Source organism: Psychrobacter sp. CX16, assembly GCF_057396245.1.
Genome location: NZ_JBXYJF010000028.1, coordinates 1 through 40,881, shown reverse-complemented (window position 1 = coordinate 40,881; position 40,881 = coordinate 1). Strand labels below are relative to the sequence as shown.

General features: G+C 42.3%; 27 protein-coding genes, 1 tRNA gene, 2 rRNA genes and 2 pseudogenes. 18 read left to right on the top strand and 14 right to left on the bottom strand.

Features of this window, described 5'->3' with window-relative positions:
* The first annotated feature begins 12 nt into the window (after window positions 1-12).
* From AC2SLM_RS10380 to AC2SLM_RS10370, 3 genes are all read left to right on the top strand, one after another.
* Window positions 13-2,865, top strand: a 23S ribosomal RNA gene (locus tag AC2SLM_RS10380).
* Between the two features lie 162 nt (window positions 2,866-3,027).
* A 5S ribosomal RNA gene (gene rrf / locus AC2SLM_RS10375) occupies window positions 3,028-3,141 on the top strand.
* A gap of 202 nt (window positions 3,142-3,343) precedes the next feature.
* Complete coding sequence (locus AC2SLM_RS10370; RefSeq protein WP_486553707.1) at window positions 3,344-3,754, top strand: OsmC family protein; 411 nt, start codon at window positions 3,344-3,346, stop codon at window positions 3,752-3,754.
* Window positions 3,755-3,961: 207 nt separating this feature from the next.
* On the opposite strand, the gene AC2SLM_RS10365 is transcribed toward AC2SLM_RS10370, so the two are convergent.
* The 4 genes from AC2SLM_RS10365 to AC2SLM_RS10350 all read right to left on the bottom strand — a co-directional run bounded on the left by AC2SLM_RS10365 (window position 3,962) and on the right by AC2SLM_RS10350 (window position 8,835).
* Complete coding sequence (locus AC2SLM_RS10365; protein ID WP_486553705.1) at window positions 3,962-5,719, bottom strand: sugar phosphorylase; 1,758 nt, start codon at window positions 5,717-5,719, stop codon at window positions 3,962-3,964.
* Window positions 5,720-5,724: 5 nt separating this feature from the next.
* Window positions 5,725-6,948 (bottom strand): glycosyltransferase family protein, encoded by a 1,224-nt coding sequence (locus tag AC2SLM_RS10360; protein WP_486553703.1) that lies wholly within the window; start codon window positions 6,946-6,948, stop codon window positions 5,725-5,727.
* A gap of 168 nt (window positions 6,949-7,116) precedes the next feature.
* On the bottom strand, window positions 7,117-7,926 hold the full coding sequence (locus AC2SLM_RS10355) for an HAD-IIB family hydrolase (RefSeq protein WP_486553701.1): 810 nt from the start codon (window positions 7,924-7,926) through the stop codon (window positions 7,117-7,119).
* 21 nt (window positions 7,927-7,947) lie between these two features.
* On the bottom strand, window positions 7,948-8,835 hold the full coding sequence (locus AC2SLM_RS10350) for a hypothetical protein (protein WP_486553699.1): 888 nt from the start codon (window positions 8,833-8,835) through the stop codon (window positions 7,948-7,950).
* Window positions 8,836-9,343: 508 nt separating this feature from the next.
* Here AC2SLM_RS10350 and AC2SLM_RS10345 point away from each other — a divergent pair.
* The 3 genes and pseudogenes from AC2SLM_RS10345 (at window position 9,344) to AC2SLM_RS10335 (ending at window position 11,184) form a co-directional block, all read left to right on the top strand.
* Window positions 9,344-9,940, top strand: coding sequence for a hypothetical protein (locus tag AC2SLM_RS10345; RefSeq protein WP_486553697.1), 597 nt, complete (start codon window positions 9,344-9,346; stop codon window positions 9,938-9,940).
* A gap of 39 nt (window positions 9,941-9,979) precedes the next feature.
* Window positions 9,980-10,443 (top strand): annotated as a pseudogene (locus tag AC2SLM_RS10340) (flavodoxin family protein).
* A gap of 33 nt (window positions 10,444-10,476) precedes the next feature.
* On the top strand, window positions 10,477-11,184 hold the full coding sequence (locus AC2SLM_RS10335) for a DUF938 domain-containing protein (protein ID WP_486553695.1): 708 nt from the start codon (window positions 10,477-10,479) through the stop codon (window positions 11,182-11,184).
* A gap of 539 nt (window positions 11,185-11,723) precedes the next feature.
* Here the strand turns inward: AC2SLM_RS10335 and creD are convergent.
* The 7 genes from creD to AC2SLM_RS10300 all read right to left on the bottom strand — a co-directional run bounded on the left by creD (window position 11,724) and on the right by AC2SLM_RS10300 (window position 26,092).
* Window positions 11,724-13,361, bottom strand: coding sequence for a cell envelope integrity protein CreD (creD, locus tag AC2SLM_RS10330; RefSeq protein WP_486553693.1), 1,638 nt, complete (start codon window positions 13,359-13,361; stop codon window positions 11,724-11,726).
* Between the two features lie 246 nt (window positions 13,362-13,607).
* A complete protein-coding gene (locus AC2SLM_RS10325; RefSeq protein ID WP_486553691.1) occupies window positions 13,608-18,047 on the bottom strand; it encodes a two-partner secretion domain-containing protein in 4,440 nt (1,479 codons plus the stop codon).
* A gap of 346 nt (window positions 18,048-18,393) precedes the next feature.
* Window positions 18,394-20,166, bottom strand: a complete 1,773-nt coding sequence (locus tag AC2SLM_RS10320) for a potassium/proton antiporter (RefSeq protein WP_486553689.1) — start codon at window positions 20,164-20,166, stop codon at window positions 18,394-18,396.
* 351 nt (window positions 20,167-20,517) lie between these two features.
* Window positions 20,518-21,690 carry an ABC transporter permease gene (locus AC2SLM_RS10315; RefSeq protein ID WP_486553687.1) on the bottom strand — a complete coding sequence of 391 codons (1,173 nt, stop codon included), beginning with the start codon at window positions 21,688-21,690 and terminating at the stop codon, window positions 20,518-20,520.
* On the bottom strand, window positions 21,690-23,168 hold the full coding sequence (locus AC2SLM_RS10310; RefSeq protein WP_486553685.1) for an ABC transporter permease: 1,479 nt from the start codon (window positions 23,166-23,168) through the stop codon (window positions 21,690-21,692). The genes AC2SLM_RS10315 and AC2SLM_RS10310 overlap by 1 nt, the downstream gene beginning before the upstream one ends.
* A 22-nt stretch (window positions 23,169-23,190) precedes the next feature.
* A complete protein-coding gene (locus AC2SLM_RS10305; RefSeq protein ID WP_486553683.1) occupies window positions 23,191-24,243 on the bottom strand; it encodes an HlyD family secretion protein in 1,053 nt (350 codons plus the stop codon).
* Between the two features lie 112 nt (window positions 24,244-24,355).
* Window positions 24,356-26,092, bottom strand: a complete 1,737-nt coding sequence (locus AC2SLM_RS10300) for a TolC family protein (protein WP_486553681.1) — start codon at window positions 26,090-26,092, stop codon at window positions 24,356-24,358.
* 551 nt (window positions 26,093-26,643) lie between these two features.
* Here AC2SLM_RS10300 and AC2SLM_RS10295 point away from each other — a divergent pair.
* Entirely contained in the window at window positions 26,644-27,537 is an 894-nt protein-coding gene (locus AC2SLM_RS10295; protein WP_486553679.1) for a TonB family protein, read from the top strand.
* A gap of 153 nt (window positions 27,538-27,690) precedes the next feature.
* Here AC2SLM_RS10295 and AC2SLM_RS10290 read toward each other — a convergent pair whose 3' ends face one another.
* Both AC2SLM_RS10290 and AC2SLM_RS10285 read right to left on the bottom strand, forming a co-directional pair.
* The gene (locus AC2SLM_RS10290; RefSeq protein WP_486553677.1) at window positions 27,691-28,434 is read right to left on the bottom strand and encodes a hypothetical protein; all 744 of its coding nucleotides are present in this window, start codon (window positions 28,432-28,434) and stop codon (window positions 27,691-27,693) included.
* A gap of 192 nt (window positions 28,435-28,626) precedes the next feature.
* Complete coding sequence (locus AC2SLM_RS10285) at window positions 28,627-28,947, bottom strand: hypothetical protein (RefSeq protein WP_486553675.1); 321 nt, start codon at window positions 28,945-28,947, stop codon at window positions 28,627-28,629.
* A gap of 1,266 nt (window positions 28,948-30,213) precedes the next feature.
* Between AC2SLM_RS10285 and betB the strand changes: the two genes are divergently transcribed.
* The 5 genes and pseudogenes from betB to AC2SLM_RS10260 all read left to right on the top strand — a co-directional run bounded on the left by betB (window position 30,214) and on the right by AC2SLM_RS10260 (window position 36,355).
* Window positions 30,214-31,725 carry a betaine-aldehyde dehydrogenase gene (gene betB, locus AC2SLM_RS10280; RefSeq protein WP_486553673.1) on the top strand — a complete coding sequence of 504 codons (1,512 nt, stop codon included), beginning with the start codon at window positions 30,214-30,216 and terminating at the stop codon, window positions 31,723-31,725.
* Between the two features lie 216 nt (window positions 31,726-31,941).
* Window positions 31,942-33,642, top strand: a complete 1,701-nt coding sequence (gene betA, locus AC2SLM_RS10275) for a choline dehydrogenase (protein WP_486553671.1) — start codon at window positions 31,942-31,944, stop codon at window positions 33,640-33,642.
* Between the two features lie 154 nt (window positions 33,643-33,796).
* Window positions 33,797-35,800, top strand: a complete 2,004-nt coding sequence (gene betT / locus AC2SLM_RS10270; RefSeq protein WP_486553669.1) for a choline BCCT transporter BetT — start codon at window positions 33,797-33,799, stop codon at window positions 35,798-35,800.
* Window positions 35,801-35,826: 26 nt separating this feature from the next.
* Window positions 35,827-36,186, top strand: a pseudogene (locus AC2SLM_RS10265) (DMT family transporter); the annotation flags it as partial.
* A 92-nt stretch (window positions 36,187-36,278) separates the two neighbouring features.
* A tRNA-Val gene (locus AC2SLM_RS10260) sits at window positions 36,279-36,355 on the top strand.
* A gap of 201 nt (window positions 36,356-36,556) precedes the next feature.
* Here AC2SLM_RS10260 and AC2SLM_RS10255 read toward each other — a convergent pair.
* Entirely contained in the window at window positions 36,557-36,784 is a 228-nt protein-coding gene (locus AC2SLM_RS10255) for a helix-turn-helix domain-containing protein (RefSeq protein ID WP_486542761.1), read from the bottom strand.
* A gap of 116 nt (window positions 36,785-36,900) precedes the next feature.
* Between AC2SLM_RS10255 and AC2SLM_RS10250 the strand changes: the two genes are divergently transcribed.
* The 6 genes from AC2SLM_RS10250 to AC2SLM_RS10225 form a co-directional block, all read left to right on the top strand.
* Window positions 36,901-37,116, top strand: coding sequence for a hypothetical protein (locus AC2SLM_RS10250; protein WP_007393965.1), 216 nt, complete (start codon window positions 36,901-36,903; stop codon window positions 37,114-37,116).
* A 10-nt stretch (window positions 37,117-37,126) separates the two neighbouring features.
* Window positions 37,127-38,344 (top strand): Arm DNA-binding domain-containing protein, encoded by a 1,218-nt coding sequence (locus tag AC2SLM_RS10245; protein WP_486553667.1) that lies wholly within the window; start codon window positions 37,127-37,129, stop codon window positions 38,342-38,344.
* Entirely contained in the window at window positions 38,331-38,627 is a 297-nt protein-coding gene (locus tag AC2SLM_RS10240; protein WP_486553665.1) for a hypothetical protein, read from the top strand. The genes AC2SLM_RS10245 and AC2SLM_RS10240 overlap by 14 nt, the downstream gene beginning before the upstream one ends.
* A 14-nt stretch (window positions 38,628-38,641) precedes the next feature.
* Complete coding sequence (locus tag AC2SLM_RS10235) at window positions 38,642-38,959, top strand: hypothetical protein (protein WP_486553663.1); 318 nt, start codon at window positions 38,642-38,644, stop codon at window positions 38,957-38,959.
* Between the two features lie 690 nt (window positions 38,960-39,649).
* Complete coding sequence (locus AC2SLM_RS10230; RefSeq protein ID WP_486553661.1) at window positions 39,650-40,600, top strand: hypothetical protein; 951 nt, start codon at window positions 39,650-39,652, stop codon at window positions 40,598-40,600.
* A gap of 55 nt (window positions 40,601-40,655) precedes the next feature.
* On the top strand, window positions 40,656-40,881 hold a 226-nt coding region (locus tag AC2SLM_RS10225; RefSeq protein WP_486551868.1), incomplete at its 3' end, for a transposase.

The window sequence follows — 40,881 nt, the reverse complement described above, 5'->3', positions numbered from 1 at the left end:
TTGGGGTTGTATGGTCAAGTAATTAAGCGCACATGGTGGATGCCTTGGCAGTCAGAGGCGATGAAAGACGTGACAGCCTGCGATAAGCTTCGGGGAGATGGCAATAATCTGTGATCCGGAGATTTCTGAATGGGGAAACCCACCTAACGTAAGTTAGGTATCCTAATTTATTAGGAAGCGAACGAGGGGAAGTGAAACATCTCAGTACCCTTAGGAAAAGACATCAATAGAGATTCCCCTAGTAGCGGCGAGCGAACGGGGAGGAGCCGACTTAATTTTATGTAGAAGAACAGTGTGGGAAAACTGGCCATAGTGGGTGATAGCCCCGTATTCGAAACATAAATGCAAGCATATTAAGTAGTGCGGGACACGAGAAATCCTGTATGAAGATGGGGGGACCATCCTCCAAGGCTAAATACTCCTGACTGACCGATAGTGAACCAGTACCGTGAGGGAAAGGCGAAAAGAACCCCTGTGAGGGGAGTGAAATAGAACCTGAAACCGTGTGCGTACAAGCAGTGGGAGCGGACTTGATCCGTGACCGCGTACCTTTTGTATAATGGGTCAGCGACTTATATTCTGTAGCAAGGTTAACCATTAGGGGAGCCGTAGGGAAACCGAGTCTTAATAGGGCGAATTAGTTGCAGGGTATAGACCCGAAACCGAGTGATCTATCCATGAGCAGGTTGAAAGTGCCGTAACAGGCACCGGAGGACCGAACCCACTATCGTTGAAAAGCTAGGGGATGACTTGTGGATAGGGGTGAAAGGCTAATCAAACTCGGTGATAGCTGGTTCTCCCCGAAAGCTATTTAGGTAGCGCCTCGGACGAACACCATTGGGGGTAGAGCACTGTTTCGGCTAGGGGGTCATACCGACTTACCAAACCGATGCAAACTCCGAATACCGATGAGTGATATCCGGGAGACACACGGTGGGTGCTAACGTCCATCGTGGAGAGGGAAACAACCCAGACCGCCAGCTAAGGCCCCAAATTCCTAGTTAAGTGGGAAACGAAGTGGGAAGGCATAGACAGCTAGGAGGTTGGCTTAGAAGCAGCCATCCTTTAAAGAAAGCGTAATAGCTCACTAGTCGAGTCGGCCCGCGCGGAAGATGTAACGGGGCTCAAACTAGGAGCCGAAGCTGCGGATTTGAACATGTTTCAAGTGGTAGGGGAGCGTTGTGTAAGCCTGTGAAGGTGTGTCGTAAGGCATGCTGGAGGTATCACAAGAGCGAATGCTGACGTGAGTAACGATAATGGGTGTGAAAAGCATCCACGCCGGAAGATCAAGGGTTCCAGTCCAACGTTAATCGGGGCTGGGTGAGTCGACCCCTAAGGCGAGGCCGAAAGGCGTAGTCGATGGGAAATCAGTTAATATTCTGATACTTGTTTATGATGTGATGGAGGGACGGAGAAGGTTATGCCAGCTCAGCGATGGTTGTCTGAGTGAAAGGATGTAGGTAGACGGCTTAGGTAAATCCGGGCTGTTAATACTGAGATCTGATAGCAAGCTGTACTTGTACAGCGAAGTGGCAAATACCATGCTTCCAGGAAAAGCTTCTAAACGATAGTCATAAACGAATCGTACCCTAAACCGACACAGGTGATCAGGTAGAGAATACCAAGGCGCTTGAGAGAACTCTGCTGAAGGAACTAGGCAAAATGGTACCGTAACTTCGGGAGAAGGTACGCTGTCGATGGTGAAGGACTTGCTCCGTAAGCTATTGACAGTCGCAGATACCAGGCTGCTGCAACTGTTTATTAAAAACACAGCACTCTGCAAACACGAAAGTGGACGTATAGGGTGTGATGCCTGCCCGGTGCTGGAAGGTTAATTGATGGGCTTAGCGTATGCGAAGGTCTTGATCGAAGCCCCAGTAAACGGCGGCCGTAACTATAACGGTCCTAAGGTAGCGAAATTCCTTGTCGGGTAAGTTCCGACCTGCACGAATGGCATAATGATGGCAGCGCTGTCTCCAGCAGAGACTCAGTGAAATCGAAATCGCAGTGAAGATGCTGTGTACCCGCGGCTAGACGGAAAGACCCCGTGAACCTTTACTACAGCTTTACATTGAACTTTGACCTGACTTGTGCAGGATAGGTGGGAGGCTTTGAAGCAGATACGCCAGTATTTGTGGAGCCAACCTTGAAATACCACCCTGGTCATGTTGGGGTTCTAACTCAGGTATAACAATACCGAGGACAATGTATGGTGGGTAGTTTGACTGGGGCGGTCTCCTCCTAAAGAGTAACGGAGGAGTACGAAGGTGCGCTCAGAACGGTCGGAAATCGTTCATAGAGTATAAAGGCAAAAGCGCGCTTAACTGCGAGACCCACAAGTCGAGCAGGTACGAAAGTAGGTCTTAGTGATCCGGTGGTTCTGTATGGAAGGGCCATCGCTCAACGGATAAAAGGTACTCTGGGGATAACAGGCTGATACCGCCCAAGAGTTCATATCGACGGCGGTGTTTGGCACCTCGATGTCGGCTCATCTCATCCTAGGGCTGAAGCAGGTCCTAAGGGTATGGCTGTTCGCCATTTAAAGAGGTACGCGAGCTGGGTTTAGAACGTCGTGAGACAGTTCGGTCCCTATCTACCGTGGGCGTTGGAAATTTGAGAGGATCTGCTCCTAGTACGAGAGGACCAGAGTGGACGAACCGCTGGTGTTCGGGTTGTCATGCCAATGGCATTGCCCGGTAGCTACGTTCGGATTGGATAACCGCTGAAAGCATCTAAGCGGGAAGCCAACCTCAAGATTAGATTTCCCTTAAGAGCCGTTGAAGACTACAACGTTGATAGGCAGGGTGTGGAAGCGCAGTGATGCGTGTAGCTAACCTGTACTAATTGCTCGTTTGGCTTGACCATACAACACCCAAGTGGTTTTGTAGCTCTCATAAAACAGAGACAGCCAATTATTTCGATATCATCCTGATGATTGCTTATTAATAGCAACCTTGATTCAGGTTCTTGATATATTTTAAACAAAGTTAAGCTAACCCTTAACCAACTCATATCTATACCCCCTTTGCTGACGACAATAGCACGATGGAACCACCTGATCCCTTCTCGAACTCAGAAGTGAAACATCGTAGCGCCAATGGTAGTGTGGTTCGCCCATGTGAGAGTAGGTCATCGTCAGCTCCCTATACCTAAAAGCCCCCGCAACTTACGTTGTGGGGGCTTTTTCTTTGAGAGGGCTTTTATCTTAAGGGCAGTTCTCACTATTAGTTAAGTTTTTAAGTTTAATTCAAACGTGTAGCTTATTTTATCATTATGTCCAAATAAGCTAGTATGATGGCTATAAACTTCTAACTTCCACAAGCTTCAACTAGAGAGAGTTCATATGACTACTTCAACCGTTGTATACCAAGGTAATCTACGCACCCAAGCTTTACATATACAATCAAACAATGAAATTATCACCGATGCGCCAACGGATAATCATGGCAAAGGAGAAGCGTTTTCTCCTACTGATTTATTAGCGACCAGCTTGGCCAGTTGTATGTTAACCATTATTGGGATTAAAGCCGCTGCTATGGATCTGGACGTTGTCGGCACGAAAGCTGAAGTAATTAAAATAATGGCTGCTGACCCTCGCCGTGTGAGTGAGGTGAAAGTCACCATTGAGTTTACACAAAATTTTGATGAGCGTACTCGTAAGGTGCTAGAAGCGGCAGCTTTGACTTGTCCTGTAGCAAAGAGCTTACACCCTGATATCAATCAAGACGTCACGTTTAGTTATCCGAATAATTAATGCAATGGGCAGTAGAACTTGACGTACTAACACGCATTTAATAGTGTTATTTATACAAACGATTAAGCTATAAAGCTTTAAACCTACAATCAATAACCTAATGAATGCTCAGAAGCATCTTATAAGGGTGGCAAGCCTACAAACCAGAATGCTTGATGCGTAATTCCTTTAAAGTATGCTGAGTGAGTTAATAGGTTTCAAATTAGGTTATAAATGACTTATCCATACAGTTTGATAAGGTTGTAGAGTTAAAAAGTCATTCGATAACTCGATTTTCTTATTTTTGATAAGATCTACCCAAACTTCCGTATCAAGCAAATTTATATCTGATACCAGTAGGGTTTGGTCTTGATCACTAATATTACTAATACAGAAGATGCTTTGCTTACCTTGCAAGCATTGACGCCAATATCCAAATACTTGTTGTCCTAATTGTAATGTATATTGCGACGCATTAGGATGAAATGCGGGCTGAGCTTTCCTTATTTTCAAAAGCCTAGTTAGCGTGTTTATTACGATGTAATTCTTAGATTCTGGGTTCTCAAGTAAAGATTCTAACTCACCATAATCCCAGCAGTGACGATTGATAGAGCGATTGTGTCCCGTAAGCGCTACTTTATCGTAATCATTAGAAGTGGCTAGTAAACTATGAATATATATGCCAGGTATGCCCTCCATACCAAGCATAATGGTTTGAGCACATATAAACCGCTCGATCTGATAGTTATCAGGGCCCTTAAAAGTACCTTGTAGCGCATCAAACAGAGTAATGTTTATCTCATAAGGTTTCTGATTCCCATTTTCTAAAGTGCGGCATGAAACCTCCCCGCCAAACTCTTTCATCTTATTGACAAGCTTATTAATCTCTTCCTCATCTAGTAAGCCTTCGGCAGGGCGCAGCCCGATACCATCATGAGAGGCGATAAAATTAAAATAAAACGTACCATTTTGAGTGGGGGGCATGCTGAGCAGCCAACTGTTCAAATAGGTGCAGTCTCCTGAGGCTAGTGTATATATTAATAAGGGCGGTAATGAGAAATTATAGATGCCATGCGCTTCGTTGGCATTACCGAAATAGGTCAGGTTCTCATGGTTAGGTATGTTGGTTTCCGTAATGATAATAATAGACGGATCGATATGTTCAATTAAAGTCCGAATTAAACGAACCACTTCATGGGTTTGTGGCAAGTTAATACATTTCGTTCCTATCACTTTCCATAAAAATGCGACGGCATCGATTCGAAATAATTTAGCTTCTTTATCAATATAAAATCGAATGATCTCAATAAACTTAAGCAGAACTTTTGGGTTTCTAAAATCAAAGTCTACTTGATCGTGGCTGAATGTACACCAAACATACTTAGTCCCCTTTGCTGTTTGGGTTTTCCGTAGCAAAGGCGACACTCTGGGACGCGTCACTTCAGATAAGTCATCCGCTGGTTTTGCTGTAAAGAAAAAGTCAGAGCCATCACCTTTACCCGCGATAAAGTTCTGAAACCAATGGCTCTGCACTGAGCAGTGGTTAATGACCAAGTCGACCATTAGTCCATAATCCTTGCCCAAGCAAACAATATCATCCCAAGTGCCTAATTCAGGGTTAACAGATGCGTAGTCAATAACCGAAAATCCGTCGTCAGAGCTATAGGGGTAAAAGGGTAGGATGTGAACAGTATTAATAGTGTCTTGAAAGTAGCTGTCTAAAAGCTTATGTAAAGTAACTAAAGGCTTTTCACCTTTCTTAACCACACTATTGCCATAGGTAATCATAACAATATCGCTTTGATCCCAGTAGTTATGATGAGATTGTGAAGAAACGATATCTGCTTCTGATTCGATGCCAATGGTTGCAAGCAAGTCAGTGGCTAAAGACGAATAATTTATATCGCTATTATCGTCACTATTAACATCTGTATAGATATTTTCTAAATGGTGAATGACTTTTTCATGGAGCGTTTGCCATACCATATTGCTTACTCCATAAACTCTTTTGTATCGGCTTCGACGGCCGTCAGCAAACGCTGTTGAATATCAGGTATGGCACTGGTCACTCGGTTCCAACTAGGAATAAATGGAGTTTCCATAGGGTTATCTAGGAAGCTTTCGCCGGCTTTCATAATATTGCTAGCGAACATCTCGACAGCCTTTTCTTCTACGTGAATATCCAAAGTCAGGCCATTCATAACCGCATCATTATGATAAGTCTCAATAAAATCTAAGGCAATCCGGTAGTAAGTGGCTTTGATAGATCGGAAGGTTTCGGTGCTAAATATGTGACCTTGTGTCGCCAATTTCCTAAATAGTGCTTTGGTGATATCGATCGACATTTTAGATAAGCCACCTTGGTCATTATGTAGCGATAAATCCTGGTGCTTATGATCGTAATTATCACAAATATCTACCTGACATAGGCGGTTACGGGAGTAGTTGCGATGCATTTCAGATAGAACGCCAATCTCCAAACCCCAGTCACTAGGAATGCGAATATCGTTTAACACATCCCGTCTAAACGAAAATTCCCCCGCCAAAGGGTAACGGAAGCTGTCCATAAATTCTAAGTAGTCATTGTCTCCCAAAATTCGCTTTAAAGCACGAATCAGAGGCGTAACCAAAAGACGAGACACTCGGCCATTTATTTTGCCATTAGCGACACGGGCGTAATATCCTTTGGAGAACTCATAGTTAAACATAGGATTAGCAACGGGGTAAATCAGCTTGGCGAGCAAATCTTTTTCATAGGTAGTAATATCACAATCGTGTAGGGCAATAGACTCCGAGCGTTCTGATGCTAAGATATAACCCATGCAATACCAGACGTTACGACCTTTACCTAACTCTTTAGGAGCGAGACCTTTCGCCTCAAGCTCTAGATCAAGTGCTTTTAGACGCGGTCCATCATTCCATAACACTCGGTGATGTTGTGGCAGTTTGCTAAAAAACGTCAAAGCGTGGCGATATTGATCTTCAGTCGCTCTATCTAAACCTATAACGATTTCAGATAAATAAGGTACAGTTTTAAGCTCACTCACGATATGAGGCAGTGCTTCGCCTTCAAGCTCTGAAAATAAAGAGGGCAGTATAAGCCCCATAGGACGTTTCTTAGAAAATTGTACCAGCTCAGCTTCAATCTCATCGCTAGGACGGCGCGTTAAGTTATGCAAGGTTGTTACCACACCATTTTGGAAAAAGTCGGCCATTAGTCTTCCTAATTAATTATTGTTAAGTTATTGTTATTAAAGTGATTAATATTGAGTGCTTAGTTTTAAAGTGGCTATTATAGTTTCATTACTATGTGTCAAAGCAATTAATGATAAAGCGATTAGTATTAAAGCCAATAATGTTAAGTCAGTAGGGTACGCTAGTATTTAGAGTTCTAACAGTTTCGTTAACATCTCGCTCCAGCCTTCAGGACCCATAAGTGTACTGGTATAGACCGCTTCTTTTTGCAAGATAGGAGGTGGATTAGCAGGCGATAAAATTCTTATTGACACATCAGCGGCCTCTAACATCGCAATATCATTTTTACCATCACCAAGGGCGATCGTTTTAACATCGGTTTTATATTGATTTTGATATTCATTGGCAAGCCACTGTAGCGCTTGTCCCTTATCGCAGTTGCCTGATACATGGATGAAGCGACCACCCTCTAAGGGAGTTGCGCCTTTTTCTTTTAAGGACACAATAAACCTCGCTTTATCTTCCTCGCTCCCTAACCATAAAACAGGCTCACCAAACTGACGTCTTGCAGCCAGTGACGCAGATTGCGAGTCTAACCCTGTGCAATCTTGAATGTCTGAGACACTCATTTTGGAAAACTGTTGGTATTGTCCCGCATAGTCATCGCCTATTTGTGCTAGTAGGTCTATCCAGTGGTCTTTTTTTGCACTAAAGGTTTTGCACCAATAACCATTTAATTCAACCGTGTCGATGGGTTTTTGTTTTAAAAAGCTAGGGGGTATGAATACAGCAGCACCATTTTCAATAATAAAGGGGCCGCCAAGACCGATTTGCTCACGAAGTGGTTGCATCTCAGCATAGGTTTTACTGGTGGTTGGTATGACAGGAATATCTTGGTTAGCAAGTTTTGCCAGAGTTGGTTTTGCGGCTGTAAAAGAATAAGTATGATGATCGAGCAGTGTCGCGTCCATGTCAGTGAAAATAAGTGTTTTAGTCATGTTTTTAAATCAGTTTTTAAGTTATTTAGACACTTTTTGATGAGTAATGGTTCGTGTTTCATCGAGAAAAAATACCGTATCAGATACATTAGGAAGTGTTGTTAAAGCGTGTTCTGTCAGTCTTTGATAATGCTGAATAAAGGTCGCTATCTGACTCTCTGTCATAATAGAGTTTTGTTTACTGTCGTTAAGAGAAGCCGCCGAGGCTTTGGCTAACTTCTGCTCTTGCTCCAAGCGCCAATTAAAGACGCAATCGAATGACGGCGCTTTTAACATTACTTGGTAGTCAATCCTATCAAATAGGGTTTGGTATTCATCGGCAAGCTCTGTATTGACATATGAACGCCAAATCCTTTGGGAGTCATGCGTTTCTTCTAAAGCATTGATAGGGTGCTGTAATGATTCTTCTGACTGAGGCTTCAAGCCAACACACCAGCCCTCTAATATAATAAAGTCTGGTGAATAATCAATGGTTTGCCATTGATCTATAGGGTAGGGGTTATCGGTCGCTTTGTCAAAGCGGGGTAACCGTGTGGGAGTTCCGTTTTGTAATTGGTTAATAGTGTTGAGGGCTAACTTTATATCATGCGTTCCGGGAACACCGCGCGTCTTCAATAAGGGATGTATCGTGTTCGCCAAAGCCAATCTAGCAGTTTGATCCAGATAGAAGTCATCTATCGATAGTGAGACGACTGTCTTACCATGCACTGATGTTAAATAGGTGTCGATAAAGCTGCTTAGGGTAGTTTTACCAGAGCCTTGACACCCTGTAATGCCAATAATGAACGGTTTAGATGAATTTCGTTGATGCTCTAATACTCGTTCACATAAGGGTTCGAACCATTGTTGTGCTATAGCTTTATAGCTATCTGGGAGTTGGTGGGTCGATAAAAAATGTTGTATATTCATAGTATCGTCCATAACATTATTCCCATTGAGTCTGTATAGCTACAATATCTGTGCCCAACTTCGTACGTTAATTAACATCATTGCAAAATTGGCTAGCATGATAACTGCAAAGCAATTTAACAGTTATAGCGCTTAGGTTGTTTTTGTATTAGTCTATTGAAAATTATACAATTAAATAAATCCAAACCAATTCTAACAAAATCAAACTCAGCCAAGATAGTAGCTAATCCCGCTTTCGCTACTATCTTGGCTTGTGCGGCGGTGTGCGCTATAGCCAGTGCCGTTCCTGCGCCACGATAACGCCACTGGCCGAGCGCCCACAACGCCTTACTTCACCAAGTATATTCGCTACAATCGGGGCTAAACCGCATCCAAAGGTAACGTTTATTGCAATTTTATAAATCAATCACAATAAACTATCCTTTCAAAAAAATAAATGAAGCATTGTTGATTATACAAACAATTGAATATAAGTTTAATTTATAAACTATATGGTAGGACTATCCTTATGTCGTGCAGAACACCCTTGAGATCTCAAAGCTGCAATGGTACTGATAAAACTTTATTAAGCTCATTTAATGAAATTGTAGCTCATTACATAGATAACCATCGTCAAAACGCATCTGATGAGATGCTATTCTATAGACAACAGGATAATTTAGGGACGGTTATTTCGAAAGCAGGATTAGCTTTAACAGTTGATGATAAAAAACATCCCCATCAATATCGTATATCAAATGAAACGTTGAAAGAACTATCGAAGACTCTAAAATATATAGACTATTCAGTTATAAATAGTTTTACAGAATTATTAATGGTTTTGGAAGATGAGATACGTCCAATTTGGGGAGTCGGGGATTTGCTTATTTATGATACTGCATTACGTATAGGTGCTTTTTTGGGTTATGAACCGGAGTATGTATATTTACATGCCGGTACTATGCAAGGTGCGAAAAGTCTAGATTTAGACTATTCTAAAGGTTATTTGAAGGTTGAAGAGCTACCTGAACAGTTTCATAGATTGCAACCTCTAGAGATAGAAGATTGTCTCTGTATATATAAAGATTCATTAGCGTCTATAAGTTTTAATAAAGCTAAAGGTTAACTAAATATTCATAATTTTTATATCAAATCGGTAATCACTATGCCAACAAAAACCCTACTAATAATAGCCCACGCTCCGTCACCAAATACCCATAAGCTAGCACAAGCCGCTTTTAAAGGTGCTAATCATCCTGACATAGATATCAATGTCATTCTTAAATCTCCTCAAGACACGCAACCTGAAGATGTGCTAGCTGCTGATGCCATTTTGATAGGCACGACTGAAAATTTAGCCTATATGGCAGGACTGACAAAGACTTCTTTGATCGTTGTTATTACCCTGTGTTAGATAAAAAGCAAGGGCTAGCATTGGCGGTATATATCCGAGCTGGACAAGATGGTACGGGTACAAAACGAGCTTTAAAGACGATTACTACAGGTCTTCGTTGGGAGTGGGTGCAAGATGCGCTAATATTAAAAGGCGATTGGCAGGAAGCATTTACGGATCAAGTAGAAGAGCTTGCGATGACGTTGGCTGCTGGATTGGAAGCAGGTATCTATTAATTCAAAATTTTAATTGGTCGGAGAAATGGTGTAATGAGTCAAGCGAGTTTAGGAAACACAGATGTCAATAGTATGCATATGTCTAGACTGCCTTGTTCTCAGGCGTGTGAGAATAATAAAGACCCCATTTTAAAGGTGCTGCAAAACGAGCTGCAAGACTATTATCATGTGTTGGAGGTTGGGTCAGGTACTGGTCAACATAGTGTTTACTTCGCGCCAAGACTGCCACATCTGGACTGGCAGACCAGCGATGTCCGTCAGAACCATTCTGTGATTAAAGGCTGGCACGATCGTCATCCTGCACCGAACTTGCATGCGCCTTTAGCGTTTGATTTAACCACAGACTCAATACCACTAGCACTGTCTGGTAAACGGTATGATGCTGTGTTTACCGCCAATACATTACATATCATTGCTTGGGAATTGGTTGAGAGGCTGTTTGAGTTGGTGGGGGATGCGCTACCAGCAAACGGTAAGCTAATTATTTATGGGCCATTTAATGAAAATGGACATTTTACGAGTGACAGTAACCGACAGTTTGATAGGCATTTGCGTCAGCGCGATTCAAAAAGTGGTATTCGTAATAAAGAGGATGTTATTAGCCTAGCATCCACCCATCAGTTAACCTTACATTCGCAGTATCAGATGCCTGCAAATAATCAAATATTGGTTTTTAAAAAATACGCTAATTTTAACTTAAGACAATTCAACGAAGTTTATCTTAGGTCTATGAGTCTATAGAAACCTAAATGCGGGATAAGAATGTTTGTAAGCGATTGTTTTTATTTGAGTTAGAAAATCCATCCCCAACCCTTCCTTTGAAAAGGAAGGGAGCTAACCTTTCCAACGTTAAAAAGAGATGAATGACCGTTTCTTTAAAAGGTGAGTGCATTGTCTTGCAACAAAGGAGTGCCTATACCCTTAAATTTTATGAATTGATTATCCCGAATTCAGGTTATAGAAAGAAACTATTGGTAATCATTTGATAGCTAATGGCTAATGGCTAATATTTAACAGCTAGAATTCAACAAGCAAACGTTGAGGTGAGTGAATAATTGACACAACTGGGAATGATAGCGAAGTGTGAAAAGTGAAAGCGGTTTAGCCTCGATTGTAGTGGATATACTTGGTGACACACAGGGGTGTGGGCGCTTAACAAGAGGCGGTATCGAGATAACAGGAACGTCACTTGTTTTAGCGACCGCCCCTGTGTTAACCAAGATAGTAACGAAAGCGAGATTGGCTGCTTATCGCTACTTTTAGAGTTGTGATAATGTGTGTTAAGCGACTTTGTACCAGTCGATTTTTCGAGTCATTATCATGACACTGGCGAGTAGGGCAAAGCAGAAGACGGCGCCGAGTAATAGGTTTAAATCTTCCATGGTCAATATGCCGTAAAATGAGGCGTAGAGCCCGCCCAATATAGCGGTAAACAGTACGGCGCGTTTGGCACTACCAAGCAAATAGTATGAATACCAGCCGATTAAACCGACGCAGGCACAGGCGGCAATGGCATACGCTAACCAAAATGCGATTTGTTCGGCAAGCGGTAATAATAATACGTAGAAGACCAATAAGGCGCTGCCAACGAGCAAGTATTGGATGGGATGGATGCGACTTGCTTTGATGATTTCAAATAAGAAGAAAGTTCCGAATGAGACGAGTATCAATAGTAGCGCATACTTCATGGTGCGTTCGGTTTGTAAGTAAACGTCGTTCGGTTCTGCAAAACTGACGCCAAAGCTGCTTAAACCTGAGCTATTAAAACCTAATCCCTTATCCTCGCTCGCTTCTAAAGCTGACCTTTCTGCATAATACTCATCGTATTCTGTGTCATCTGTGCTGAAAGACGTGGTGTCTGCAAATGAACAAGAACTGTTTGATTGGCTGAGACAGTCGTTCAGATACTGGTTATTTGCAATGGTGAGATATTGGTTTTGCCAGTTTGCCTCGAAGCCTTCTTTTGAAAATGTTTTGGCATTGGGGAGTGCTTTACCAATAAAATTGGGTGCATGCCAGTTGCTGGTCATGGCAAGCTCGAAGTTTTGTCCCGTTGGTACGGTGTTTAAGGTGCTGATGCCAGATAAGGGCAGAGTGACTAAGGCGTTAAATGAGACAGTGGAGGCGGCTTTGGTGTTATCTATGTCAGTGGTGTTTGATTGAGAAGCCTGTTTTGTTGACTGGTTTGAGGCTGATGCTAATTGATTTGCTATAGAGCTTGGAAGGGGCGCCTCTACATAGCTCAGTTGCGATGAGTTGCCAAGAGTGTTTGACTCAGGGTACGTGGCTTTGATGTGCTGTTTATTGATAGTAATGGTGGGCAGTGTATTGACACCACGTAGGTCAGATACCGGTATTATGATGCGGGCTTTGTCCCATTGTAACGTTTTACGATAGGTCTGATCAGCCGTTGCAGCGTTGGCGGTAGAAGCATTAGAAGCATTAGTACTAGACGCGCTGGCATTAGGAGCGTTGACATTGGATGGAGCGGCTGTCAGTTCGGCTTGTTGAATGTCAGCTGAGGGTTCGATTTTAAACGTTTGGTCAAATAATAAGTCTCCATTGAAACTGGTGGCATGATAGATGCCGCGCTGGTAGGTATCGGTGCTGACATCAAGATCTTGGGTAGCCGTGGTTTGGGACGCGAAAAAAGTGTCTATCACGGTATAGGGTTTGGCACACTTGACATTGAGATCCGTCGGTTGGGCGGAGCAGCTTGGTGTGATGAGCGCTGGGACGGTGATAAACGGGGTGATGACTTGTTGTGGGTTGACATGTTGTTCAGCGATTTCTTTGATAACGGCTTCTGAATAGTGTTGCCGTTCAGAGATTAAAGCACTGATCATATTTAGACCAATCCCAAATATCATGCACAGTACGGCGATGATCGATAATTTGATAATGAGGGTTTTTTGCATAAGACATCCTTTATATTGATTGTTTGGGGTAGGCATAAAAACACATTAAGGATATCTTAGGGATGCGATAAGGAAGGGTGATGCAACAAACATGAAAAGATAGTGGAATAAAAAAACGCGATAAGGTAACTTATCGCGTTTTGGTTTTCTTTTAAGTTAAGGCTATTTCAAGGATTTAATTTTACACTGAAATTTAGCCTTTGAAATATAACCGCTTTACCACTCATGGGTTGGTGGGAACTTTAGTTATCTTTTGATAAAACCTTCAAGATACGCCATTGGGTCATAGTTGGCACTTGGATTGAAAGTAAAATCAAAACCACTTTGGCTATCGAGTGCACCAACGCCAATAGTATTCGTATTACCACCTACATTAAGTTGACCATTATCGGTTTTGATACCAACCGGTGTGGTTTGTGTAGTCGTGGCATCACTATGATGAATGTCAATATCCGCTATAGGTTTTACCCCTGCAATCGTGCCGTTTTTAATATCTGAAATCAATTGAGAACCTGCATTCTCTGGCGTATATTTAACAGGAGAACCTTCTGTTCCTAATGCAATATCGACCTTAGTTTCATTACTATGGCTTTGTAATATCTCATTATTAACGTTGCCACTAACATTGCCTTGCAGGGTACCCGCATTGACACTGCTGCCTGATACATTGACATCACCACCAACGTTAACATTGGCATTTTGACCTATGTTCACGCTGGCAGGGGTATAAGACTGACTGTCTCCAGTGTCAACGCCGACATGGATATTGCCAGCTTTTGGCACAAGAGCGTCATTTTCTTTTTTGGTTTCAATATTGCCACCAAGATCTACTGAGGTGTGTTGACCATGGTTTGATCCTGCTGAAACATTAAAGACGCCATCAGTATTAATAGTAGCATTGTCAGCGGTTACGTTTGCATGGCTGATATTCACGCCTTCTTCAGCATTGATATTTAGCTCACCTGCGTTGACGGTGCTAGTGCCCGTATGCTGACTTTGACTGGTGCCAGCACTGATATTACCGCCAAGATCTAAACTGCTACCTCCTGAACCAACTGCGACATTGACACCAACCGCACCTGAACCACTATGCGCGGTACTGGTTGTACCAGCGATATTAGCAGTGTTGGTATCAATATTAAGCTTGTCAGTGGTGAGGTTAGTGCCTTGTACGTTGACCGTACCGTTAGTACCGCTTGTTGACAGGTTAACATTCCCTGCGGTAACGGTATTATTGACGCCCTCAAGGGATGATCCGTTATGACCATTAGCCCCAACTGACACACCAACGGAAGGTTGAGGAGTCGGTTTATCTAATGCCAGACCACCAACATTGACGCTAACATCAAAGCCACCGCCAGTGGCGTTGCTGGTATTTTCAGATTGAACAAGGCTAACCTCTTTACCGGCATCTACATTTAAGCTACCAGGCGTAGTGATATTGCTTTGAGAAACAACCGTATCATCGCCATGAATGTTAACGTTTGCACCTTCAATTGTGGCAGGTTTGGCAGTGGTGGTACCGGCTTGCTCATGCTGGAAATTGGCTGATACGCCAACTGAACCTGTAGGGCTAGCGCCTTCAAGACCGCCAAGTCCGAGATTAATGCTAGCTCCACCAGTGTTACTGGTGTCTTTTGTGCTGTCATAGCCTGAAGCAAGTGTTACATCTTTACCAGACAGGTTCACATCGCCTGTTGCCTTGTAATGGGTGCCTTCATCGTTAAGGGCGTTTGTAGCTTGTTCGTTGATAGTGCCTGCGGTAATGGTTGTGCCTGAACCTTGAGTTTGTACGTTATTGTTACCAGAACCACTTGCACCAATATTAAGGCCAGCACTTAACCCTCCTTTATAATCTGCAGAAGCTGAAAGACCAATATTGACATCAACATTTGTATCAGATTTGGTCTGAGTCGCATGGGCTTGGTCATGGGTAATATTGGTCGCCTGCTCATTGACGGTATCTTGGGCAGTAATATTTGTGCCTGAATGATGAATGTCACTGTCTGCTTTGATAGTAACGTTTTGGCCGCTTAATTGACTCGCCACTGGGGTAGTTGTTTGATCAGATTTCTTCTGATTATTAACATCTAGTCCTAATCCAACGGTCACACCAGACGTATCAACGCTGCCTTTAAGACCTAAAAATACATCGGTATAGTCACTAGCAACAGTATGGCTGTTATCTTGAGCAGAGGTAGTGACATTATTACCGCTGATATTAAGATCATTTTCAGAGGTTACTTTACTGCCAGTAATATTAACATCACCGCCTTTTAGGGTAGTTGTTCCACCAGAAACAAGAGAGCCTGATACGGTTTGAGTATTGTCAGTATCGACATCATGGGTAATACCCAATCCTAAACGCCAGTCAACGGACGCATCTTTTAAAGAAATCGCTTTTGATTCTTCTGATTTGGAGGCATCAACTTTTAGAGTGGAATCACTAGGAGTAGCTTCTTTTAGTGTGCCTGCATCAGGTTGAACTGCATATAATGCAGTAGTTATAGGCTGTGCTACCTGAGCTGATTTTGAAGTAGGTTCAGAAGCTTTAGCGTCAGTCAGATTAGTATCAGCCACTTTTGCTTCAGTCAGTTTAGTACCCGCCACTTTTGCATCAGCTGCATAGAGCGAAGGCTTTGTTGTTATATCCGCTACGATACCAAGGGTGTCATGAACAGTAGTCACATCATGAACATCCTTAACACCCACAATATTAAGCTCTTTACCGGCTTCTAAATCAAGTAGTCCTGCTGCTTTCACTTGGCTACCGACAATATTGATGTTTTGGTCAGTGACTAAGGCTAAATTGGTATAGGATTCTAAAACTGATTCTTTATTTGTCTGATCAGTTGTGGTCGTAGTAAGGACATCGATAGGAATATCAAAAATTGTACCGGTACGATGCAGGTCTACATTGGTAGTAGTTTCGGTAGCGCCTTTGATATTAAAATCACCATGCGGAGAATTTAAATAGGCATTTTTAACGGCTAGTACGCGGCTACCCGTCAGGTTTAAGCCTTTGCCTGCATCAATGTATAACAAGTTGCTGGCTTGCACATCGGCACCGTTTTGTTTAATGATAGTGGTGTCATTATTGTCGGTTTGTGAGCCAAATAATCCGCCCCAATAAGTTACTTTATGATCGATATTATGGGTGGCCTTGCTGGTTTCGGCACTAAAAGATACGGTGCCTGGCGTTTTAAATTCCATATCTTTTGCGACAATTTGCGCCCCTGCATATTCCTGGTTACCGCCGCTGGTCATCGCTGCTTTGTTCGCCAAAATAGCGGTCGGAATATAGTAATCTCTACTCGCTGATTCAGAATCAACAACGCGTTTTAATGCAATAGTACCTAGTCTATTTTCAAAGGTAATATCGTGGAATTCGTTGGCATTACCACCTGTTAATGCAATCTCATCCCCCGCATTTAGACGTACCACAGGCGCCACTATTTGGGAAGAATTACCGGTGATATTGCCTGCTTTGGCGTCTATATTGACATTATTACTGCGAATATTGGAGCCATATAGCGCCGTAACTTTATCCGTATGAAATAAGGTCTCTTCTTTAAGTCCGCCTTTTTGAGTATTGGTAGAGCGGTAAATCGTGTTTATCGTTTTCTCACCATTTAAAGCGATATTATCGCCTTCAAGGTTGACTTTATTACCCACAATTTGAGTACCGTTGAGCGATAAATTTTTTGTGGTTTGAATATCTACATTGTCGGCATTAATGCGTGTTGGTAAATAGTGTTGACCGATTTGCAACGTGGTCGAGGTAATCAGCGGAGAGTCTTTTTGACTGTATTGTTGTTCGAAGTTCTTAATGTTACCGTGCATATTAAGATTACCGGCACGGGCATTGAAATCTTTAGTATTAAACTCGACACCTTTCACATCCATAGTGGCACGATCGTCGGTACTATGCAGCGTGATACGCCCAGCTTGCATACTACCTAAAAGATTACCGTCTAGTACACGGTCGCTTTTTGCAGCGATAGAAGTTGCGCTTAAGCTACCGTCTGGATTAATACCGACTTTGTTGCGTCCCATCACGACATTGACGTTGTCTGCATTTTTAATATCCGTATCGGCATAGATTAGCGGGGCGATTAAATCCACCACTTTGGTATCGTCAAACTGAACACCACCGTAAATGCGTAGTCCGCGATCGTTTTTGGTGTTATAGCCTGTGAGTTTGCCATCGGTAATTTCAGGCTTAGCGACCGCTAGGCTCACTCTTGGAGCGTTGATAAACCCACAGCCTTCACAGCTGATGCCGTTGGGGTTGGCGAGTACATAGTCCGCCGCCATCCCAAAGACTTCTTGTTTACCCAGTAACAAAGAGGGTTTACGACTCACCACTTCGTTTAAAATGACAGTCGCGGCTTGATCTTTTAAATTTGAGTTGGCACCTAAGTTGCCCGCTAAAACAGATTGTCCGCTTTGAGTGGCATTATTAAGAACGGCACCAGATCTAGAAACGTTAAATTGATTATATTGGTTATGCGATAACCCTTGTGCATTTGGTGCGTTGATGTCCACCACTTCTACGCCGTTAGCCTGTTTCTGCACATTGACATTGCCCAGTGCTCGGATATCTGCCATCGCTGTACCTGACAGTGATGCGATGGCGATAAATGCGGTGATACGACCTGTGGCTGATAATTTCATAGATTTCATCGGTCATCCTTAAATAGCATAGTTAAAAGCGGAAGTATTGATAAGCAATCACAGTTAAAAATGAATTGGTTAGGGTGTTAGACTTGCAGGAATTTAGTATAAAATCAATAACCTATGTGCAAAGTATTGTTCTTAATTAAGTATAAATAAATATAAAATAAGTCAGAGCTTACGCAAGAAATTCAGCTTTGAGCTGGTATGGTTAATCATAATATAAGGTATGCATTTACCTTGCCAATTGCAGAAAACATTCTCTATTTAACGGATTTAGGTAGGGGATACCCTTGTCTGTTATTAAGTTATTGCCAATTATATCAATTATTTATGAACAATTTATTACGATGGTTTAATAGTGCTTAAGGCCGACGGTTCTCAATATACCTTGCTTGTCGATATCTTTGATAATTAATGACCATTCTTCGTTGACTCTGACCGTATCGCCAGCAACGGGAGCAGTGTCCAAATTGGCTTCAATAAATTCTGCGACGGTCTGTTCCCACATATTAATAAGTGAGCCATCTTTATAATAAGTCATTTTGGTGTTAGGCGGGGTGGCGGCGATTTGTTCATTAAAGAAGGGTAAATCGCCGAGTTTTACGTTCGGCGATATCATCCAGTCGCCGTAGAAGTCTTCTACAGATCTTCTATCGAGTTTGATGTTGTTAAATATGCGCGCGATTTTGCCGGCATGATCACCGCGAAGACCGTACCAGACCCGATCACCAAATTTTAATCGGGTGTCTCTATCAACGATGACAATCTTTTCAGCTCTGACTAGTGCAAATACCGCAATCTCTTCGGTATCTATAGTGGTAGAGATGGCTTTGGGATGGCGTCCCATCGCAAAGGAACCTGCCTTGACCTCGAATTCATAGAGGGTAATGCGGGCTTGGTTGGATACCCAAATCTCCATTTCCTCTTCAGGCTCGGCAATTTTGGGAATGCGTACTTTGAATACATTGGCCATAAATGGAATGCTGCTGCCTTGTACCACCAGAGATAAAATTACCACGCCAAATGCGATATCGAACAGTAAAAATGCATCTTCGACACCAGCAATAATTGGCAATATAGCCAGCGTAATGGGTACTGCACCGCGCAAACCTACCCATGAAATAAAACCAATTTCACGGTCTTTAAACCCAAAAGGTTTGATGCCGGTATAAACCGCAATAGGGCGTGCGATAAATACCATAAAGGCGGTGATAGCCACAGAATAGTGCCAGACGTTGAGCACGTTAGAGGGTGTGACAAGCAGGCCCAGTACAACGAATAAAATGGCTTGTGATAGCCAAGCAAAGCTGTCCATAACCCGCAGAACGTGTTCGGTTGCACGTACCTTATGGTTCCCGATGAGTATCCCTGCCAAATATATGGCCAAAAATCCACTACCTCCAATCAGGTTGGTTGCCGAGAATACGCTTAAACCTGCTGATAGAATCAGAATGGCGTACATACCTTCGGCCAAATGGATTTTTGGTAATAACTTAGATAGCAGATAGCCGGCAAGTAGACCCATAATCAAGCCAAAGCCGAGTTGCTCAACCAATAATCCAATAAAGCCCATAGCCGTTTGACCTTCAGGATCAACATTTAGGGCGATTAAACCAGTTACCAACAAGATGGCAGCGGGGTCGTTGGCACCAGACTCTAACTCTAGAGTGGCTTGGACGCGGTCGTTGAGTTTTACACCGCCATTACGCAGCAAGGAGAATACAGCAGCGGCATCGGTTGAACCCACGATAGCTGCCATCAGAAGACCAATACGCCAGTCGACATCTAATAGCCACGTAACGAATAAGCCCAATATTAAGACAGTAGCAAACACCCCCCAAGTGGCAAGGGTAAGTGCTGGTTTTAGACCGACCCTGAATGATTGAAATGAGGTGCGTAATCCGCCATCAAGCAAAATACAGGCGAGGGCTGCTTGTCCGACAAAGTTAGCTAAGCCATATTGTGAAAACTCAATCCCTAAAATACCTTGCTCGCCGGCAAGCATTCCCACGGCTAAAAATAGCAGTAACAACGGAATACCCAAGCGGGCCGATAAGGTACTGGCCATAATGCTTGAGAATATAAGCAATGCGCTTACCAAGTATATGATATTTAGGGTTTCCATCGTATCGATTGACCTTGATAAATAGGTTAAGTTCTAGGCTAAGTGCTAGATATTAAGTATTAAGCTTTCGATAAAGATAAATATAAAAATATAATCATAAACCGATTATAGGCAGTATCTATGCTGCAATAAACTATCTTTAAGTTACTGTGTATACAAAATATAGTCAGCAGACTACTAAACGGTTATGCTGTTAGAATCGTTTTGGGCGCTTTAACGATACGGTGTTGTTTTAGGGAATAGTGCATAAATGCAGACATAAAAAAGCCGGTTTTGATAATACAATTGTCAAAATCGGCTTTATTTTAATGCGGTAGAGTATGGTTTGCTATACGCTTCTAGAGGCTAAGCCTAGCGTCTGGGTGCTCGTTTGAGCTGACGCTGCTGAGCCCAGAGTAGTAGCAAAAAGGTAATCAAACCAAGAGCGACTAAATGGTATAAATAACCACTGACATGCGACAGCGAAGCGCCAATTTGGTTTAGCTGAACCGATGCATTCATACCCGAGGTCGAAGGAAACATCCAACGTATATATTGCAAGGGTACGGGTAATTGGCTAACTGGCCATGGATACCCACTTAAAAAGAATATGGGCAGGGAGCTGAAAATAAGAATCTGCATGCTGCGCTCGCGCTCTTTAAACCACATGCCAAGCAAGCAGCCCATGGTAGCGACAACGGGTGCATATATCGCCATAAATAATAAGGTGCCTAATATATTATGTCCACGGGGGTAATCTTGGAAGGTAAATACCCAACCATAATAGAAGCAGGCCACCCAAAAGGTGATAAAAGATAAAGCCAATATGCGGCCAATCCAGCCAGACATACTGGCATTTTGACGTCTGTTTTCATGCCATGTACCGATAAGCAGCGCAGTTCCCATCATTAGTGTCTGCTGCAAAATCAATAGGGCCACGGCAGGCACGACATAGGCGCCATAGCCTTCACTGCGGTTAAACATAGGGTCGATACGTAGTGGTACCGCCTGAGTGCTAGTTTTGGCAGTTTCTATGTATGCGCCTTGTGCCACATTGCGTTTTATCTCCACGCCTGCCGACACGGTTCCGATAGCTTGAGTAAAGCCTACTTGTACCTGCTTGTTCAATAGAAAATAGCCGTTATTACCCAAGATAGAAACATGTGCCGGTTTGCTGGCATACACATACTTCTCTAGATTGTTGGGAATAATCAGATAACCGGCTATTTCATCACGGTACATGGCTTCTACCGCATCTTGCTGCGTCGGATAAGCACGCACGCTAAGATTTGGACTGGCGTCACTGTATCGGGCGATGGTTTTGGATAAGGTACTGTGGTCTTTATCGACGATACCAACTGGAATCTCTTTGACCACTTCACTGCGATACGGCCACGGGTAGAAGAAGCCATAAATAATGGGCGCGATAATCAGCATTAATAACACGCCTTTGTCTTTAAAAATAGAGGCAAGCGTGCCTAAGAAGCCTTGCAGAAAGGTGCGGTGGGTGATTTGCTGCGGAGACGGTTTGGTAAATTTTGGCATTAGCGTGCTCCCCAGCGATCTGGATTCTTAAAGGCACGAAGACTCAGTAGGGCGGTGAGCACTAAGGTAACTGCGACCGCAATAATGAGCCCCATTAACGTCGGCAAGGCGATGCTAGCAGGTGCGAGCATTTGCAGCTGACCGATATGTATTTTTAGATAATGGGTGAGAGGCAGGGCATTCGCCCAGCGCTGAGCGCCATCACTCATTGCCAGTAGAGGAAAGGTGACACCGGCAAAGGCAAACGAGGGTGCAGACACAAAAGCAGTGCTCGACAACCCCATACGCAGCGAATAACTGGTTAAGCTAAAAATTGCACCCAGCCAAAGTGAAATCATGGTCAGCGCTATAAACGCAATAAAGACAATAAACACAGATAATAAACTGGCAGAATGCGAAATCACTGCTAGGGTAACGGCTAGGCCACCCCATAACATAAAGAACAGCAGTGCCCAAATCAGTTTACCATTAAGTCCGACCACTAAAGCTAAAATAGAGACCTTCTTTGGCATGCGGGGTTTGACGTTTTTATTAAAATCTATCTGGTATGGATATTTAAATTCATTAGGCACACGGTCGACCTGCTGCCGATACCTATAGCTCAGTTCAGGTAACTTGCTAAAATCAACCGGCAGCTGCCAACTCTTGTCTAATTTGGCATGCAAAAAAGCCAGTTTCTTCTTCGGAGGTACGTGCTTGAGGCGTTTGAAGTCAGGATAAGGCATATCCTTATAAATCATGGTGTGATACCACAAAGAGAAGGTCTTATCACGAACCTCTCGGCCAATGGTCGTGGCACCAACAATCATCGCTAGAATATGTAACAGCGCAGGGATGACGGTTGAGGCCAGAAACTGTTGATAGTTTGCACCAATATTGAATAGGTTAATGCGCTCAACCCCGATAGGCGAGTAGGAGATACGGGCTTGCTCGCTATAGCTACCTTGCTTGACGGTACGCTTGATTTCCACGCCTGCCGATACAGTTCCGACTACCGTCTGCACCCCGCGTTGCACGATACCAGAGTGTGTCCCGTATTGCGCATTAACCTTTAAGATGACCGGAGAGGGTGCTCCTTGGTTTATTTGGTCAGCAAAATCATTGGGAATGACCACGACCGCATATATGTTTTGACTTAGGATGTCTTCATTGGCCTGCTTAAGGTTTTGATAATTACCAGTAACTTTGAGATCAGGACTGGCATCCAAATAACGGGTTAGCAGTCTCGAGTAGTTGCTTTTACTATTATCTATCACACCAATAGGCAAATCGACAATATAGGGTTTTGAGAATATCCACCATACGCCCAAAATAGTCAGCAGCGGTAGCCATAGCAGCATCACATAATCCCATGAGTTATGCAGCAGGAATCTGCCTTCATAACGCGCACTGCGCAAAAATACAGATAGCAAGGATGAGCGTCTATTGCTTGTATTATCAAAGACAATGTCAGGTTTATCGATTTTAGACTCGGACATAATCTAGCCTATACTCGCAATATTAATTGGCATTATTAGGATTTTCACTGGCGGCGGTAAGCTCGACTACCACGCTCATACCTGAACGTATCTTAGTATCTGGGGTAGTGGGGCGCGCTTTGACTTCAAACGTGCGCACATCATAATTGTCTTCACTATTGGTGGCACGCCAAGTGGCAAAATCAGACATTGAGGCGGTATTAAACACCTTAAACGTCATCTTATATGGACTGCCTGCTGTCGATAAGGCAGGTAAGGTCCCGACAAACTCTTTGCCGATACTAAAGTGATTTAAATTATTTTCTGTGACATTGAGCACCACCCATTGCTGGTTCGGATCGACCAAGGTCATGATAGGCACACCTTCACCAATAACTTCACCTGGATTAATAATCACATCATCAACGATACCTGAGATTGGGCTTTTTAGATTGGCCTCATCTTGCGCTACTTGCGCCTCTTCAATCTTAGCATCAACTTGTGCTACTTGCGCTTGCGCCGCTTGTTTGTCCTCTTCGCGCGCGCCTTCTAGTGCCAATTCATATTGCAGGCGAGCGGCATCGGCTTTGTCTTGGTTGGCCACATATTGGGTATAGGCTTCATCACGCTTTTGACGTGCCATTAGGCCTTCTTGATACAAGCGGTTGACGCGCTCGTACGTGCTTTTTGCTAGATCGGCAGCGGCTTGGTTGGCCTGCCATGCTGCTTTAGCTTGTCCAATCTCTTGCGGACGTGCGCCATTTTCGGCTTTATCTAACTGGCTTTGCGCCATATCACGTGCTGCTTGCGCCTGATTCATCTTAGCACTAATCTCAGGTGAGTCCATCTCGATTAATTGCTGGCCCGCTTCTACCGCATCGCCTTCCGTTACCAAGATTTTAGCAATACGCCCCGGTACTTTGGCTGCAATCGCTGTCGACTGCATCTCCATCTCACCTTGCAGAGTAATTGTCTGCTCAGTACTCTGAACACTTTTGTTCAAACCATAGACGATAAGCCCTATAACGATAAGAACGACTAGGGTGATAATAATATTTCTAAGCATTATAGGGCTGGGTTTTTTTGAAGCGTTCATGCATTTATCCTGACGATAAAAATAAAATTAATAGTAAGTCTAAGAGCAAATGGGCATTGATTGCCGTATTAAATAAAGAGCCCTAGAAATGGAGGCTCGCTAATATTCAATATTAATAGACAGTTGGCAGTTTAATATCTGCCGCTGCCATATAGTCATTAAAGGCCTGCGGCGTGCCGATACTTTCCATCAATGCTGCCAGTGCTTGTACATAATCGTTAGCTGCTGAGGTTTGCTCGGTTTGCGCTTGCAAATAACGTGTCTGTGCGGTGGTCACATCAAGTGCGGTATTAACCCCTTCTTCTAAGCCAAGGCGTTTTAGGCGCAGTAACTCTTTGGCTAATAATATATTGCTGTTTAACGAGTGATAGCGAATACGTGCGTTCTCGACCGACTGCCAGTTTTTCTCAACCAATAACATAATATTATCACTGGCATCGACTTTGGCTAATAGAGCTTGACGCATTCGTGCTTTACTTGAGGCGTGTTGCGCGTTTTTATTGAGTCCACCCCATAGTTTCCAACTGGCTGAGATACCAGCAATCCAACTGGGGTCATCATCAATCTCATGATAGCCAAATAAAGATACGGTTGGTTTATATCCAGTGTTAGAGAATTGACTTAACGATTCGGCTTGTGCGTATTTGGCATCGACTTTTTTTAGCCCTGGGTGATTTTGTAGGGCAATATCCTGAAAATGCTTTAAAGGGGGTAAAGGTTTTGATGACACAAATAGGGGCGTAACCGGTTTAACAAGATTAGGTGTACGTAGTAAGCGCTGTAGAGCAGTCATCGCAAGCTGTGCATCATGATTGGCTTTAATTGACTCACTCTCAGCTTCTGCTAAGGCGCTCTTTGCCTCTAACCGTTCAACACGTGAGATAAAGCCTTCTTGCAATAAGCGTTCTGCGGTATAGTCTGTCTCTTTAATGGTATTGAGCGCATCTTCACGTAAGTAGGCCGCAATTATTGCAAGCTGTGCGGTAAAGTAGCGATTAATCAGCGTCGTCTGCAACGTATCGTTATCCATTAACGCATCGGCTTGACTCTCTTCGGTACGTGCATCAGCAAGGCTAGTAATGGCTTTAGTACGCCCCGCAGTATAAATTGGCCATAACACGGCGACTCCAGCACTAACATTACTTGACTCACGCCTTATTTCATACTCATCAGGGATGCTTCTATCAGCAATAGCAGGTAGCTCCGATATGATACCTGAGCCAATAGTAGGTAGTGAGGAGAGATTTCTATCAAGCTCTCGATTAATATCTGTTTTGATACTGGTTAAATCAACATCTGTATCTACTCTAAAACGCGTTGCTCCAGCCCGCAAAAAAACTATCGGCTTGTTTAAGTCTTCTGTGGCCTCTGACAGCAGCTGATTGGCTGCGATACCCGCATTATTTCCTGCCAGTTTCGGTGAGACTTGTAACAACACATGCTGTGCTTGGCCTAGACTTAGCTTTTCAGGAACATCAATGGAATAAGTATCGTTGATCGCAATACCAGTCGTCGGATCAATAATGTTTTGTAGCGCAAAGGTTTGATAACTACCGGCCTCTAGGCCTTCAGCGATTTCAGTAATACTTGGTGTGGTGGTGCTGATTTGATGGGCTTGATTAGAAGGCGTGATATAGCCATCCAAACTCTCGGCATGCGCACTGAGCGTATTGAGTGCTAGGTAGATGCCTAGTGCAGTAGGTAGCTTTAAAGCAATACTAATGGCACGACTTAAAGACGTGTTTTTTGAGTGCACAAGAGATTGGCCACAGTAAGAGGCTAAGCCTGTTACTATAGAGGTAGTGCTTTTATCAGCAGCGGTAACGGATTTTGACTTAAATAATGACATAATGGCGACTGACTAGTAGAAGAAAGGTACGAATGGGAGTGAACTCCATAATAACGTATTATCACGCCGGCTTAGATGCTTTAATACTTAGATAAGAGATATTGCCTTATGAGTGATAATTTAATGGCATATCATTTTATACTATTTTTCGAGAAATCTTATCTTACTGCTGAGTTTTTTTGACCATTTGTATAACTTACTCATGGAATAGGGTGCTGAGTGCGTGTCAATAAGCGATAAGTTTGGTCATCAACCCATAGGTTTGCTAGGTTATGATGCTAATTATATAGTGTATATTAATTCAATGATGATTAATAAAAATTTAAATCGCCTTATAGCTCTCTATACAAGTATCACTCGTTGTTAATACGAGAACCTGAGTCCAACAAAACGCTATAGTTAGACCTGTCGCGTTAACACAGCCTAACCAATAAACAAATCAATGAGTTATAAAAGCCTATGGATGAAATCGCTAAGACCAAATCCAAATTTGGTAAAGTTCATATCATCACTGCATTCATCGTTATTATGCTGCATGCGTTTTTGCATGGGTGTTTGTTAATTCAAAAGTGCATCAGCCGCCTAAGCCTTCTGTGTTAACGATAGAAAATGATACGGTTGAGAAAGTAAGGCCAATGCAGGTGCAGTTTATTGATGTCTCCGCTAGCCGTTCTAACCGCTCTGATTCATCTGCTTCAAGTGCTGGTTCAGATATAGCATCTGCAAACGCTGCTATTGATGCAAACAATAAATTGTCTAGTAATACTGGTGAAAGTGGAGAGGCTGATATTGATGACAGTGATAGGAGTGTAGATGTCGTTAAGCCCAAAGCGCAACAACAAGAGGTGCCATCTAATAATTTGATTCCTAAAAAGTCGGTAGATAATGATGCTACGCAGACTACGGATCAGTCCAACAACCCTCTCGATAAGTCCAATAATCAGGTATTAAATGACGATTTAATTGATAATTTAGATGTTGATAACGAACCAGATACAGGTGGGCAGGCAGGTAATACGGGTAGTGATACTGCCGCTAAAGATGCCTCCTCACAAAGCAACAGTGCCAGTAATGATCAAGATGGCAATGTTATCAAAGGACAAGTCCATAACGAGAACGGTCAAAAAGGAGGAGAGCGTACCAATCAACCGCCTAAAGAATTTGCATTAGGTGATGCAAAATGGATTACTGAACCTAAATTTAAGCTACCGAATAGATTTAGACGTAACAGCGGGCCAATTGTTGTTTATGTGCTCAGGCTTAAGCTAACCGTTGATAAGCAGGGGAATGTGACCAACGCTAGAACCTTAGATTCTTCTGGTAATACCTCAATTGATAAGGAAATGGAGCGTATCGCAAAGACCGGTAAGCTTATCCCCTTTACCGACAGCCAAGGTAACCCCACCACAGGTACGGTTGTTGTCCCGATTAAACTAGAAGCTTAAGTTAGTTGTAAGAGCATACATGTTGGCAGGATAAAGGGGAGTATTCAAAAAATTAACCTAAGACCGCTTAACAGTCTTAGGTTATATCATCATCAGGCGCAGTATTAAACTAGCTTAAATACTGGGTTCTACAAGCGTATTTAAATAGCATGATTACTTCTGTAATTTAGGACGTGCTTTTTTAACTGCTTTTAATAGGGCGGCCTTAAATTCGCCTGGTCCAAACTTCACTAAATCTGAGTGAGCAGCGCAAAAGTTTTGTGTCTCCTGCCATTTATCTGCTAACTCTTCTGCCCAATCACAGTATTTTTGTCCGGCATTAGGCTCGTCTTTTAATGCCTTTTTGGTGGTTGGGTGCAGTGACAGCTCAGGCATAACGGCTTGTAGGATTTTTACTGGCGGAGTGACAAAGGTGTCATCAACGTGCAAGCTTTTGCTAGCAGGATGGTGAGCAAGCAGTGAGCTGGCATGAATCATCTCGTTTTCAGAGATATAGTCAATACCCTCTGGTAATGAGAACTCAAGTTCAGGGTAGCGGGCAGCAACAGCATCACTCTCTACCAAGTCATCAGCCCAGTTTACTTCAGGTATCTTTGTCTTATGACGGCTACTGCCGTAGTTAATAGCATTTGGAAAATCTTTGGCCATCTGTTTACAATGTACGGTGTGAAAAGGATGCAGGTTTAAAATAGCTTCTACTTTCTCACCATTATCAGTTAATTGCATTACGTTGTCGCGTACTTCGCCGGTTAGGGTATAGCTGTCCAAAAAGATAAATTTACCAGATTCTAGTTGTACTAATGAACACTGAGTACCGATATCTATAAATCCGCCCAGTTTGAATGAGCCACGTATGTTCCAAAATCCCGAACCTAGGTCAATTATCTTATCTGTCATATTTTTCTCTATTTATTAATGGATGAGTTTTATTCAACGGATAAAGCGCTGTAATTAGTATATGAACCATACTGCCTTAGCGGTGAATAAAAGTCTATTAATGAACAGTGACAACCTGTTTGGCTTTTATCACAGGCAGTAGAGATTGGATTGACGGAGAGATAAGGATAACCGAGTCAATAGGCACAGTAATTAATCAATAAGGGTTAGGCAATCTTCACAGCGCCAAGGTTCATCAGGCAAGTGTATTAACTCAGTAGGGTAGTGGATACGGCGTAGGCGTTGGCATACTTGGCAATGGTAACGCGTATCATAGACGTGACAAAATTCTAATATGGCAAAGACTTCAGTCGAGCTCGGTAACCTAAATAATTGGCGAAACCTCTCTATTTGCCTTTCGATATCATTATAAGACGCAATCTTGCTTTTTGTCCAAAACAGGCGGCACAGTAGACGTTGTCTTGACGTTAGGATAGGGTCGAAGTAGAGCTCTAGTGGTTGGGGTGGTCTCATCCAATAGCCTTTACAATAGGAGTGGCAAAATAGTGTGTTGGCCCGCATTATATAGCAGAGATTATCATAAGGTTTTTAAGGGGTTATTATTATAGAGCAGTCGGCGTTATTCGTCAGCTGTTTATCTATTGATGATAATTATAAGTTAAGCCCTCATTTGAGAAGCCTTCTTAACAGTCTATTCAATAGAATACTTTTAAAAAGTATCAGTTTCAATTTTAAAGGAAACTGGACAAATGACGAGCTGGGTCTGTCTCACGAACGGCTTTAGAATCTTCAACGGTTAAGCCAAGTGCTGTTGCTGCTCACGAGCTAAACATTGTTAACTCATACCTAACAATCACGGTATAAAGCTATATTCTTAATATAGGTTATCAATTCAGTGGTAATAAAGCGTCATTAGATACCACATCTTAAATACAGTGACTCTCTCAAGCTTTAGCAAACTCTTAAATTTATTGGCTAACCGGTCTTTCTTCAATATTGATTTAGCCCTATTTACTATCATTTTAAAATTAAATTAATCGTGAATTCTTGATTGGTCTAATTAATCTATGAAAGTTATTTATAGTGAGCAATAAGAATAATAATAAATAGGATGAGATATATTTTATGAAGTTATAGTTAATTAAAAAAAGCGTAAAATATATTGGATAAAATACTAAATATTGAGATTTATCTGGCTGTGGAGTAGATATCGTAAACTGAATAGGATGAATTCGGGCTACCGTTTTTTGATGAATTTGTTATAATAAGTGAACAATAGTTGGCTCCATGACTGCCTGCTATATTCTACTATATTGAAAAATAAAGAATTATTGAGTTAAGAGCTACCCGATAAGTAAAATTGAGTTTGCTTTGCGGTTGAGCTCTTTTTTTATTCCCAAAAAAACCAATTGCAGATAACTATTGTTTAGATTTTTGATTAACTCATGACTATCATAGCTAGCCTATTGGCAATGTTAATCAGCCATTAAGCCTTGAATTAAGGCGTTTATACGACACTTGGTGTTTATTTATTACTGTTTATATAGCCGATTAGACGTTACGTTTTGTACGAATGTTTGGGTTTTAGACCAATCGTCCTAATTTAATAGTTTTAGTATCTGATTAAACGATTTTAGTCATTGAGTTAAATATGAATGACTCGTTACTAGCGTATTTTAATCAGCATCCGTATTACCGAATAAGAATTCAGTGTAAGCAACCTGCTCTTCGTGATGTTGAGTATGTGGTGTTGTTTTCTTTTGATTTAAGGAGTTCGTTATGACCAATACATATCATTCTAATATTAGCGAAGGTAAGGTTAAATATGACGCAGTGCAAACCGCCTATATCAATGGCGCTTATTTGCCTGTTGATGAGTCACTAACCACATTTGATACCGTTAATCCTGCGACAGGCGAGGTTGTGGCGACGATTCAGCAAACAACCAAAGAGCAAGTCGATGAGGCCGTAAAAGCGGCGCAAGAGGGTCAGAAGATTTGGGCAAGTATGACACCGGTTGAGCGTAGTCGTATTTTGCTAAAAGCGGTGGATATTTTACGTGAGCGTAATGACGACTTAGCAGTGCTTGAGACTTATGAGACGGGTAAAAGTCTGTCTGAAACCAAAGCGGTAGATATTGTCACTGGTGCTGATGTCATTGAATATTATGCAGGTTTGGCGCCGGCATTAGAAGGTCGTCAAATTCCATTACGTGAGACCAGTTTTGTCTATACCCGTGAAGAGCCGTTGGGTGTGGTTGCTGGCATTGGTGCTTGGAACTATCCGATTCAAATCGCGATGTGGAAATCAGCCCCGGCTCTAGCGGCAGGTAACGCCATGGTATTTAAGCCATCGGAGGTGACGCCACTGTCTGCATTAAAACTAGCTGAAATTTATTCAGAAGCCGGTTTGCCAGACGGTGTATTTAGCGTAGTACAAGGTAATTATGAAGTGGGTACAGCGCTGACCAATCATCCAGACATTGCCAAAGTGTCTTTCACTGGGGGTGTCGATACCGGTAAGAAAGTAATGGAAGCAGCAGCCGGCTCATCACTTAAAGATGTCACCATGGAGCTGGGTGGTAAATCGCCATTGGTTATCTTTGATGATGCTGATATCGATATGGCGGCAGACATTGCGATGATGGCCAATTTCTACAGCTCAGGTCAGGTATGTACCAACGGTACGCGCGTGTTTATACCAAACTCTATCAAAGAGAAGTTTGAACAAGCCATTGTTGAGCGTGTCAATCGCATCAAAATTGGTGACCCAATGGATGAAAGCGTCACCATGGGGCCAATGGTGAGCTTTAAGCACATGGATAATGTTCTAAGCTACATTGAAGACGGCAAAGCAAGTGACGCCAAACTGCTGTGTGGCGGTGAGCGATTAACCTCTGGTGAGTTTGCTAAAGGGGCTTATATTGCGCCTACCGTATTTACAGATTGCACAGACGAGATGCGTATTGTGCGCGAGGAAATCTTTGGTCCAGTGATGTCAATTTTAGGTTATGACACCGAAGAAGAAGTTATTCGCCGCGCCAACGATACCAATTACGGATTGGCCGCTGGTATTGTCACCAAAGACTTGACTAGAGCACATCGTGTGATTGCACAGATTGAGGCAGGCATTTGCTGGATTAACACGTGGGGTGAATCACCAGCACAGATGCCAGTGGGCGGTTATAAGCATTCAGGTGTTGGCCGTGAAAATGGTGTGCAAACCTTAAAGCATTACACTCAGACCAAATCGGTTCAAATTGAACTGGGCGGCTTTGAATCTGTATTTTAAGACGTTCTTTAATATAAAGCGCTAATACTCACTGTGTTACTACTGTATTGAGTATGTGGTAACACAGTGCTTAGCGTCTTTTTTATGCCACTGCTTTCTTTGTTTAGATGCTCAAAATAATGTTTAGATGCTCAAACGATGATTGTAGTGAATGAATGACTTATGTTTTAAAAATGACTCTGCTGGTTTAAAAGGGTCGCTTAAAAGGACAGGATTATGACATCAGTAAAATCAGAATTTGATTATATTATTGTTGGCGCAGGATCAGCAGGTAACGTTTTGGCTACGCGCTTAACGGAAGATGCGGATACCACCGTACTGCTGCTTGAGGCAGGGCGCCCCGATCATCGTTTAGACTTTCGTACCCAAATGCCGGCTGCGTTAGCGATGCCATTACAAGGCACAACTTATAACTGGGGATATAAAACAGACCCAGAGCCTTATATGAATAATCGAGAGATGGACTGTGGCCGTGGCAAAGGCTTGGGCGGCTCATCATTGATTAACGGTATGTGCTATATCCGTGGTAATGCGCTTGATTTTGATGATTGGGCAAAGATTGAAGGTCTAGAAGAGTGGTCATATCTTGACTGCTTGCCGTATTTTAGAAAATGTGAAAACCGTGATGCGGGCGAGAATGACTATCATGGTGTGGGCGGTCCGGTAGAAGTGACAACATCTAAGCCGGGTGTAAACCCTTTGTATGAAGCCATGATTGAGGCGGGGGTGCAGGCAGGTTATCCACGCACTGAGGACCTAAATGGATATCAGCAAGAAGGCTTTGGCCCGATGGATCGATTTGTGACACCAAACGGCCGCCGTGCATCCACAGCGCGTGGTTATTTAGATAAAGCCAAACCACGTAGCAATATTACTATTTTAACCGGTGCGCTGACGGACGTTATTTTATTTGATGGCAATCGTGCCATCGGTGTCAACGTTGAGCATCAGGGTCAAACCAAGACCTTCCATGCCAATCGTGAGGTCATTGTGTCATCAGGCGCAATTGGCTCACCTCAGCTGTTACAGCGCTCAGGTATTGGTCCTGCTGAATGGCTCAATGAGTTAAACATTCCCGTGGTAAAAGATTTGCCTGGTGTCGGTAATAACCTACAAGATCACTTAGAGCTTTATCTACAGTACGAATGTAAGCAGCCAGTTTCTATCGCCCCTGCCAATAAATGGTGGAACAAGCCAGCTATTGGGGCAGAGTGGTTATTTATGGGAACAGGACTGGGTGCCTCAAACCAATTTGAGGCAGGTGGGTTTATTCGTACTCACGAAGAGTTTACCCATCCAAACGTGCAGTATCACTTCTTGCCATTGGCAGTTCGTTATGATGGCCGCAGTGCGGTTGATGCGCATAGTTTCCAAGCGCATGTTGGGTCGCTTCGTTCACCAAGCCGTGGCCGCGTGAAACTAAAATCACGTGACCCAAATGAGCATCCAAGCATTTTATTCAACTATATGTCAACTGAACAAGACTGGCGCGAGTTTAGAGAAGCCATTCGTGTGACTCGCGAAATTATCGCTCAGCCTGCCATGGATCCATATCGCGGTAAGGCTATCTCGCCGACTGAAGACATTGTCACTGACGAACAGCTCGATGAGTTTGTGCGTGAACATGGTGAAACCGCTTATCACCCATCATGTACCTGTGCGATGGGGTATCATAATCAAGCGGTGGTTGATGTCGAAGGTCTGGTGCATGGTATGGAAGGACTGCGTGTGGTGGACGCCTCTATTATGCCGAACATTATTAGCGGTAACTTGAACGCAACGACGATTATGATTGCTGAAAAGATTGCCGATAAGATGCGCGGTAAAAAACTGCCACGTTCGACAGCGGATTATTATGTGGCAGATGGTGCGCCAATTCGTGGCGAGCCTATGCGTCAATATGATGCCACCAGTTAATTGTGGTTATAAAAGTTTATTATTATTGACCTACTTACTTAATAGGGATTCATATTTTGAGTCCATTTTTGGGACTGGTACTACTTAAAGTGTCTTATTACTAGTCATGAGGTTACGTAAGTAGTACCATTTTATTTATTGATAAGGAAATTTCATGCACAGTACTCCCGCCGAGGAATCTACGGAAACCCTGAGATTAAATAAGACGGTATTTATTGGTTCAGCCGTTATCTCTATTTTACTTATTATTTGGACCATTTCTTTTCCAACCTATAGTGAAAATTTATTAAGCTCTGGCATGGCATGGGTATCCAATAGTTTTGGTTGGTACTACATGTTAGTCGTTGCTGCTTATAGTATATTTTCCCTATTCGTGGGCATGTCGCGTTATGGTGATATTAAGCTAGGTCAAGATCATGAAAAAGCGCAATTCCCATTTATAACGTGGGCGGCAATGCTTTTTTCAGCAGGTATTGGTATCGACCTGTTATTTTTTGGTGCGTCTGAACCTTTGATGCATTACTTAACACCTCATAGCGGTCTAACTCCAGAGAGTGCAGAGGCCATGCGCGCTGCGCTACCACAGACGTTTTTACATTGGGGATTACATGGCTGGGGTATTTATGCCTTAATTGGTATGACCTTAGCTTATTTTGCGTACCGTAAGAATATGCCACTGGCGTTGCGTTCGGCATTGACCCCGATTTTCGGTGAGCGTTTGGTTAAAGGCTGGCTCGGTGATAGCGTTGATACCTTTGGTGTCGTCTGTACGCTAATGGGTATTGCGACAAGCTTAGGTATTGGTGTATTGCAAGCCAATGCTGGTCTTACCCATGTGTTTGGTATTGCAGATAGTAAAACAGTACAAAGTATTATTATCGTACTGGTTATTGTGGCAGCGGGTTTATCTGCCATGACTGGAGTGGAAAAAGGGGTTAGACGTTTATCTGAATTTAACATGATAACCGCAACTTTGTTGCTGATTGCCATTTTAGTAATGGGCAATACGGTGTATTTGTTGAATGCCTTTACTCAAAACGTAGGGGATTATTTCCAAACTGTCGTCGCCAAAACATTTGATGTTTATGCGTATGAAGGTGCAGCTGGTGCGGAATGGAAGTCATGGTGGACCATCTTCTTCTGGGCTTGGTGGGTTGCTTGGGCACCGTTTGTCGGTCTATTTATCGCGCGTATTAGCCGTGGTCGTACCTTACGTGAATTCGTATTTGGTGTGATGTTTATTCCATTAGGCTTTATCTTCGCTTGGTTCTCTATCTTTGGTAACTCAGCAATCGATTTGGTTAATAATGGGGCGACTGAGTTAGGTCAGACTGCTGTAGACAACGCTGCCATGGGTATGTTCGCTTTATTTGAACATTATCCTTATAGCGATGTACTGTCTTTTGCAGGTGTCATAATTGGTCTGGTGTTCTTTGTGACATCGGCTGACTCTGGCGCTCTAGTGCTGTCTAACTTGAGTTCACGGGGTCTTACCAATGATGCGGATGCGCCTGTATGGTTAAGATTATTCTGGGCCGCAGCGACAGGTCTTATTACTTTAGGCTTATTATTTGCAGGTGGATTTACCTCGTTACAGTCTGTCTCTGTGATAGCAGGCCTACCTTTCTCAATTATTCTTCTACTTTATATGGTATCTATGTGGGGTTGCCTAAAAGAAGAGGGTAATAAGCGTAAAGCCAGTGTTATTGGTACTGCGAATGTGCTTAATAATGGTAAAAGCTGGAAGGCGCGATTACAGCGTATTGTTAGTTTCCCAAATAAGAAACAAGTTGAACGCTTTATGCAAGAAGTCGTTTTATCAGCTATGCAAGAGGTAAGGGCAGAGCTTAATGAGGGCGGTCTAGTGACTAAATTAGTAGAGCACGATGGCACCAAAGGCTTTGAAGGTTTGAGCTTAGAGGTCGGTCATGGTTCTGAAAATGACTTTGTATATGATGTCTATTTGGTAAAAGCAGAACGTCCGAGCTTTACGTTAGCCTCTTCAAGCACTCAGGCGGAATATTACTACCGTGCTGAGGTATTCTTAAGTGAAGGCTCTCAAGAGTATGATTTAGTCGGCTATACTAAGGAGCAAGTATTGGTGGATATCCTGAATCAATATGAGCGTCATATGCAGTTCTTGCATCTTGAGCGTTAACTGCTCTTTAGGTCTATGGTGAAGAATTAATGGCGGATTTTATGACTCCTACTATTATTGCTTATAGTTATTTGGCTGCCGCTATTATTTGCGAAATTATCGGCACTACCTTCTTGGTTAAATCACAAGAGTTCACTAAGGCGTTGCCGACGTTAGCAATGGTCATCTTATATGCTTTATCTTTTTACTTTTTAACCAAGTCGTTAAGGGTTATTCCTTTGGGCATCGCATATGCACTTTGGGGCGGTGTGGGTATCGTATTAACGGCACTAATAGGGCTGGTTGTATTTAAGCAAAGCATCGATACACCGGCAATTATTGGTATTGGACTGATCGTCGCTGGGGTAGTGGTGCTAAACTTATTTTCAAACTCTATAAGTGGTTAATGGAGTAGGATAATATTTTAGGGTTAATCACCATTAATTATGACAAAACACTTGCAAAAGCCCAAAAACTTGCTAAAATACGTGACCTCAATAGGCGTATAGCTCAGTTGGTTAGAGCGCTACCTTGACATGGTAGAGGTCGCTAGTTCGAATCTAGTTACGCCTACCAGATTCGAAAGCCCCAATCTTTATGATTGGGGCTTTTTTTGTGCTTGATTTATAAGGGCTGACACTAATTCTAACTCTCGCCACAATACATCGATTCAGTCTATCTTTATAAACTGCAAAAAAACCGTGTGCCCAGATTGTGCCCAAGCTGTGCCTGCCCTATATTTTTGCACTCATAAATTTCTTAAATTTGACCTCTACTCTAATTTTTCAAATCCAGCTCTTCTGCACTAGGCACATACTCAAATATATCCCCGACCCCAACCTCTAAAAACTCACACAGCTTATCAATAGTATCGAAGTCGATTCTTGATGACTGGTCATTATATATTTTATGTAACGTTGTTTTGCTAATTCCTGTCGCTCGTACGGCATCCGCTACCTTTAGTCTTCTTTCCGCTAACAAAGTCGGTAAATGATTAACTATCACAGAAAAACTCCAATCTTAGTTGTAAAAAGTACTTGCATAGTTATAAATATGTGCTAAATTACAACTATGGTATTTAAAAGTACCATGATGATTAAACTTTATATAAGGAATGTATTATGTCACATACTTACTTAACAACCCAAGAGCTTTCTGAACGCATCAAGTACACCCCTCGTACAATTCGAAATGAGCTCAAAGACAGTGTCTTAATTGAAGGCATTCACTACATCAGACCATTTGGTGGTAGAAAAATCCTTTATGTTTGGGAAGAAATTGAAAAAGACATGCGTGTCGGCGTATCCGGCAGTATCAACGCTATGGCATTACAATAAGGAGACTATTATGGCCAGCATTAGAAGCCGAGGTAAAAAACTGTTTGTCGACTTTCGGTACTTAGGTGTCCGTTGTCGCGAAACAACTAATTTGATTGATACCCCTGAAAACCGTAAGAAGCTTCAAAAGATAATTGAGAGGATGGAAGCTGAGATAGTACTAGGTACATTCAACTATGCTCAGTACTTTCCTAAGAGTGATAAAGCTGAACGGATGATGTATCTAAGTGAGCGAAAAGAATGCATCACAACCAATGTGCCATCTTTTACCCAGTTTGCAGAGCTCTGGTTTTCAGAAAAAGAGATTGAATGGCGTGCTACCCAAAGACGCAAAGTTAGAGAGATTTTAGATATGTATCTAATCCCTGAATTTAAAAGTAGACCTATCGAAAGTATAAAAAAGACAGATGTATTAGCCTTCCGCTCTTCACTCGCCAAAGTAACTCGCGGAAAAACTAACAAACATCTGTCAGCGGCACGCATCAATTCGATAATGGTACCTTTAGGTATGATACTAAAAGAAGCGGCAAAACGCTACAAGTTTGATAATCCTTATGAAGACATCAAAGCACTTAAAGAGCCTAAGGTTAGCATTCAGCCCTTCACATTAGAGGAGGTTTGGAAGTTTTTAAACGGTGTCAGAGTAGACTATAAGGCTTACTATCTTGTGCGCTTTTTTACAGGTATGCGAACCAGCGAGATTGACGGCTTAACTTGGGAGAATGTTGACTTTAATCGAAGAGAGATTGTAATCAATCAGGCGCTGGTTAAAGGCAAAATCGTTCCACCTAAAACTCAAGAGTCTTATAGAGCAATCCAAATGTCACAACTGGTCTATGATGCGTTAAAGGAGCAATACAAGGTCACTTATGGCAAATCTGACTATGTTTTCTGCTCTCATACGGGAGAGCCACTTGACTATAACAATATCAACAAACGAGTTTGGCACCCTACGCTCAAAGCATTAGGCCTTAAAAAGCGCAATGCTTATCAAACTAGGCATACTGCAGCCACTCTGTGGTTAGCCGCTGGTGAGAGCCCTGAATGGATTGCATATCAGATGGGTCATTCAACCACCAAGATGCTGTTTAATACTTACAGTCGCTACGTACCTAACATGACTCGTCAAGATGGTAGCGCTTTTGAAGCGTTGGTCAATCGTAGTCAAGCACAGTTTGATACGAGCAATATGGATATGGACAAGGAGGTTAACAATGAAGACCATTGATTATCAAACACTATTAGCTGATCACAAACCTCAAGGACATATTAGTGCTGAGGCAAATAGCATTGCAAATGCCTTAATACGTGATAACTGTATTCAGGCAGGTAATGATTTAGCACGCTTCTTAGAGGTTGACACTTACTTCAATAACCATATGGCGCTGCGCGTATGGGTACAAAACAAGCTGGACAATGCGGCAACAAAGACTGTTGTAACAGAGGAGTTCCGCGCCTCTTTAGAGCGTGAGTTACGAGATTTATTTACAAACCCTGGTTATGGCTATTAAGTGAGGCGTTTATTATGACTTTAAAACTTCAACCTAACATAACTCAGGGTATCCAAGAGCTCAATATGTGTGAAGATTACTGGGCTCATGATCCCGCTACGGACTATATTGATCATATTAAGTCTGTATGCCACAAATACAGCGTTAGCACTCCAGAGTTATTTAGTGAAATCAGACAGTGCTTTGCTTACTTAGATGATGTAACGTGCGACTTCTGTGGGTATGTATGCCCTTTGGAGGTTCCTGCGGACATTCCTTATATGAGGTCTAAAGAGAGTTGGTGCTGTGAGGTGTGTGAGCATGCTACATGGCAAGAGTACTATGGTAGGTAGTTAATTTTTTTGAGATTTAAGAGCCAGATAGCTGAAGTTGTCTGGTTTTTTTTATTCAAGGTGTAATGGACTCAATAAATATAGAACAAATGATATTCCATATGTTAAGAATGTAGTATTACCTGTGGGTGCCAATAGTGCAGTATCATTTGAAGCATGGAGATTAGCGCTGTGGTGTTTCTATATCTTTACCACCTCATTTTAGTTATCTAATAATCGCATTTCTAAAGTTTATTAAAGTAATTAAAATCCGTAGTGAAGATGAGCTTTGTATGGAAATATCACTATAAGCTTAAAGGCTTGATGTTTATAAGACCCTAATGGTGTACCGTCGCTGTTCCTATTACTGCAATGATTAACAATTGCTTAGAATAAAATAATATTTACTTAAGTAAGTATACTAAAAAATACGTATTTCTTTGTTAATACGGCTATAGCCATATAAGGTATTGGCCCAATCTTAACTAGATATTATTAAAGGCGGTGCGCTATAGCCCGAATTGTATCTACATGGGCATTTTCCTCCATGAATTTGCTAGGTTAAATTAAAGAAAAAGTAAAATTTACTATTATTTTTATAGACTGTACCATTTAGATGTACTATATTTTATTTAAAGGAGAGTTAGTAATAAGCAATTAACAAACTAGAATATATAGTTAAATAATTAAAAAAATAAGAAGGGAAATTAAATGGCAAGTCTGTTTGATAAGATAAAATCAATAGCCTCGTTTGGGGATAAAGAAAATAAAGCCGCCATTGATAGCTTATTACCTATTTTCAATGGGTTATCTTTAGCTGATGAAAAGTATCCAGAGCGAGTCATCAACTATATAATCCATGGTAAAGATCCCATCCTATTGCAAGACTTTGCCAATCGTAATGATGACATGCTCGGAACCCTATTAGATTTTCCAGGTACGATTGGATATTATTGGGGCAGCTATCGTCATCAACATAACATGACCACTAATATTAATCGCCATATCACCCAAAGCAAAAATGCCAGGCATAAACTCTATAAGCATATCTTCAAAACTCTGACCCCTGAGCAAATAATTCGATATAGCAAAGTACTAGCAGCTGCGACCAAATCAGAAAACTATACCGTTATATCGCCAGCAGTTCCAAAATGGTTTACTTATTTGGTAGTAGACGGTCTTAAGTCCACAATGGATAGAGATAGGGAGGTTAAATATCGTTCAAACTGGACTTTTGAGAAGTTATTAAAAGTACTCATGGCCGATGATGTGTTACAAAAAGATGACTCGGAAAGTGATGGTCTGACTGACGAAAGTGAACAAGCGTTAGTGGCCAAAAATAATGAATTATTAATTAAACTAATGTTCGAGCGTAAAGAAATCGATGAATATTATACCAATTCAATAGATCTGATCTATCAATTGCCTGATACGCTTGAAGTTTTAGAGAACCACAGAGCTTTTATAGAATCGTTAATTCCCACCTTGTCTGCCAAAGGACAAAAGCAGTTTATTGACAACTTAGCTAATTTGCAACCAAATGTAATTCAAAAATTCCCTTCGCTGGTCGCCATTCTATCTACCAGTAAAAGTAAAACTGTCCGTGAAATAGCTGCCTCAAAAGTTAATACTTTGCCAAAAGAGATTGTAACTATCCCCTAAAATAACACAGCTCAAACGTAGAATTTCTTATAAAATACCCATAAGGAGTTTTGATATGAGCAAACGAATGACTGAGACCCAAATCGTATCGATATTAAAAGAAGCAGAAGCTGGAATACCTGCTAAAGAGCTGTGCCGTAAATACGGGATTGCTAGCTCGACTTTCTATAAATGGCGTTCCAAGTACGGTGGTATGGAAGTCTCTGATGTTAAGCGATTAAAAGAGCTTGAAGAAGAAAACCGTAGGCTTAAACAGATGTTTGCTGATTTAAGCCTCAAAG

Excerpts from the sequence above, each read along its gene's own strand:
- AC2SLM_RS10370 (WP_486553707.1), top strand. The coding sequence starts at position 3,344 with ATGACTACTTCAACCGTTGTATACCAAGGTAATCTACGCACCCAAGCT.
- AC2SLM_RS10365 (WP_486553705.1), bottom strand. The coding sequence starts at position 5,719 with ATGGTATGGCAAACGCTCCATGAAAAAGTCATTCACCATTTAGAAAAT.
- AC2SLM_RS10360 (WP_486553703.1), bottom strand. The coding sequence starts at position 6,948 with ATGGCCGACTTTTTCCAAAATGGTGTGGTAACAACCTTGCATAACTTA.
- AC2SLM_RS10355 (WP_486553701.1), bottom strand. The coding sequence starts at position 7,926 with ATGACTAAAACACTTATTTTCACTGACATGGACGCGACACTGCTCGAT.
- AC2SLM_RS10350 (WP_486553699.1), bottom strand. The coding sequence starts at position 8,835 with ATGAATATACAACATTTTTTATCGACCCACCAACTCCCAGATAGCTAT.
- AC2SLM_RS10345 (WP_486553697.1), top strand. The coding sequence starts at position 9,344 with ATGTCGTGCAGAACACCCTTGAGATCTCAAAGCTGCAATGGTACTGAT.
- AC2SLM_RS10335 (WP_486553695.1), top strand. The coding sequence starts at position 10,477 with ATGAGTCAAGCGAGTTTAGGAAACACAGATGTCAATAGTATGCATATG.
- creD (WP_486553693.1), bottom strand. The coding sequence starts at position 13,361 with ATGCAAAAAACCCTCATTATCAAATTATCGATCATCGCCGTACTGTGC.
- AC2SLM_RS10325 (WP_486553691.1), bottom strand. The coding sequence starts at position 18,047 with ATGAAATCTATGAAATTATCAGCCACAGGTCGTATCACCGCATTTATC.
- AC2SLM_RS10320 (WP_486553689.1), bottom strand. The coding sequence starts at position 20,166 with ATGGAAACCCTAAATATCATATACTTGGTAAGCGCATTGCTTATATTC.
- AC2SLM_RS10315 (WP_486553687.1), bottom strand. The coding sequence starts at position 21,690 with ATGCCAAAATTTACCAAACCGTCTCCGCAGCAAATCACCCACCGCACC.
- AC2SLM_RS10310 (WP_486553685.1), bottom strand. The coding sequence starts at position 23,168 with ATGTCCGAGTCTAAAATCGATAAACCTGACATTGTCTTTGATAATACA.
- AC2SLM_RS10305 (WP_486553683.1), bottom strand. The coding sequence starts at position 24,243 with ATGAACGCTTCAAAAAAACCCAGCCCTATAATGCTTAGAAATATTATT.
- AC2SLM_RS10300 (WP_486553681.1), bottom strand. The coding sequence starts at position 26,092 with ATGTCATTATTTAAGTCAAAATCCGTTACCGCTGCTGATAAAAGCACT.
- AC2SLM_RS10290 (WP_486553677.1), bottom strand. The coding sequence starts at position 28,434 with ATGACAGATAAGATAATTGACCTAGGTTCGGGATTTTGGAACATACGT.
- AC2SLM_RS10285 (WP_486553675.1), bottom strand. The coding sequence starts at position 28,947 with ATGAGACCACCCCAACCACTAGAGCTCTACTTCGACCCTATCCTAACG.
- betB (WP_486553673.1), top strand. The coding sequence starts at position 30,214 with ATGACCAATACATATCATTCTAATATTAGCGAAGGTAAGGTTAAATAT.
- betA (WP_486553671.1), top strand. The coding sequence starts at position 31,942 with ATGACATCAGTAAAATCAGAATTTGATTATATTATTGTTGGCGCAGGA.
- betT (WP_486553669.1), top strand. The coding sequence starts at position 33,797 with ATGCACAGTACTCCCGCCGAGGAATCTACGGAAACCCTGAGATTAAAT.
- AC2SLM_RS10250 (WP_007393965.1), top strand. The coding sequence starts at position 36,901 with ATGTCACATACTTACTTAACAACCCAAGAGCTTTCTGAACGCATCAAG.
- AC2SLM_RS10245 (WP_486553667.1), top strand. The coding sequence starts at position 37,127 with ATGGCCAGCATTAGAAGCCGAGGTAAAAAACTGTTTGTCGACTTTCGG.
- AC2SLM_RS10240 (WP_486553665.1), top strand. The coding sequence starts at position 38,331 with ATGAAGACCATTGATTATCAAACACTATTAGCTGATCACAAACCTCAA.
- AC2SLM_RS10235 (WP_486553663.1), top strand. The coding sequence starts at position 38,642 with ATGACTTTAAAACTTCAACCTAACATAACTCAGGGTATCCAAGAGCTC.
- AC2SLM_RS10230 (WP_486553661.1), top strand. The coding sequence starts at position 39,650 with ATGGCAAGTCTGTTTGATAAGATAAAATCAATAGCCTCGTTTGGGGAT.